We start from the raw sequence: 57671 nt of genomic DNA, 5'->3' as shown, positions 1-57671 counted from the left end.
GTCCAAATACATAGCACCGGCCTTAGCCATTTCGTCGGCCTTGGCCCAGTCAACGGTCTTCACATGGGCCATACGATTTTCAGCGGCAGGCTTTGCTTCGGGAGCCGGTGCTGCAGGTGCCTGGGCAACCGCAGGCTGTGCGGCAGGAGCAGCGGTCTCTTGCTTAGCTTCGCTTTCATTACAAGCCACAAGAGCGACACTCAATGCAAAAACAGAGAGCAACATCTTCTTCATATTATTTTTCCTCATTAGAATTCAAATGTTTTTCAAAATCTTCCCGACTCATGTAGATGTAGGTACAGAGCAGCCTGTTGACCACATCCTCATTCTTAACGGGGACCACATTCAGCACAATAATCTGATCGGATTTGTGAACGGAACCTCTCCAGGACACAGGACGACCATCTTCAAAGGCCCTGGAACAAATACCCATCAGATAGGTGAAGTACTTCGTCGTAATCACATCCTTGGCACGCTTGCCCACAATCAATTTCACATCGGAAACATCATGTTCCACGGCAAAGGTCAAGTTACAGCTGACAAACTTGTAATCTCGATCAAGGCAGAAAATACTAATATCCGGGAAGGAAAACGCAAGGGAAGCCAAGGCACTCTGGGCTTCATCATCGGACACAGGCGTTTCAATCGCCATATCCATGCGACGAGCGGTACCCTTAATCATCAATTTGGCATTTTCGTCATAACCCACTTTGCAACGCAAGGCGTACCAGATTTTTTTGCCATCCTGACCATGCAGGCGAAGCTTGATCGTCCGATTTTCGTCATTATCTCGACCCGTGGTTCTAAAGTCCACCACACGGGCGTTCACGACGCGCTCAAAGACTTCAAAATCTTCCTGCGACAACATCGTATGAATATCCTGTACGCCAACGGAACGAGGAACCACACGTCCTTCGTCATCAGAAATAGGCGTAAGCAAGCTGAACTGGCGTTGTTCCACATCCAGGCTCCATAGGAAATCACCGGTACTCTGGAGCAATAAATCCTGATTTTTCTGAATCAGGTCACGCTGATTTCTGGATTCCACATCCATGGTCACGTTCTTGATCAGGTAGGCCAGATAGTTGGAATTCTTCTGGACCACAGCCCTCAATTCATACCACAGCATTCCCGATTCCCCACGGAAGGAGAAAATAAAGGGAATATCCGGATAAGCATCCAACCCGCGAATATAATCATTCAGTCGAGTCAAATCGGAAATGGAAAGGATGCTTTCAAAAGACTGGTTCTGCACAAGCTGTTCATACAGCGGATCATCCATATACTTAGGCAAGACATCGTGAAGAACACCATCCTTGGTCATAATCACCATGAATTCGTCCAGGAAGGAGGAAAAATTCGCATAAACATCCTGACGGAAGCGCAAATCACGATACAGCATCACCGCGATGACAAACGCCACCAACGTCAAAAACAGTACGAACATGATTCCAGCAAGTACACCCGGAGATATGACCATATAAACCTAAACCTTGGCATACAAGATAGTCTTTTTTCAAATTTTGCGAACGCCGCCAATCCCGAACCAGGACCATTTCCCCGACGAAAATCCATAACTTCCCGAAGGCTCCCATTTTCCCAATGAAAAAACAACTCGAAATCCCACCCCGAAATCGGGAAACTGGTAGGATGTTTCCACCGTGAGGAACTTCCAGGCAATACGATTTCCAAGAAAGAAACCGGATCCGTCCCATTGTCCATAGGCTAGCCCCAGATTTCCCAGATAAACCCCCGCCCCCAGGGCACCTTCCCACGTTTTCTCGAAATCGGACATCCATCCTTCCATAAAGGCCTCCACATAGGCATTCTCAAACACCAGGGACACGCCCCCCTTGTATCGATGACGGGACCATTTGGCAAGCCCCGGAGACCACTCCATGGAATACCCATAGGCACCACCGAGCACCAAAGTTTTCCAGCCATAGGAAAAATCCAGTTCCGAATAAACCTGACGGTAAAGGGAATCCATCTGTTCATAGATGCTGTAGAAATAAATCCGCTTGGATTGAATAAGAAACTCCCCGCCAGCGCCACAGCCAAGAGCCTCCATCCCACGAAGAAATTCGCAGGACATAAAGACGGAAGGCGCCCCCACCTTTGCAGGCGAGTTTTTGAAACCTCCCGAAGCGAAGGAGGTCAAGGGCATCCAAATACCCTGAGCAAGACAACAACCCCACAGGCACAAGACCAAAAGAAATATCTTCATGGCTAAGGCCTCACCAGGATGCCGATGGTCTGTTCCTCCCTGCCAGAAGAAATGGCAAGGTAACCCACTCCTACATTCAGCAGTGTATCCGCAGGGACTTTCCACCAGGCGTTACTGTTCGAAGGAGCCGTCTGTTTCCAGAGGGAACGGCCGGCGGAATCCAGAAGTTTCAGCACCACGGAGGATTCACTCTCCAGGTATACCAAAAGCGGGCCCTTGTTCTTCCGGACAATTCTGGATGAAAGTTTGTACGTAAAGATTTTTCCCGAAGCATTCCTGGAACGGACACTCTGATAGCCAGGGGTATTTTCCGCCCCACCCGTCAGAGGGTTAAATCCTAAGGGACACCCCACCGTAGACTTATCCCACCCGACGGAATCCAGCACCTGTTCCCCATAGCAGATAGACAAACTTCCCGCAGTATTGTTCAGAAAACCCAACGCTACTTGCTTAAAACGAACATCCCGAAACCCCAGGAACTCCCGAAGGGACGCCGTATCCTTGGAAAGCACCAGAGAGCCTCCCCCCTCAAGAGAATCTTTCCAGAGGCCGCCCCTCCCGCAAAAGCGAATCTTTTCCAGCGGGAAGAAACTCTCCCCTCTGTTATAGACTTCCACCCACTCCGGTTCCGGTTCGTTGGGACAATGATGGATTTCGGAAATAACCAGCGGGGACTTTCCGGATACAAAGACCATCGTATCCAGCAGGTTATTGGATGGGGCTGCATCAGGAGGAACTTCCGCCCGGATCCGGAAGGCATTTCCCTCAACAGATTTCAACTGGAAGATCTCCCCCGCCAAGGCGGTATCCTGCTGGACACGTCCATTCCCAAGGTTTTCCAGCAGGTAGGTGAAGCGGGTGGAGTCGCATCCCGAAAAGTTGAACGAAAAATGCCACCGGACGTTTTCCGCCCCCTCGTAACGGGCAACCAGGCCGTCGATCCCGCAATCCTTCACGTCACTTTCATAAGTAGGATTGGCGGCCCCAGGAGTCGCTTCCGTCAGGACCCATTCATCGGACTCCTTCACCCGCTGGAAGCTTTTCCCCGCTTTCGGCGTCGGGAGCGTTACCGAATCAGTGCAGGTTCCCGCCCAAAGATTCCACACCGTCTCCCTGGAATTAGGTAATGAAAAATTCCCTAGGGAACCACAAGTTACAAGATCCGAGGCAATACAATTTCCCTCCTCATGAACCAGCAAAAGACGTTCTGTCCGCGGAAATTCCATTACAAGCGGAGTCTTCCCGTCTAATTGGATCTTAAGACTTTCCGGGCCATAAATGTTTCCCAGATCGTCCCTCCCAAGTCGAATCTCGACAAATTCCCCCTGAACGTCAGAAACGTCCATAGGGTCCGGAAAAAACTCCACGAAGGAAGGGCAGCCAAAAGCCGCCACAGCCAAAAAAATGACTAGAAAAAACAAAACACCCTCCAAAGGGTGTTATCCGCCTTTAGCCGGAACTAGCCGGCGCCATTTTCTCGGGCGGTCGCCTTGTCAGTCCACTGAGAGATTAGTCTACAGAGTGGTCGTTAGGCAAAATATAGGCAAGGGGATTTACAGGAGAGTTGTTGACCCATACTTCGTAATGAAGGTGGGGGCCAACGGAACGTCCGGTGTTACCCATGTATCCAATCACCTGGTAACGGGAGACAAACTGGCCGGGGCGAACAATGGACCTCTGCATATGACCGTAACGGGTCTTGATGCCATTGCCGTGATCAATCGTCACGAAGTTACCGAAGGTGGCGCTAGGCTGAGCAATTTCCACAACGCCATCGGAGGGTGCGAAAATCGGAGTCCAGCGGTCGTTAGCAATATCGACACCCTGATGCATCTTGCCCACTTCGCCAGTCACCGGATGAATGCGGGGACCGAAAGCGGATGCATAGCGACCAGTAGTGGGAGAAACAGAAGGAACATAGCGCCACTGGGCCAGTTTCTGTTCCATATACTTGTTCAAGTTCACGAAGGAGGCTTCGCTGCTAGCCAGCTTACCCTGAATCTGTACGGAAGATTCGTTCAGGCCAGCCACATGCTGGAACACCGGAGCGATCTTACGCTGGAGCATATCTTCCGGGGAAATGTCGCCACCAGTACCGAACTTGCGGGTATCCTCATCCTGGGAAGGCAGGCCAAAGCGGGAGAAAAGCAGGTTTTCGTCCCTGAAGAAGTCGGAAGAAGTATAATGCAGGTAATCCAAAGTACCCTGAATGCCGGCAATTTCCTTTTCCAGCTTCTGGCGTTCATTCAGCTGCAGATTCAGCACGCCATCATAAACGGTGGTAAATGCCATCTGGGCCAGGAACAAGAGCGCGCCAATAGCGACAAAAATACGAGCCACCGGCCAAGTCGAGAACAGGAACGCAGGCACATGCAGCGTCATGGACTTGGACGAATTCTGGAAGTGTATAGTTGTCTTTACGAAATTCACGGCTCGTAAGATAACTTTTTACTCCCGATTTGGCAAAAAAAATCACCCCAAAAACGGAATGTCCCTCTTGACAAAGCCTCGAAAACGGGCCATCGACAACACGTAACTCATTGACACTCAACGACTTACAAAGTTAGAATTTCAAATGTAAAATTTTCAGATTTTTTTCATTTTGTTCACAAAAAAAGTCCAATTTAAGGGATTTTTCCTCAAATTGGACCTCAAAACACATTACCTACCGTTCAGGTAGGTTAACTTATTGACCTATATAGGGTTATCAATATCCACGAACTTAGCAGGAATCTTCAACTCACTCTGGATTTTTTCGGCCAGGGCCTGCACGCCAAAAATTTCAGTTCTGTGATGCCCACAGGCGATCAAGTTGAAATTGGATTCCTCACAAATAATAGGCACGGATTCCTTGATTTCACCCGTAATAAAGGCGTCACAGCCTAGGGATAGAGCCTCGTTGATGCCACTTGCACCGGAACCACTGCAAATAGCAACCTTCCTAATAGTCTTGGAGCCATAGAAAAGCTTGGTCTGCACGCCGGCAGCAAAGGCTTTTTCGGCCTGGGCAACAAAGGCTTCCTGAGTCATCGGTTCCGGAAATTCGCCAATCCAGCCCACATAGTTTACCCCCTCCTGCATAAAACCTTCTGTCACCTGAAGTCCCATGCGCTTGGCAATTAGGGCGTTATTTCCGATTTCAGGATGACCATCCAGGGGCAAGTGGAAACCGTACAGGCTAATCCCATTCTGCATCAGTCGACGCATCCGTTCGCCAAACTTTCCAACAAGGACGCGATCTTCGCCCTTCCAGAACCCATTGGGATGGTGAACAATGATACAATCCGCCTTTTCTTCGATGGCCGCATCGATCAGGCGATCACGGAAGCTAACCCCAGTCACCACCTTGGTCACCTTGTCGTTCGCCTCTACACAAAGGCCATCAGTACAGTAGTCACGAAAAGCCTGCGGCGTAAGCAGGTCATTTAGCCAGGAGGAAAATTCTTTAAGTTCCATAGTGAAAAAAGTAGTAAAACATTTTGACAGTTTAAGCCACAATTACGATAGGACTACTAGTCAGCGTTTATGCATTTTTGTACATTTACGCATAAAAAACGAAACAACAGGTTCGTCAAGTGTTGTGTTTACCCCTGCGTTACACTTATCGCAGCGACGGAGGTAGGCATTTCGCGCTTGGCGCCAAAATAAGGAGCCATAATGGCACATTATCTTTTTACTTCCGAATCCGTATCCAAGGGTCACCCGGATAAGGTCTGCGACCAGATTTCCGATGCTATCCTGGATGCCTGCCTTGCACAGGACCCCAACAGCCGCGTTGCTTGCGAAACTCTCGTGAACACCGGTCTCGTTGTGATTTCCGGCGAAATCACCACCAAGGCAGTGATCGACTACCAGCAGATTGCTCGCAAGACCATCAAGAGCATCGGCTACGTGAACCCGGAACTGGCCTTCGACTATAAGGGCTGCTCCGTTCTCGTTGCTATGGACAAGCAGTCCCCCGATATCGCTCAGGGCGTGGACGCCAAGGCTGCCGAAGGTAAGGAAGACGACAAGCAGGGCGCAGGCGACCAGGGCATGATGTTCGGTTATGCCGTGAACGAAACCAAGGAACTGATGCCGCTGCCCATTAGCCTGGCTCACAAGCTCATGGAAGAAATTCAGAACCTCCGCGAAAAGGGCAAGATCAAGTGGCTCCGCCCGGATGCCAAGTCCCAGGTCACCGTGGAATACGACGAAAACGACAAGCCCGTCCGCGTGGACACCGTGGTCATTTCCACCCAGCACGACGAATTCGTGAACGGCAAGGAACTGAAGCACAAGACTATCGAAAAGGAAATCATCGAAAAGCTCATCAAGAAGGTGATTCCGGCAAAGCTTCTGGACAAGAAGACCCGTTACCTCATCAACCCCACCGGCAAGTTCGTGGTTGGCGGTCCTCATGGCGACTGCGGCCTTACCGGTCGTAAGATCATCGTGGACACCTACGGTGGTATGGGCCGTCATGGTGGTGGCGCATTCAGCGGTAAGGATCCTTCCAAGGTAGACCGTTCCGGCGCATATGCCGCCCGCTACGTTGCAAAGAACATCGTGGCAGCAGGCCTCGCCCATCGCTGCGAAGTCCAGGTTGCCTACGCCATCGGTTACTCCAAGCCCGTTTCCGTCCTGGTGAACACCTTCGGTACCGGCAAGATCGATGACAGCAAGATTGAAGAAATCGTCGCAAAGAACTTCGACCTCTCTCCGGCAGGCCTCAACAAGATGCTTGACCTGAAGAAGCCCGGTTACCAGGCAACCGCAGCCCTCGGCCACTTCGGTCGGGTCGGCGCACGTTTCACCTGGGAAAAGACCGACAAGGCAGCTGCTCTTAAGGCCGCAGCTGCTAAAATCAAGTAATCATACCGAACCAGGTTCGTTACGACATCTTGCAAAAGAGGACCGCATTTAAGCGGTCCTCTTTTACGTTTTCTTTTATATTCAGGCGGCGAAAATTCGCTTATTGCTTAATACGATCCTCAGGAAGGAATTTCTGCAGGCAACTTTCCAGTTTATCCATACGGATTGGCTTGCATAGATAATCGTCAAAGCCTTCCTGCAGGTACATTTCCTTTGCACCAACAATTGCATTGGCGGTCAACGCGACAAAAGGCGTCTTTGCACAGAGATTGTTTGTCAGCATCTTGCTGTTCTTAAGGACTTCGATACCATCCATTCCTGGCATCATGTGATCCAGGAACACCACGTCAAAGTGTTCCTTTTGAATCAGTTCCAGACATTCCTTGCCGCTGGAGCAGAGAGTCACCTGAAGGTCCAGCTGCCCCATCATCAGTTCCGCCACTCGAAGGTTCAGGCTATTGTCGTCCACCACCAGCACTCGCACATCCGGAGCAGAGAACACCGTATCGATTTCAAGTTCATTCCTCTTGAATTCCTGATAGCGTTTCTCGAAATTACCGACGGGAGTCCCGTCCACCACTTTCTGGGGAAGAACAACGGTAAATGTCGAACCAACTCCATAGGTACTCTTTACATCGATGGTTCCATTCATGCGTTCGACAAGTTTTCCCGTAATGGCAAGACCAAGCCCTGTACCTTCTACGGCGCGGTTCTGGCTTATATCCAGTCGCTGGAAACTCTTGAACAGCTTGGAAAGGTCGTCCTCGCGAATGCCAATGCCGGAATCCTTCACCTGGATGGACAAATTCACCATATCATTTTGAGCAGATTCACTCTTCACGACAAAGGAAACTTCACCAGACTCCGTATACTTCACCGCATTATTCAGCAAGTTCAGCATTACCTGCTGAATTCGTACAGCGTCGCCATACAACGCGCAAGGGATATTTTCATCCACGCAGACATTCAACTTCAGGCCCTTCTGTTCCGCCTTGATGCTGATCATGTTGGACACATCGTTGAGCACAGAACCGATATCGTAGTCCGCCTCCACAATATCCATCTTTCCGGCTTCAATCTTGGAAAAATCCAGAATGTCGTTGATAATGGATAAAAGCATCTGGCTTGCGCTCTTGACATCAGCGGCATAGGAGCGGATCTTATCATCCTTACATTCACGAAGAATCATCTCGTTCATGCCCATCACGGCATTAATGGGTGTGCGAATTTCATGGCTCATATTGGCAAGGAAGATGCTCTTCGCCTGGCTTGCATCCTCTGCACGATCCTTCGCATCCTTCAGTTCCTGCTGGCACATTTCCAGTCGGCGCATTTCGTCATCTTCATCCGCCAGGGCAACGACGAACCCAACAACACCTTCCCCATCATTGGACTTAATGACGTAGATTCGATGATAGCGATATCCGCCATATTCAAGAGCCTGGCACTGGATATTAAAGGACTTTCTCGTCCTAAGGGTACTGATTACATTGTCAAACTGGAGAGCACGGGAAATTTTTTCCTTGTCGTCAGGATGAACAATGGAATGGAGCAACAAGGTCATGCCCTGATCGTATTTCAGTTCAATCTTTAAATTCTTGACATCGCCCAATTTTTCAATCAGGGTATCCCCTAAGGAATAAGGGATCACATTCTTCGTATTCACATCCACATAGCACACGGAATCAAAAGTCGTTGCCAAGGTCTTGATAATATCGAAGTTCTTTTGAAGTTCCTTCTTAGTGGCAAGCTGTTCACCGGCAACACGTTTATATCGGGCAACGTAAACGTGAATCAGGACAATAAATGCCAGAGCAACAATAATTGCAAGTACAACTAGAATCGTTGTCATAGTCTAGAACTGGAAATAAAGGAAAGGATTGTAACTCTGTGTAAATAGAGCGAGAATTGCCAAAACAAAAATAATCATGGATACAGCCAAGCGTAACGGGTTCACCTTGCTACACCAATCAAAGGAACGGAATTTCCATAGAGAAAGCAAAGCCGCAAGCCCCATAAACACAACGCAACTAGGAGTAAAAATTTCAGCAGAGAGAATGGCATCTGCACCACTTACCGCATTCAGGCCCAACATGGATTTCCACATACGCCAGGCTTCAGAAATGTTGTCGGCGCGGAACAGCACCCAGCCAAAGAGCACCAAAACCTGCGTAATAAGCACTTGCACAACCGCAGGAGCCTTGGCGTAAAAGGCCTGCTTATTATTGGCGCGTTCCACGATCATGAAGAACGCATGATAGAGGCCCCAGCAAATAAAGGTCCAGTTAGCCCCATGCCAAACACCGCTGGCAAACATCACCAGGAACAAATTCAAGTACAGTCGTCCCTTGCTCACGCGATTGCCACCCAGCGCAATGTACAGGTAGTCGCGGAACCAACTGGTCAGGGAGATATGCCAGTACTTCCAGAATTCCGTAATGCTCTTGGCCCGATAGGGACCATTGAAGTTCCTGGGGAAGTGGAACCCCAGCATGAGACCAAGACCTATCGCCATGTTGGAATAAGCGGAGAAGTCAAAATAGATCTGGAACATGTACGCAATGGAGCCCCACCAGCTATTCAGAACGCCAGGTGCTTCCGCCGCGAATACACGGTCCGCAATGATTCCCACCTGATTGGCAAGGAAAATCTTTTCCGCAAATCCAAAGCAGAAAAAGGCAATACCTCGTGCAAAGTTTTCAACCGTATGGGTTCGGGTATCCAGTTCTTCGGCCACCGTATTGTAACGTACAATAGGACCTGCGACCAGCTGAGGGAACAAGGCCACATAGCAAGCGAAAGTCGCAAAATTCTTTACAGGAGGTGCAGAGCCTCGCCATACGTCAATAGCGTAACTCATGGACTGGAAGGTATAGAAGGAAATACCCACCGGCAAAAGAATGGTCATCACATGGAACGGTTCACCACCAAATTTTTCGATAATGGTATTCAGCGCGCCCATGCCGAACATGTAATACTTAAAGAAACCTAACGCACCAAGATTTACGCCAACCGCCAGAGCCAATCCAAGATTACGCTTAAACTTGGAGGCTCCTTCAGCAGAAATCATCTTGCCGGAAACGTACACCACCAAAGTGGAACCAAACATCAGGAACACAAGCCAGGGTTCCAGCCAGCCATAAAAGATATAGCTGAATACCGTAATGAAAAAATTCAGATAGGAATGGCGGGCGCCCAGCTTAAGCAGGACGAAATACCCGACTAGGAAAGTCGGGAGAAAATAGAACAGGAAAAGCTGGGAGGAAAAAACCATAAATGGATATTATTCGTTCACTTCAATAGCAAGATAACGGGGGCTTTCGTCATCGAAGTATTCATCTTCAACGGCTCCATCCCAGTTACCTTCCAGAGGAACAAGCTTCATCTTATGCTTGGCCTTTGCCTTGAATTCGGAAACGTTGCCCTTGGACTTGTCAGCCATTTTGTCCTTTACTTTGCCACGAGCAATCAGCGGGTTGTAGACACCCACCAGGATTTCCTTGGCATCCATACCGGAAAGGACCTTATACTTGAATACATAGACATAGCTATAAAGATCGTTGCTAGGCATCTTACCCGGAATTTCAGTCAGACGACCTTCCACAGCAATGGGATCTGCTACAGCGAACATGGCCATAGTGAAAACGAGAATAGCAAGTTTCTTAAGCATAGTCTACCTTTATATTTTACTCCAATATAATAAAAAAAGAAAGACCCGTAACTTTCGTTACGGGTCTTTCGCTGCTTCACTTGGACTCGAACCAAGGACAACGCGATTAACAGTCGCGGGCTCTACCAACTGAGCTATGAAGCAATCAGATCATCGAGTTTCCTCTTTGATGAGCCAAAGATAGATTATTCACGCCTTTTGTCAAGGGGGTCCGATAAAAAAAAGAAAGACCCGCAACTTTCGTTACGGGTCTTTCGCTGCTTCACTTGGACTCGAACCAAGGACAACGCGATTAACAGTCGCGGGCTCTACCAACTGAGCTATGAAGCAATCAGGTCATTGAGTTTCCTCACTGACGAAGCCAAAGATAGATTATTCGCGTCCTTTGTCAAGTCATATTCACGAAAAAAAGTGAAAAAAAGCGCGATTTTTCCTAAGGAACCAGAGCCTTCATCTCCTGCGGAAAGTCCCGGCACTCAAAAGTACGGGATTCCCTCCAGTACGGCAACTGAATTTCGGCCTTATAGGCATAAAGCATCTGACTTTTGGAACCCAGTACAGCGAAATCTTCAGGCGAAAGAGCATCTTCCTGGCTCAATTCCCCTCGAGCGCGGGCTTCAGCCACCTTATCCGTCATTTTTTCGTAGTACTTTCCATCAAAGCTATATAGACGATCCCCCAAAATCGGGTATCCCAACTCAGAAAGATGGGCCCGAATCTGGTGTTTTCGTCCCGTAATCAGCTCGCACTCCACCACCGAGTAAGCTTCGTCCCGGGATTCCCCCGCTTCATTTACCGCAGGACGAGTTCCGCCCGCAATTTTACGAAACACCGTGTGGCATGGTTTGCCGTCCTCAAAATGATGCATCCTGATACGGATACGGTCATCGGGATCTTCCCGCAGAGCCATCTGACAGTCCACAGCCTCTTCCGGGAATTCACCGCGGACCACCGCCATATAGAACTTCTTCAGCAGGATACGGTCCAGATTTTTCTGGAAGCGAGCTGCGGATTCCGCATACTTGGCAAAAAGCATGACACCACCCGTATCTCTATCCAGACGGTGCATGGGGGTTGCTGTTTCGTAGTCCGTGCCACGACGGACAATAGACGTAAAGGTATTGTAGAAGATTCGCCCCGTATGGTGCACAGGCACACCCGCAGGCTTTGCGATAAGCATAAACTCATCGTCTTCAAAAATCACTTCATAATTGGTGGGAACGTCCGGCTCGGTGTAGTTTTCCACATGGTAAACTACCTTGTCGTTCTTATGGGCGATAGTGGAAGCGTTCGCCACCACCCCATTTACGGAAACAAGACCGCGGGCGAGCTTGTCCGCCCAGTCCATTTCGCTATGATACGTAAAACGGGCGCACAAGGATTTCAGCAGCAACCAGCCTTCATGTTCCGGCTGAACCACGCTTTCAAAATACATGTCTGAAGGTACGCTCACGACTAGTCCCGATAAAGGTTTTTCTCTCTGATATACTCGTAAACGGAAGGCTCAAGTCCTGCAGGACATTCATTGTAATTGCAAAGCAAGGCCTTTCGTATGGCTGTACTGGAATACTGGCCTACAAAACCTTCTTCTTCGCCAAGCCAAAGCAAGTCGGCGTAGCCGTTCGCCTTATGTTTTTTCAAGTCAGGCTTTTCGTACCCGTCTCGGGCAAACACGATCAGTTCAATGTCACGCAACAACAGGTGGCCATTGTAATTGGTTCCGAAAAAGTTCATGGGATCGCGCCAGTGAGGAATGCCTTCATAGGTATCCGCCCCCGTCAGCAAACGGAAATTAATATCCGGAAATTTCTCCTTCAGCCCCATCAAAAAAACATAGGAACCGCGGAAGTCTCCCTGCTGGATTTCCAAGTCGGAAAGCACCAGGCGAGTGTCGCCGGAGAAAGCCAATTCCAACATGGCAAAGCGATCCTCCGGGCTTGCATTCAAAGTCTTGTCCCAACGGTCAGGACTCGGCATGAACCACACTTCATCGCAGAACCCGCGATCCAGGCAAGTCTTCGCCACCGCAACATGGTCCATATGGACCGGATCAAAAGCACCCCCCAGGACAGCAACGTTCTTAGTAGACATAAGCAGCAAAACCAATATTCATCTGGATGCGTCCTCCCTTAATACTCTTTTTCTGGAAGGGGTCATAATGTTTCAGCACCCAGTGATAACCCACTTCAGCAAACAGCAAAGTCTTGGAGAACAGGTTCAGCAGGGAACCACCACCCAATCCCCATTCATTCCAGGCAATGTCGCCAACATCGCTCAATTCATTCACTCGGGAATACGTACCCGTCACGTAGAGTTCACCCAGCAGGTGGACACCCAGCTTGATATCCAAGTCCGAATGTTCCACTTCGTACTTAGTGTCTTCCGTCCTGGAATTGTAATCGTAAAAACCGTAGCCCACACGAAGGAAGCCCAAGCGGGGATACCACAGTCCGAGAATCGGTTCCACCTGATAAAGCCCCAAACCACGTTCCGCACCTACCCCAGTACCGGAGCCAAACCCCAGGAAACCGCCCAGGACCAAGGGGGTACGAATACCCGTACTAGCAGGAGCAGCATTCCCGTTACCAGCAGCCATGGTTGCAGCACCAGTTTGAGCAAAAGCGATCGCCCCCAACAGAAGGCAAATCAAAAAAACTTTTTTCGTCAGTTGAATCATACTACAACACCAGTATTAAAGCCACTGTCAAACCCACCAGCGCATTGGCCAGTTCGTCCAACTTGCTGATTTTATAGAAACCCTTGTCGATGGATCCTTTCTTCAGAATTCGATTCAGTTCCATATTGGAGAACATCAGGGACAAGGCAAACTTAAACACAAGGATTCCAAGAATCCAGTAGTCAAAACCACACAGATAAGCGATGGTAATGTAAGTCATGGAAAGAAGCGTTACCAACACAAAATTGGACTTCTTGACAGAACTGTCTCCAGATTCCGTTTCCTGGGCAAGACGTTTGAAGTCCTGGATTTTCTTACATACGGAGTCGTAGCTGGCAAATACCTGGGAAAGATTATATCCTAGGAGGATGACAGACGCAACCAGCATGACTTTGATCGAAATATCCATAACAGTTCTTAATTTCCAGAATTCAAAATTCGAATGTAACTTGCAAATCGGGCTTTAGAGATTCGGCCTTCTTCCACGGCGGCGCGCACGGCACAACCCGGTTCCTTCACATGGATACAGTTACTGTACTTGCAGGTAAACAGGTCTCCCTCGAAAAATCCCGGAAAGATCTTGGCCAAAGTTTCCGCATCCATATCCATAAGACCAATGCTTCTGATCCCCGGAGTATCAATCACGATACCGCCATCGGGGAAATCTTCCAGAGGCAGGTCAAACAAGCTGGAGGACGTGGTCGTGTGACGGCCCTTGCCATCACGTTCACGGACTTCACCCGTTTCCAGTTCGGCATCAGGAACCAGGGCGTTTACCAATGTGGATTTTCCCACACCACTCTGACCGCTAAATACGGAAGACTTGCCGTTCAGTTCCGCTCTCAGGATCTCAAGGCCCTCGCCGGTACGAACGCTCACGGGAATCACCTTGTCGGCGATGGACATAAAGTCACGAATATCTTCAGACAGGTCTGCCTCCCCGTTGGGAAGCAGGTCCATCTTGGTCAGCACCAGCACAAAAGGCAAGTCATTCAGGTTTGCAGCCAGCAGGAAACGGTCCATAAAGCCATAGTTGAATTCCGGCTGGGTCACGCTGGCAACAATTACCACCTGATCAATATTGGCTGCCAAAGTCTGCTGCTTGTAAAAACTATCTCGAGGTCCCGGGCGTTTCAGCTCGCTCTTTCGCGGGAGAACGCGGACCACGCAATACTTCTGGGAGCCCACGCCGTCGCCCTCGTCTTCCGCATCGTTTACCTGCCCCAGGAGCACGCGGTCCCCTACGGCAGGAAATTCACCCAAAGTCTTGGATGTGGTCGCACGGTACATGGCAGTTACGATTTCCTGACCAGCACAACCTTCTGTCTTGCCGAACTCGTTTCGGCATCCGCTGTCCAAATTTGAAACAGGACTTTCTAGTCTCACTTCGCAAGTTCGGCGGTGAACTTCCAGGACCAATCCCTCGACGCAATTTTCCTCGCCGATATTCTCGATAGGGTTTTTCACCTTCTTGATTTTAGCCTTCTTGAATTCGCGGCTGTAACGTTCCTTGATGGGGCGTTCATCCACAACCCCACTTTCAAGTTCCTTCATCACGTCAATGCGACGGCTTCGATGGTCACGACGGGTAGGACGTACAGAACGAAGGGGGGCTTCTTCCTCTTCAAAGTCGTTGTCGGCTTCGAAATTACTTCGCATCAGGTTCCCCGTTCTTCTGGTTTCTTCGTTCTTCCACACGCTTCTTGGCGGCAAGACCCGCTTCGGAATCGTCGCGTTCACGAGCCTCGTCCAGTTCCGCTTCCGTTACAGGACGATCATGTCGGATGGATTCCATAATAAAATGAATTGCCTTCAGGCGACCATTGCACTTTTCAATACAGTTATCATAGAAGCCTCGAGTTTTGTAATCCCATTCGGGCACAATATCAGATGCGTACAGAAAATGTTCTATACAAATGGAAAGTTGATCCGCTTCCCTACGAAGGTCCTCTATCTTACTCTTGGTGAAAAATGCCATGGTCCAAAATATAGTAATGATGAAAAAAAAGCCTGTTCAGTAAAACAAAAAAAGGAGGCTCAAGGCCTCCCCTCTTAAACCACAGGAGATTTCCACAAGCCATGTAGATTGCAGTAGGCAAACACAGCGATAGGCCGCGCAGTTTCCTGCATCTGGAATTCGTAGCAAGGCGGTTCCCCAGGTTTCAAATAATGAATCTGAAATCCAGTGGCACTTTGCAACGCAATCCACTCGATGTAATGACTGTCAATCATGGGATGCATCACCTCCCCCACCGTTACCAGGGCGGTTGTCCTAAAGAGATCCACCTTGGGCACATGCTTTTCCTTGGATGCGTCCACGGTGTTGACCACCAGCTCTTCCATAGGTTTTCCGCAGCAAACTACAGGGACGCTAGAATTTTTAATATACACCACGATGTTTCCGCACATGGGGCATCGGAAAAAGACCAAGTTATCCATAAGGACCTCCTTTATAATTGAGTGACTAAGAGCAATGTACCTAAGCCCATCAAGTAAACACAAGACCTTCCCTGATGAAATATTTTTTACCCAAAACAGCCTTGCTAAAATTTTCTGAATAGGATAACTATTCTATTTTTAAAGTATGCTTGCGACCTTAATCAAAATGACCCGTCCCGTGAATATCGTCATCGCCGTTGTGACCTTGTTCATCGGGTATTTTCTGCAGGGCGTTCTCGCACTTGGCGCGAGCGATGTTCCAGTTTGCAGTCTTGTTCTGCAAGCTCTTGGCTTTGCCTTCGCCATCGGTTTTGGAAACATCCAGAACGACGTCCTTGATTTTGAAAGCGATAAGCTGAACCGTCCTGAACGTCCGCTACCCAGTGGCCGCATCAGCGTTGGCGCGGCAAAAACAGCATGGATCGTCATGGCTATTCTTACCGTTGCGTGCGGACTTGCCGACGGCATTTTATCCGGAGCCTATGCGACGCCCTCCCTGTTCTTTGCGGCTCTTGTCCTTTTGCTTATCGCATACAACAAAAAGCTGAAACACATTCCTCTGCTGAAGAACATGACGGTAGCGTTCCTTTGCACTACCCCTTTAATCCTGAACTTACTTTACACGGTCGTTGTTATTGACAAGACTACCATCGCATTTTCCGCCCGACTTGGAAGCCTCTACCCTGCCATGTTATTTGCGTTTCTGCTTACCACAGCCCGCGAAATCTACAAGGACCTTGAAGATGAATCCGGCGACCTGATGGCAGGCATCATGACTTTTCCCCTCATTGCGGGTGCCCCCACCGCACGCCGCCTGGCAGGCGCCCTAGCCATTTTCTGTTGGGTCCTCCTGCCTCTACCAGTCATGCAAGGTTATTTTTCCAAATGGTTCTTGATTGTCGCCGCCGCCACCCTTACCCCAACCCTTGGAGCAGCTATCATTTCTGCACACCAGAAGAACTACCACAGAGCCCAAGGCCTGATCAAGGTCGCCATGTTCCTGGGATTGATTGCATTGGTGGTAAGCACCATCGTGGATCCCCACTATATCTGCATATTTACGGCTACATATACACAGGTGAAACCGACCTTGATTTACTAAAGTTGCGCATTTTTATCGCAAAAACGCATTTTCAGAAATTGTAATACATATATTCCCAAAACCGCCGCTTTTACACAAAACGTAAAATTTTCTCCATTTTCAAGCATACTTCGCCAAAATTTTTCAATTTTTCGCCCTTTGCGCCCGTTCAATGGGTGTTTATTTTTTTGCCGCTTGATTCTCCTGCTTGCACCGATTCCGGTGAGCTACGGCCCTTGAGGCAGGGAGAATTTCATTTCCAAAGAGGCGTTATGCTCGAAGAAATTCATGAAGAATGCGGCGTGATCGGTATTTTCAATGGCGAAAACGTTGTTCGTAATGTTACCATGGGTCTGTACGCTCTGCAGCACCGCGGTCAGGAATCCGCAGGTTTTGCAGTCACTGACGGCGAAAAGATTCGCGTCCGCAAGTCCATGGGTCTGGTTTCCACCCTCCTGCAAGAACACAGCGTAGACGAGTGTCCGGGCCATACCTGCGTAGGTCACGTTCGCTACAGCACCACAGGCGCAAGCACCCTGGCAAACGCCCAGCCGATTCTAGTGAGTTGCAAGTGGGGCCAGCTGGCAGTGGTTCACAACGGCAACATCACCAACGCAACTGAATTGCGTCAGGAGATGGAAAACGAAGGTCACATCTTCCAGACCACTTCAGACTCAGAAATTCTTCTTCATGAAATCGCACGCACAGAAGCCGATGATTTGGGACAAGCAATCAAGAAAGCCATTACCAAGTTCACCGGCTGTTTTTGTTTGATTTTCATTAGCAAGGACACCATGTATGTAGCCCGCGACGGCTTCGGTTTCCGCCCCCTCTCCATTGCCCGCATGGGAAAATCCTGGTGCGTGGCCTCCGAGACCTGCGCCTTCGACTTGCTAGGCGCCAACTACGTTCGCGACATCCAGCCTGGTGAATTTCTTACCATTACGACCAACGGCCTCCATTCCGAACGTTTCACCCAGAAAGACCGTCTGGCCCACTGCATTTTCGAATACATCTACTTCAGCCGTCCGGATTCCAAGATCTTCGAGCAGTCCTGCGACAAGGTCCGCCGCAAGATGGGTAAGCAGTTGGCTAAGGAATGCCCCGTCGACGCAGATATCGTCATTTCCGTTCCGGACAGTGCAACGACCGCAGCCCTGGGCTACGCACAGGCCAGCGGCATCCGCTTTGAAATCGGACTACTCCGTAACCACTATGTGGGCCGTACCTTCATCGACCCCACCCAGAACGTCCGCGAACAGAAGGTAAAACTGAAGTTCAACCCCATCGAAGGCGTTTTAAAGAACAAACGCGTCTGCGTAGTGGAAGACTCCATCGTCCGTGGCACCACCCTGAAAATCCTTTCCAAAATGCTCCGTGACGCAGGCGCTCTCGAAGTCCACATTCGCATTGCATCTCCTCCGGTGGCCCATCCTTGCTTCTTCGGCATGGACTTCCCCAGCCAGGGCGAACTTGCAGCCAGCTCCATGACTCCCGACGAAATCGCAAAGATGCTGGGCGTAGAAAGCCTAGGTTACCTCAGCGTAGAAGGCATGAAGGAATGTACCGGCGAAGGCGAAAACTACTGCGCCGCTTGCTTCAACAACGACTATCCCGACTACATCGGCATCGACGCAGACAAGTTCCGCTGCGGTTAAATCTCGAAAACCTACAAATGCAAAAAGAGACTCGCCTAGGCGAGCCTCTTTTCGTTACAGGCGCTTGTATTTAGCAGTTACACCTGTTCAAAGGTCCACTTCACATGATCTTCCATGAAACCATGGGCATTGAAGGACAGTCCGAAAACATCCTTAATCTTGCTTACGTCAAACAAGGTCGGTTCATCAGCCCAGCCCAGGTCGGTTTCCACAATCTTGGACTTTGTGCCCGGCTTCAAGGCAATCATCATTTCGGCAATTTCCTTCCAGCTCATCCAGGATTCGCTCAAGCCCAAGAAAATTTCTTCGTTCTTGTCGGATTCCAGAACCTTTATGTAAAGTTCAGCCTGCTGGCTTGCGTGAATAAACTGGGTTCCATCATTCTTGATGATATTGATGTCACGGCCTTCCTTCACAGCCTGGGCCATAGTGAAGAAACGGCGGTCCGGCTGGCTGCAGCCATCATTCCACGCGGGATTTCCGAAGGTATAACCCGGACGGATAATGTTGCGGGTCATCTTCACTTCCGGGAACTGAGCGCCATAACCATGGGAGAAACCCAGAACGAAAGCCTCGCCGGCAGCCTTAGTAGCGCCGTAAAGATCCATGGGCAGGTTGCTAGTCACTTCGCGCATAGCGGGGCGCATACGGCCCATTGCCGCAGTACTGGAGGTATAGATAAACTTCTTGCATCCTGCACGGGCAGCTGCTTCCAGCAAGTTCACCGTAGCGCGGGTATCGTTCATAAGCATGGTTACGGGAGTTTCGCCCCAACCCAGAGCCACATGAATACAGGCATCACAGCCCACCAGGCCTTCCGCCATCTTGTCAAAATCTGTCAGGGCGCATTCTACGAAAGAGACACCCGGCTGAACCTTCATACTGGGGACCTTATTGGGATGACGTGTGGCGACAACAACCTCATGACCACGAGCAAGCAGAGCCTTGACCACATAATGACCAATAAAACCAGTTCCACCAGTAACAAAGACCTTCATTTTTTACCTCTTCTCAATTTTTTCTGATAGAAATATATAATCCTTTTTGCGACTCATGCAACAATCCGCACGAATTATTAGATACATCCGTATACAGAACCGACTAGACGGCCCACGCCCAGTAAAATAACTACATTATTCCCGTAAAAGTTTTTATCAAAGAGGCTTACAATGGCACGTATGCGCGTTCTCGTTTTGATGGGTGGTCCGTCCACCGAACATGATGTTTCTGTCGTTAGCGGTACTGGTGTTGTCCGCGCAATGAATCCGGACAAGTACAATATTCACCCGGTCCTCATCGACAAGGATGGTACCTGGCACTGGTCTTCCCGGGAACTGTCCCCCTACCAGAAGGATAACTTCTCCGTGAACTACTTCCGCGGTCTGGAAGGCACTGCTGCAAACACCAAGAAGAACCCAGCCCTCTCTGAATTGCCGGACGCAGACATCGCATTCCTGGCCCTCCACGGCAAGTGGGGCGAAGATGGCCATATCCAGGCACTTCTTGAAAACTGGGGCATTCCCTACACCGGTTGCGGACTTCTGGCATCCGCCCTCGCCATGGACAAGATCAAGTCCAAGGAAATCTACCGCGCCAATGGCATCCCCACCCCGCCTTACCGCGTAATCTGGAAGCACGACTTTACTGGAGACACTCTGGTTAACGTTTCTGACGAACTGGGATTCCCCCTGGTCATCAAGGACCCTCTGGGAGGTTCCTCCATCGGTATCGGCATTGCCAAGGACCTGGACGAAGCAGGCAAGATTGCCCAGGATCTGTTCAAGGATTCCAACCGTCTTCTCTGCGAAAAGTTCATTGCCGGTGGCGAAGCAAGCTGCGGCTACATCGAAGGCGAAAAGCCCCTCCCGCCCACCGAAATGCGCATGACCACCCGCGAATACTTTGACTACGAAGCCAAGTACAATGGCGAATGTAAGGAAGTCACTCCCGCAGAATTCGCTCCGGAACTGACCGCACGCATTCAGGAATTGGTAAAGAACGCCCACTACGCCTTGGGCGGTGCAGGCTACAGCCGTACCGACGTTCGTATCACCAAGGACGGCGAATTGTTCGCAATCGAAACCAACACCCTGCCGGGTATGACACCCACCAGCCTTCTCCCCCAGCAGGCTGCTTGCAACGGCATTACCTACAGCCAGCTCATCGATATGATTATCGACAAGAGCCTGTACATCAAGCGCTAGTATGGACTTATTCGTAGATACATCCCGTAAGGGAATTTCCATGGGGCTGTCCGACAGCGCTTCTGGTTTGTACCAGGAAACTGTAGACGCAGCCGCCCGTGGTGAGACTGCATCGGCAATTCTGGACGAACTGCTAACACGCGTAGGCGCCAAGCTGGACGACATCAAGCGAGTCCTCGTTACTGTCGGCCCCGGATCCTTTAGCGGTCTTCGCACTGGTGTCGCCTTCTGCCAGGGCTTATGCTTTAGTGGCAAACGCGAACTGTACGGAGTCAGCACCCTGCAGGCTCTGGAATGCTTCGGCAGCCCCTGCGCCTCCGCCGATGTAGCCGTTGTCGTCAAGGCTCGTCCCGGTTACTGGTATTTGCGTCAGACAGCCAACGGCAAGGCAGAAGAAAGCTTTATCGAAACGGCCGAAGTGGTAGAACGTCTAAAGGAGGCACCCGCAAAGACGGTCGTCATTGACGAGGCAGCCTCTGCCGACGAAACTTTGAAGAACCTGTTCGCCGAAATCGGTGCCACAACCGTTCTTGACACAGGCAAGCCTCTTAACCAGTGGGCCCCGCTGTTCCAGTCCGTCAAGGCAAGTCTCATTCAGGAGGCCAACTACATTCAGCCCTCCTATTTCGAGAAGCTAAAGTAAGCCTACCCGAGAGTCCAGTCCCCCATGCCGATTCGCAAGATGGAAATTGCCGACATTCCCGCAGTTCTTGCCATTCAGGAAGAACTGCAGTTTCAGGAATGGAACGAAAAGCAGTTTACCTGCGAAGTCACGGCAACCTACGCCGCCTGTTATGTTTATGAAGAAGACCAGAAAATTCTGGGCTACTCCATCTTTCACATCATGGGTCCCGACTCCGAGCTGCTAAGCATTGCAACAACAGGCAGCCAACAGCAAAAGGGCATCGGCCAGCAACTGCTTGACGCAGGCTTTTCCCTGCTGGACTTCACAAACGGGGACTGTTGTTTCCTGGAAGTTCGAGAAGGGAATACAAAAGCCCGCAAGTTCTACGAAAAGAACAAGTTCAAGCCCTATAACGTCCGCAAGAAATATTACTCCGACGGTGAAGATGCCGTCCTGTACAAGACTGAACCATAACGTCATCGGAGGTTCTCATGTCCAAGACTCTCAGTAAAAAGCAAATCCGCGCAAGACGTCTTGCCGCAAGCATAGCCGGAGCAGCAGCAGTTCTCGCCATCATTGTCTTTTACTTGATCATGACCCAAAGCGGGCATTGGCTGGTAGACGACGATGAATTTGAACACGCCAAATGGGTCGCTGTCCTAGATGGACAGTCTGCAGATATGGAACGCATTGATTTTGCCGCCAACCTGATGTCTAACAGCAAGGTGGACTCCGTTCTGATTCTTGGACGTCGCTGCCTGCGCAACAGAAACAACGCGGAATTCTATGCTGAAGAATTTATGCAGCAAGGATCCTTTGACAGTAGCGCTGTATTTCTCGCCCCTCACGACGATGCCTCCACCATCGGCGAAGCCTACACCATCATTCCTTGGCTCAAGAAGCATAAGGCAGACACGGTTCTCCTGCTGACTAGCGCCCCTGCCACTCATCGCGTCAAGAGAATTTTCGAAACGCTTTCTGGCGAAACTCCTGTATACAAGACCGTAGACATTCATCATTACCAGTTCAGCGCAGACAGCTGGTATTCCAATCGCGAATCCCGTAAACACTGGCTTCGCGAGTGGCTCGCTACCGCAGCATCCATCTTCGATCTGTGGCCCGCAGGCGAACTCACTGCAGGTGATTCCACTTATTACAAGCCTATCGTATCCCTGAAGGAATATGAACAGCGTAAAAGCCCCGTAGTCAACCTCCAGTCCCTGATACCAAAGGTCCAGGAAAAATTAAAGACGACCGTAACCGCCGATACCGCTACCGCAGATACACTTAAGGTCAATACAGAAAAAACGGAACCCGCAAAGGATTCCGTAAAGACCGAATCTAAGACAGAGTCTAAGAAAGATTCTTTAGCTAAGAAGTAGGAGCACCGCTGTAAGTGGCGAACTCCAGTTAATGGCAGTTTCGTTACTGGCAAAAGAGCAGCGTTCATCCGTATAGGATAATCCCGGCAAGTCACCCGGATAATGAGGGGCACGATGGCCATCCTGGCGATCGCAGTTAATGCCCCCCACCACAAGGCCAGGGATCGGTTCTGCAACGCCATCGGAATGACTTAAGCGATGATGGGGATGCTTAGGAGAACTCCAGGCAGCACCGGTTACAAAGCAAGTATTTACCGGATTTCTTCCGTAGACGAAGTTCATCATTTCAAGACTAGCCGCACGTAACTCGGCATCCTTTTTCCACTGATCTACCACAAGCATCGTCAAGGCATGATTTGCCACTTCACCGTTACTGCCCCAAATGAAACGACGGATGGAAAGGCCATAGGCGTCTTCCTTCTGCAACCTCAAAGTTTCAGTAACGACACCTTCCAGGGTCTTACGTGCAGACTTCTGCAGGTCGGCATCGATGTCCTGCAAGGCAAGCAGGTTCCAGCCCATGTTCTGAGTATCGCGCCAGTCCATTCCCAACGCTGCAGGATTCTTTTCCATGTCAGCAGGCAACATCTTACGGACTTCATCAAAAAGCGGGTCACAGTTACGTCCGGCAGCGTCCAAAGCACAGAACAACGCGGCACGAGCCCAGAAAAATTCGTCGTCGTAATGTTCATCCCCATAGCCACCGCTCCCCTCTGTATTATGAGGCCAGTCGGCTGCGGGATTTTTGACGGCCCAGCGGTAAGCCGCAACAGATGCGTCCAGGCAATGGTCCGCAAAAGTTTCGTCCTCCTTACGGAAAACGCAGGAAGCCTGAGCCAATGCACCCGCAAAGTTCAAGGTGGACGTGGTGGATTTTCCAAGCACCAGACGCTTTTGCAGCAGGTCAGAATCTCGGGGCGAAATAAAGCCGTCCCAATGTTCGGGGGTCACCTTAAAGAAAACGCCACCATCATGATCCTGCATCCGCAAAAAGAAATCCAGTTCAAAACGCAGTTCATCCTTCAGGCTGTAGGGCTGTTCAAAGGAACCACCCACATTCACCGCCTCCGCTTCAGGAGCAATCTGACAAGCCAGCAGAAGTGTTCCAACGGAAATGCCACCATTCACGATGTATTTGCCATAGTCGCCAGCATCGTACCAGCCACCATGAGCGTTCCAGGTTCCTTCACGCTCCATCATACAATGGAATCCAATGTTATCATCCAGGTGTGCAGCAGGTCTTGCCCACTTCCCTGCAAACTCTTCCGGCAATTCCACGCCAGAACGCTGGTAGAAGAAGGACTTGATATTGGCCTTTACCTGTTTACCAATCCAGCTATTAGAAACTTCAAAATACTCCGTCCTGCAATCAGCGCCACTCTTACCCGCAACGGAAATGCAGTACTTACCCGGTACAGTTACTGCGGAAAAATCACCCGTCCATAAAGTTTCGCCAGAGTAATCGCAAACTCCACGATGACCAAAAGACCCTTCCGTCAGGGAGCCTTCATATACAATTTTTTCCTGGTCGTCAAGAATGCAAAAGGACCCCTGGCAAGGGAATGCTTTCACATCCACAAAAAACGTCTTGGAAGCCTCGGGGGTGTAACCTACATGATTATAGCGAACAGGGGTTTTCATGCCTTAAGAATACATTTTAAGGAGACCACCGAGCAGGCTCCTTTTAATTTTTGTCGTTTACCGCAAGAACCACACCTAAAGGGAAACGATTAACGATAATTCTCCCGCATCAGCTTAATTTCAGCGGCATACCCAGGCAATTCATTGGGAGTTTCCAGATAAAACGGCAATTCCCTCAGGCTTTTGTGATTTACAACCCTTACAAGGGCCTCCAAGCCAATAAAACCGCCTCCAATGACCTCATGACGGTCCTTATGGCTGCCCATAGGATTCTTGCTGTCGTTCAAATGAATCGCCTTAAGCTTATTCAGGCCAATCACCTTGTCAAACTCCCCTAAAACATCATCCAGATGGTCCACAATGTCGTAGCCACCGTCAAAAACATGGCAAGTATCCAGACAAACGCCCATCTTGTCCTTCAGTTCCACCCGGTCCAAAATGGCACGGATTTCTTCAAAGGTTCGTCCCACCTCGGAGCCTTTTCCTGCCATGGTTTCCAGAAGGACCGTGGTCTTCTGGGCCGGTTTCAGCAAGCGATTCAACATGGAGGAAATAAAGTCAATTCCCACATCGGCGCCTTGCTTCACATGACTACCCGGATGGAAATTGTACATGGCCCCCGGAAAATGATCCATACGGAAAATATCATCGGCCATCACATCTTCCGCAAACTGACGCAAGCCCGCATCAGCGGCACAGGCATTCAGGGTATAGGGAGCGTGAGCCAAAATAGGAGCGAATTGATTCGTTTCCATCAGTTCCACAAGCTTAGCCGCGTCATTCTTGTCGAAAGGCTTTGCCGCTCCCCCACGGGGATTTCGGGTAAAGAACTGGAAAGTATCCGCACCAATAGAAAGGGCGGTTTTACCCATTGCGAGAAAACCGTCCGAAGAGGATAAGTGGCAACCAATATGGAGCATATTAGAAGGAATAATTCAAAGAAACGATGGCGTAGAAATCCTTGTACTGGTCCGCACGATTGTCCGGTCTGTAATCATAGACAGCGCCCAAAGTCCAGTCCGTAAACAAGGATGCAGTATGATGGAATCTCAGGGAGATTGCGCCATCTACGTCAATTTCCATTTCATCCAGATCTTCACCATCCACTGTTCTATCCAGGAAATTCTGGCGGAAGTTTCCATTCAGGGAAACATCCAGGAAGTCCTTCACCACAGGGATAGTCATGTTATCAGACAAAGTCCATTCGAATTCAGTCATGTCGTCACGATTGTAAATCTTGTAACGGGGCATCACGCTGACCGTGTTACGAATGAAGTCCAGAGTAGTCGTCAAGGATACAGGATAACGCTGTTCGAAGTAGTCGCCACCATGGAAGTAGTAGCCGAGGATACCATAAGTCTTATTGGAGAAGTTGAAACCATCCAGCAAGCCATCTTCGCCAAATTTAGACAGGTCCGTACGATAAACCCAGGTACCACCCACCTTCAGCACATTCTTGGGGAACTTGTAAGTCACAGCAAGATCAATCGTATGCTTCAGGAGATTTTCTTCAAACATGGAAGCCAGATAATCTTCATCCTGCAATTCGCGATACTTTTCCCAACGTTCGGCATCTATGCGAATCGTGTCACCATTTTCCACAAAGGACATGGTAGACTTTCCAGATCTGGGCTTGAACCAGCTGTCCTCATAAATACCGGAAGCAGCTTCGAAGCTGGGGTAAAGTCTTGTAGCGGTGCTACGGGTACGATAATCAAAGCCATACTTCAGGGACAGAGACAGATTATCAAGAATCTTGAATTCATTAGTCAGGTAACCATTATGAATATACAAGGTACGGTTTTCGTCCTGGTTATGCTGTTTCAGCCACTTGCCATCAGCACCCGCAACGCCCCACTTTTCACCTTCACCAAAGCCAATGATGTTGTAACCGCCATTACCATCGTCTGCGTTTTCGATGTTGATGTCATAGCCAAAGTTCAGCTTCCAGAAGTCCGTAATCTTCTGTTTCAAGTTACCACCATACAAGCGGGTATTTTGCTGCATGTCCGGAGAACCAGCACTATAATAACCAGCACCCACATACTTGAAATAACCTTCAACAAAGGTATTATCGTTAGACCATTCAAAGGATCCAGCAATGGCCCAATTCTTATAATTCCAGAAATCCGGATTGGAAGGACGGGAATCCTTAGGCTCAAATTCCTTCACACGAGCCTTCGCTTCAGCCAGAAGACTCTGAAGTTTCTTCTTCATATCACCAACAGTCATCATGGAATTATCGCCAAAGATGGATTCCAGCTGTTCCTGAGACAAGCTATTCACTGCAGAAGGATTCTTCATCAGGCGATTCAGCAAGGAGAAGTCAGAAGCATCAAGGCCAGCGCTGGTAAACACGCTATTCATGGCGCGAATCGCGGCAGCATTTGCAGTATCGGCAACACCTACAGCCACCTGGCCATTCAGTTTGATATCACCCGGATAAACAAGCCAGTTGCCTTCGGCAAACAAGGTTCTGGAAGCAATGATGGGAGATGCAGTATTGACGTCATCAGCCATGCCATCTCTCAGGAACGGATCGTTCATATAGTCCTTACTGCCGATAAATCCAAGAGCACCATCAAAGCGACGATGGATGTTCCAGAGAATCTTGGTACCAGCCACCATCTTCTGGGCAACAGCTTCACCATCGTCAATGTATTCGTTATACATGTCACGATCCCTGGTACCAATCACCTTGGGAGCCTGAGCTTCACCGACAAAACCAGACAATTCAAACATGTGCTTCTTAAAAGCATTCTTGAACAGTTCAAGTTCATAGGACGCACCAAGAACGTTAATACCAGCCAGGGAAATTTCACCACCGTTAGCAAAAAGATTACCAAGAACCAACTTCTGGTATTCATCGGTGTAAGATGCCTGGAAAGAATGTACGTTAAAGGAATTCCATTTATCGCTGGAAACATCCGTAGAAATTTCAATCGTCTTACCCGTAGGGGATTCCATTACCACGCTGGCAATCCAGTTGGCAAACAGTCCCGGCACCTGGAAATAATTCTTGTAGCGGTCGCCATGATAAATAGTATCCTCGCCCACAATCATATCGTCGGAACGATTGTGAGACATATACACCCAATGGTGTCCAAGGTCTAGAACAATGTTACCGGAAACCTTCCAACCATCTTCGGAATTTGCTTCGGCTTCCATGGCAACCATGGCATTTGCATAGGGATTTACAGGTTCATCCCCCAAGGTGGACTCCAGCATTCCCGTCTTTCTTAGAAGCCTGCGGTCATTATTCTTGGCCACTGAATTCTTGAATTCCGGATCAGGACGTTCCTGGGAAGCAAGGCCAATCTTATTCTTTTCCACCACAAGAGCGCGCTGGGAAAACTGATGATCGCCCTGAACAAAAACACCCACATCATTCTGACGAATGCCAGTAGACTGGATATTCACATCGGCGCCTTCAGAAACAACCAGACCCATGCGGTTTCCATTCAAGTTAGAACTGGAAATCTTGAGCTTTGAATTTTCGGAAGCCCAAACACCTACGTTAGAACCATTGGATACAGTCATCCACTGAGCATCAACGGAGGCATTACGGACATGAAGGCCTATACGATCAGGACTATCGATCGTCACGGACTTTAAATCCAGGGAGCCATTTTCCACAGCAATACCATATTCGGCATTGAGAATCTGCAGGTCCTGAATTTCCGTTTTCTTTTCGCCCGTTACGGAAATACCATTCCAGAACGTCCCCTTAGCCTTAAAGACTACCGGACTATTGGTCTGGCCCATAATAGCCAAAGAGCCGCCACGGACATCCAGGCCCGTACCGTCATTAAATTCCACAACAACGCCAGGCTCAACAACCAGGGCCTTTCCCTTAGGAACAACGAGAGTCTCCTTCACCAGATAAGGAGATTCGCTCTTCTTGAGAAAACCGCTAATAACGCCACCCTTGACGTTTTCGTTATCAACAGCAAAAGCACTCACATGGAGTGCCATTGCAAATACAGCTGTTAAAGAGAAAACTCTTTTCATCATCTCGGAGAGACCTCGTAAACTTTCTTAGCCTTAGCCCTGAATCCGCTCTTATGGGTAACCTCAATTTCAATGCGGTTCGGCAATTCACGGGACAGTTCTACAGGCAACTGATAATCCAGATTCTGAATCTGGGAAAGCGTCTCTTGTAATATAATCTTTCCGTTCTGCTTCACAAGAACCTTGTACAAAAATTCCGGATTATTTTCGGGAATCTTTACTCTAAATTGAAGTGTTTTCACGAGACGAGCCGGACTATCCGGAGATCCCAGAGGAGGTGCGGTTACCAGTTCCTTAGTAGGACCATCCACATCCACATTAAAGCGCTTCATAGGATAGCAGCCCATGACACGGCTCACTTCCGTCTTGTTGCCAGCCTGGTCTTCAGCCCTCATCAGGTACTCGTGGCTGCCGCTCTTCAGCTTGATTCTCTGCTGGACGTTACGGGTAATGGCATCTTCGGACATCGGAGCGCCATCCACTTCCACAGCAAAGATACCGGCATCGTTCTGCATGTTACCAACAGAAATATTGGCAGCGCAACGCAGGGAGTCGTAAGAACTAATGGAAACCACGGGAGCCTTACGGTTCACGTCGCCACAGGCTCGGTTCACATTCAGGTTAAGAGTCTTGGAATCATTCACACCTGCACCGCTAAAGGTCACGGTAGCCTTGTTTGCAGTCCAGAGGCCGTTTTCATCAGAGATGGAAACCTTGTGGTTGAAAGCATGAGCCTGGCCATCAGCAGCGGTAATCAAGTTTCCAGAGGAAACACTTCCCACCTTGATGGTCATAGTGGCATTGGAGTCTGCAGTGCGGTAGTAACCTTCCACTTCCAGACCCTGGGCGCAAACTTCCGCAGGAGAAGAAGTCTTGATCGTAAAGCCATTGGAGGGAAGAGCGTTCACAGCGGAGCTATCAGCTTCGTCCTTCAGCTGCTGCTGGAAAGAGGAGTCAGCCTTCTGAACTTCCACCACCAGGGCATTCAAGTCCTTGGAAGGATCGGCAAGCAACTTTTCCAGCTTCTTGGCAAAGCGGGGATGACCGGAAGAAGCAAGCTTCAACACCACCAGGGAATCCTTACCGAAGGTGGTTTCACCCGCTACGATAGAAACGGGAGTATCCTTACCTTCGGGAACAATTTCAAGCTTACCGGTCTTAAGGCCAGCGAAGAACACGCCTTCACCGCCTACGTAACCTTCCGTACCGCGAATAGATGCAGTTGCGGTACCGGTCTTGAACTTAAAGGTGGAGTTTTTCTGTTTCAGCTTTTCAACCGCAAAGTTGATGTGGCCCTTCTTAATGTCGATTCGGGTTTCAAAGCCACCCTTGTCGTTAGGCTGCAACAGAGTTGCCAATTCAACTTCGGCAAATTCTGCAATGGTAATGGAACTTCCGTCCGGAAGATTAAAGATCACTTCGGAAGCTTCACCCGTACGGACCTTGTCGGACTGGAAAACGTTAGAGTTTGCGCGAAGGGCATTCCAATCAGTCTGACTGATTTTTTGGCGTTCTACGGTACCCAATACGGAACGAACCTTACCCGCTGCAGGAGCAGAGTAAGCCATCGCAGGAACAAGGGCCAAAATGGCCAAACCATGAAGCAAAGAACACTTTTCGAACATAAGCCCTCTTTTCATTTTTTACCATAAGAAAATAGACTTTTTTCTCGAAAAGTGTTTAGAAATATTTTCAGTAGGTGATATAGAACAACTAACCGCCGGCCAATTTGACGGTATAGCCCTTCTTCTCCAACTCCTGTTTCAGGATATTGCGCTTGTCGCCCTGTATTTCAATGGTAAAATCCTTTACGGAACCGCCCACACCGCACTTTTGCTTCAGCTGACGGCCCAAATCCTTCAGCTCATCCTCATCCAGGGGCAAGCCCGTCACAACACTTGCCATCTTGCCGCCACCCAGGCGCTTCAGCTGGATACGGACGGTGCCATCCCCCTTGGGGCGTTCAGCCTTGGGCTTTTCCTGCTTGACGCGGCCACCCAGTTCAGTAGAATACACAAGCGTAGAACGTTCTTCAATACCCATAATCAAATCCTTTTTTACCTAATTTACGTTTTTATACGAAAAGAGCTCGGCTTGGCCGAGCTCTTTACTCAAATATTTCCGATTACTTCTTGGAAGGTCTCTTGTAACCGAAGGGCTTCAGCAGTTCGTCAGACTTCTTGACGACAGATCCCTTCTTCTTGTTGGTAGAGGAAACTTCGTCGAACGGAGGCAGAGAGCAGCGCAGCTTTGCACGGATATCGGCTTCAACCTTGTAGAGGTAAGCGCCGGTAGCCATTACGCGGCCGTCTTCCGTATGGATTTCGCCATTCTTATCCGGTTTCTGTTCGAAGTACATGTTCAAGACACCAGCATTGTCAGTGTAATCCGGATCGTTCAGGTCCACCTTGAAGTTGTAGTAATCTACGAAGCCACCAATAGAGGTGTAAATCCAGACCTTAGCATGCATTCTAGTAGAATACAGGTTGATCTTGCTCAAGTCACCCGTAAGGTCGACATCGTCTTCGCAGAACTTTTCAACGTACTGCTCCTGAGTGAACTTCACGCAGACAGAGGTATCCTTCACCAGGGTGTCAACGACAAGACCCATGGCTTCGTATTCTTCTGCCATCTTGCATCGGTCACTATTCACGCCGCGGCTAGAGATAGTACCATCGGAAAGAATAAGGTCATCGAAGGTTGCAAGACCAGCAACGTCGTTCACCACAGGCAGGCGGACCTCCATAGCCAAGGTCGGACCGAGGTGGCCATTACCCTCAACACCCGGATACGGAGTCTTGAAGGTGCCATCTTCCTGGCCATAGCTACCACCAGTCAGAGCTTCAACTTCCTTGCCGGTAGAGGGATTTGCCACGCTAACAGCAAAGGTTTCACCCTTCTTCGGCGGGTTGGAGGCATAGTATTCTTCAACCTTTTCCACGTTCATTTCGGTTACGGCTTCGACCACTTCGATTTCCATGGACTTAGCATCCTTCACCTGGACAGCCACGGAGTCGACTGCAGTGTTGCCAGCCTTATCGCGGTATTCACGCTTGATCCACTGGAAGCCCTTCTTGAGACCCTGGAGAGTCAAGGTATCCTGAACGACACCATTAACGGTCCAGACCACTTCCACAGAGTTAGCACGAATCTTGGAGCCGTATTCGGGGCTTACGATCTTCACTACAGGCGGCTTCTGGTCAAGCACGATGAACACAGACTGAGTTGCAGAGTTGCCGAACTTATTTTCGTAGGTGTAGGAGACCTTGTAACCAATGTCGCCATCACCGTTCTTCACAATGTTACCCTTTTCGTCGACGGTGTAAGTAACCACGATAGTGTTGTGCTTTTCATCTTCGTATTCGTAGGTAACCTTGTAGGAACCAACGCTAACTTCGGTGGTATTGGAAACGGTGGTGTCCTTTGCGCTGGGCTTGCCATCCGGAACACTTTCGACCACGATCTTGTCATCGTAGGTCAGCATACCGTCAGAGGACACGTTCAGCACCTGGCCGGTAATTGCATCAGCCTGGTAAGAAACAACCACGTCCCTACCGCCAATCTTAGTTTCATAAGAGACGGTAATCACCTCGATAGAATCCACCTTGCCATCGATAATTACAGGAGTCTTCAGGACATCGCCGTTCTTATCGGTGTAGTAGGAAACTTCAACCTTCTTGCCATCCACTTCTTCAGTGTAGAAAACCTTCACTTCAGATCCGTTCACCGGAGTACGGCTTGCGGGAATCTTCGGATTTTCATTCAAGGTCAGCTTACCCTTTTCAGCGATGTTCGATACAGATTCCAGGTCCTTATCGGAAACATCCACAGTTTCAAGATCCAGCTTCACGGTGAAGGTAGAGTCCTTCTTGTTGACAGGATCCTTGATGGTCACCTGGATGTCATTCTTGGAATCGTTCACGTAGATATTGGTATCGCCTGCAAGCACACCTTCATCCAAGGTGAAGATGCTACCATCGCTCAAGCCATCAGCCTTAGCAGAAACGATCACCTGCGGAGCTGAAGTGCTAATCTGGATAACCACAGTATCAGCACCCGGGAAGTCCTTCTTGGGATCCTTGAAGGTCTTGATAATGGTGTGGATACCTTCTGTCATGGTGGTATCGCTGCAGTAGTCTCGACCATCCTCAGTCCAGCAGATTGTCACATCCGTACGGTTGGTGTAGACAGAGTCAGGACGAACCCACAGGGAGTCACCATCATCCACCATCTGGATTTCCACGACGGATTTTTCTTCCACGTTCTCGACATTCACGGTAATCTTTGCAATGTCAGCAAATTCTCCGTCAGAAACTTCGACCTTCAGGATATGTTCCTTAGCCTTTTCATAGTCCAGGGAATCCTTCAGGGTGATTACACCAGTCTTCGAGTCAATTTCGAAGAGGCTAGTATCACCGTCGACAATCGTGTAGGTCAGTTCGCGCTTCGTAGGATCCTTATCCGGGTCAGTAGCCTTCAAGGTATCGATCACAGTACCCGGAGCGGTATGTTCGGAAACGGTGATGGGCTTGTCATCCAGATTCGGAGCTTCGTTCACATCGTTAATCTTGATCGTAACCGTAGTGTCGGAGGATACGCCCTGCGGGTCAGTAACCTTAACCTTGATGGTGAAGGAATCCACAGTTTCGTAGTCAAACTTATCCTTGTTAATCACCACGATTTCACCATTTTCGGTAACCTTGACAAATTCACTGGTACCGATAAGAGTGTAAGTACGAGTTTCTTCATTCTTCAGGTCATCCAAGTCTTCGGAAGTGAGGGTACCGATAACCTTTCGGTCTGCCGGATTTTCATCAACAGAGAATTCGGTAGAAGTGATTACCGGAGTTTCCGGAATATTCTTCAGATGGATGGTCATGGTTTCAGTAGACTTCAAGGTAGGATCAGTCTTGTCCACCACGCTTACAATCAAGGTGTAAGTGGAATCGTCGGTTTCGTAGTTCAAAGTCTTCTTGACAGTGATTACGCCAAGGGAGTCCACATCAAAGATATCGGTTGCACCGTCCACAGCCACCACGCGGTTGTCGCGGAAGGCCGGATTGGAAACACCGTCCATATCCCTATCGTCACCCCATTCGATGGTACCGACGGTAGCACCTTCCTTATTATGTTCCTTCAGGTCGAAGTCGGCCTTCACAATGTAAGGAGGTTCGTTCACGTCAACAATGTTGATGACGCGGAAGACGGAATCCTTAAGACCCGCAGCATCTTCGACGATGATGGTCATCTGATGAGAATGCTTGGTGGTTTCGTAGTCAACGCTATCGGTAACCGCCAAGACGAACTTGTAACCCTTTTCGTCCTTGACCAGAGTCGGAGTAATAGTGAACAGGGTGTCAGAGCCGGATTTGTTGTTATCCACGAAGGTAACCTTCATGGTTTCCAGGTCGCCAGCATCTTCGTCGTTCACGTAGTATTCCAGGATCTTGGTACCTGCGGGAGCATCTTCACGGACGTTCACGTAAACGGTATCGCCCTTCATGTAACCGCAGTTTTCAGTACAGGTCGGAGGAGGAGGATCATCTTCATTATCGCAATCTTCGATAGTTGCGTCGCATGCATGGCAAACTTCAACTTCAGGATCGCAAGGCGGAATAGTATCAATCTGCGGAGGTTCATCCACATTGCTCAACTTCACATATACCGTAGCAAGATCGGTGAGATTACCGCCGTCAGTAACACGGACGTCGAAGTAGAATTCGGTAACCTTTTCGTAGTTCAGGCTCTTGGAGTCAGCAACCACAATCTTGTTGGAATCCATCTTGAAGGGAACTTCGTCCACAATTTCATAGCTCAAGCTGCTGAAAAGAACATTCTTGATATCCGGATCGGAAGCTCTCAGAGAACCAATCACAGTACCATTCTTGGTGTTTTCAGCAACAGCAAAGGAACTGTCGGCAATAGACGGGGCTTCGTTCACGTCTATCACGTTAATCACGCGGATAACGGAGTCAGCGACACCCATTGCGTCAGAGATCTTGATCTTCACGGTGTAAGACGGCTGGACCTTTTCGTAGTCGAGCTTGGAACCATCCTTCACATAGACGGTCACCTGAGAGGAGTCCACATTGAACTTGATAGCGAACAGATCCCTAGCGTTAGTACCCTGCATATCAGAGATAGAAGCGGAGTTCAGACGGTAAGCGGGATCCTTATCGTCGTCCATCACGGCGAAGGTATGGATTTCAGTACCCGTTGCGGAATTTTCAGCAATATCGTAAGGACCTTCACAGTTGTCGTCGTCTTCAAGGCACTTGATAAACGGTTCTTCGTTGGTATTGTTCAGCTTAATCTGTACCAGGGCGGTTGCGGCGAACTCTCCATCCGTCACGCGGACATGAATGGTATAGAGAGAATCCTTTTCGTAGTTCAGCATGGAACCATCGGCAACCACCACCTTATTGGAATCCATCTTGAACGGGGTGCCTTCTTCGACGACAGTGTAGGTCAGCTTTCCGTAGATTTCCGGGTGCTTAATATCCGGATCGGATGCGGACATTGTGGCTGCAACCACGCCAACTTTGCTGTTTTCGTCAACTTTACCCTTCAGGTTATCCTTGATGGTGGGTGCTTCGTTCACATCCACAACCTTGATTACACGGAGGATAGAGTCAGCCTTACCGCCATCATCCTTTACGATGATGAGGAGGCGATGAACTTCATTGATCTTTTCGTAGTTAAGCTTTGCACTATCCTTAACAGACAGAACAAACTTGTAGTCGCCATCTGCATCCTTGTCCAGCTTCTTGGTAATTGCAAACAGGGAATCTGCACCAGACTTGTTCTTGTTTTCGAAAGTCACCTCCATGGATTCCAGGTCACCAGCATCCTGGTCCTTGACATAGTATTCAAGGATCTTAGTACCAGTCTTGGAATTTTCACGGACGTTCACATAGACAGTATCGCCCTTCATGTAGCCGCAATTTTCGGTGCATTCTACAGGAGGCTCAACCGGCTTACCACAATCCTGGATAGTAGCATCGCACTTGTGGCAATCTTCCTTCTCTTCATCGCACTTCGGGTCGTCTTCGATGATTTCAGGAGGTTCTTCTTCGTCGGTCAAGGTCAAGGTAATCGTAGCGGTATCAGCCAGAGTACCATCCGTTACACGAACATAGAAGGTAAAGGAGGAAGTCTTTTCGTAGTCAAGCTTGGTACGGTCCTTCACCTTGATAATCTTCGGGTTCTTGGAATCCAGAGTAAACGGCACATTAGCAGAATCCAGGATTTCATAGCTCAAGGTACCGAATTCCTTCACATGCTTGGTATCCGGATCGTAAGCAACCAAGGTATCCACAGGAGTACCATTGGGCAGGTTTTCCTTAATTTCCTTCTTAGAATCTTCCACGACCGGCTTTTCGTTCAGGTCAACAACCTTGATCACACGAACGATGGCATCGGACTTGCCGCCATCATCCTTGGCAATAATACGGAGAACATGCGTTTCATTGACCTTTTCAAAGTCAAGCTTAGAGCCATCCTTCACCGTAAGAGTGAAGTAGTAGTTACCCTTGGTATCCTTAGTCAAAGTCGGAGAGACTATAAACAGGGAATCTGCACCTGACTTGTACACGTCTTCGAAATAAACCTTCATGCTTACAAGGTCACCGGCATCCTGATCCTTCACGTAGTACTTAAGAATCTGAGTACCAGTCTTGGAATTTTCACGAACGTTCACATAAAGGGTATCACCCTTGATATAACCGCAGTTAGTCACGCAAGTAGTATCCGGCGGATCGATCGGATCAGAGCAATTTTCAAGGTTCGGATCGCAGCAATCTTCCTTTTCCTCATCGCAAGACGGATCCGGAATGATTTCAGGAGGTTCTTCTTCGTCAGACAGAGTAATCGTAACGGTAGAAGTTGCGGTGTATTCGATATCCTTCACTTCAACCTTGAAGGTAAAGCTGGGATTCGTTTCGTAATCAAGCTTGGAGCCATCCTTAACAGTGATTACACCAGTAGAAGCATTGATGGTGAACGGAACATCATTTGCAGTACTTGCATCTTCGTTTACAGGAATGGAGTAGGTCAGTTTGCTGTAGGTTGCATTCTTGGTATCCGGATCAGAAGCTTCCACAGTACCAACTACAGAACCAGTCGGCAGATTTTCAGCAATTTCCTTGCTGAAGGGTTTTGCAGTAGGAGCTTCATTCACGTCAATCACGTTAAGCTTGCGATCAATAGAAATTTCATTGTAGCCAGCCTTACCTTCGTTATCCTTGATAGAAATGGTTACATCGAAGGAAACAGCAGCCTTTTCAGAAGCAGCCAGCTTTTCATAGTCAAGCTTTGCGCTATCTGCAACAGAAATGACTACGTAGAAAGTATCACTTTCGGCGTCCTTTTCAATGGAAAGCGAGAACAAGTCTTCTGCGCTAACCTTACCAGAAGTCTTCTTGTTGTCAGTCAAAGTGGGGACAAAGTCCGTAATCTTTGAATCAGCGGCATCACCATCAACGAACTTTAGACGAGCAACTTCAAAGTTATCTGCAACATGTTCGTTAACATCGTAGTGATCTTTACCATCATCAATGAATTCAGGAGGTTCATTTTCGTCTTCAATGTTGATGGTAACCAGAGCAATATCCTTAAGAGAAGGATCACCCTTATCGCTAACGATAACGTTGAAGGAAATACTCTTAACCTTTTCATAGTCCAGCTTGGTGCTATCGGTTACGGTGATTACACCACTGGAGGACACGGCGAACGGGACATTTTCAGTTTCAGGAATAGAGAAAACCAGCTTACCGAAGTCAACGGTAGAACGGTCCGGATCAGTTGCCACAACAGTACCAACCTCAGTACCCTTCTTGGAATTTTCCATCACCTCGAAGGACTGAGGTTCCATTACCGGTTTTTCGTTCACATCAATCAGACGGATGGAAACAGTCTTAGTAGTTGTTAAAGCATCCTTATAATCACCAGTAGACTTGCTGCTATCCTTGACAGAAATTCCAATGGTAAGAACGCTATCGGCAGATTCGTAGTTCAAAGCACCCTTAGCGGTAATCACACCCGTCTTAGAGTCAATAGCGAAGAGACTAGAAACCTTTTCGTAATTCTTATCGGCAGAATCAAACGCATAGCTGAAGATTTTATCATCAACGTCAGTAACCTTAAGAGTACCTGTAACTTCTGTACCTGCGGCACTATTTTCTTCAATAGTAAACTGAGTAGAGTCAACCACAGGAGCATCGTTTACCGGCTTAACATTGAAGTACAGTTTGTAAACGGATTCAGACTTGCTAGAATTACGCATTACAACGTATTCCAGAGAGTCCAGCTTATCACCGTAAAGATCCTTCGGCGGATAATAAACCATGTGCCAGCCATTAAGCTTACCTTCAAGAATAGAAGAGTAAACAGGATGAACGCCATTGTAATCAACAGGCTTATTATCAATCTTCAGGGAATCAGCATAATAAGGCGGAGTAACGATACGGATAGCATATTCACCAGTCCATTCAGAACCGTCACGAGCCATCACAGGGAAATCAATACGACCAAATGTATAAGGAGTATCTTCCAACATGTTTACGTTGGTATCCTTAGAAATCAAACGGTCATCATCGTCAATAATGGAAATATCGAAATCACCTTCAAAAGTTTCCTGCTTAGCAGTATCCGATACAGCACCTCTAAGGTTGAACACATGAATAGTGAAGAATTCTTCATTTTCAACATAGTTGTCATCAGCAATTGTCAAAGTGATTGGCTCAGCCAGCAAAGAGTCGCCCTTCAGGAACTTTGCATGACCAACATCACCCTTGCTACACAGATAACGTTCACTCGTTGCAGCCACATCAGCTTCGCTTGCCTGATTATCCTCATCGCTTTCGGCATCACCATTCTTCGTAGTGTTAAAGATGAAGCAGTAATCAAAAGTAACCTGAGTTTCCGGTTTTTTTGTCAAAGCCACAGAGAGCTTCTGAGGGCCAGAAACACCTTCCTTCAACTGGCCCCAGCTATTTGCTTCGTGCTTAAAGGTAGGAGGATCAAAGGGAACGTAGATGAAGTCCTGAGCACGGAATTCAGCATCAATTTTAATACGTTTTGCAAGCAGCTGACCAGCAAACTTGTAGTGCTGTTTAAAGAAAATTTCACCCTGAGAAATAAACGTACCCTGAATGTTACATTCTTCCGTAGGGAAAGAAATATCTTCCGGTGTATAGAACAGCAAGTTACCTGCATAGTCCTTATTTTCAACTCGTTCAGCCTTACTCCAAGTAGATCCATTCCAAGTAGCATCCTTTGTAGCATACATAACACCAATGTTATGCTGCGTAGAATTGATATCAAACTTACCATCAAGGAAAATTCGAGTTAAACGTCCACCCGCAGGCATACGAACATAAAGTGCTGCATTATTTTCGAATTTGATATCACCTTTAACATGCAAATCAAAAACGCCTTCACCTTTAGGAATATCAATGAACTTTTCATTAATTACGTTGATAGAGGCAACTTCCCTATCGAATGCAAACCCAGCCATAGCATAATTAACAGTCGGAACGTCAAGAGTCGCATCGATTTCAGGAATATCAGAAGCTGTACAGGTAAGGTTTCCATGGCCATTAGCCAACCCCTGATCAGCTCTGGTAACAGTGCCATCAACACAAAGATTTCCCGCGATAAACATTTTATCGCGAGCATTAAAGGACACATAAAAATCGCCACCAAAATGGCTAGGCCCTGTAGAGATGGTATCATTACCATCGCCATTAGAATAGGAATCTACAGGAGTTCCCTCCTGCCCGTTAGCAGCTTGGAAGAAGCCTCCACCAAATGATAATGGTCCACCAATTGTGTGGTGGGTATTAGACATACGGAGGTAACCCTTAGCACTACCAGAATAACCACTGGAATCAGTAACAAAGACCTTTTGTCCAATAAAAGCTACACCGTATTCACCAGTCTTACCTGTACCCCACAGTTTGTACTTCAGGAGTTTATTCCATTCCTTCTGCTGGACGTCATGGCCAGTAGCAGCATCAAGGAATTGAAATGGTTCAAGGTCCGCAGCGAAACCTACGGACACTACCATGGCCAGAGCCAGGGCAAATCGTTTGACTAATCCAATCTCAAATCGCATATTACATCTCCTGGGATGAATAACGGATTCTTAAAACTTTATTCCAACTTGGAATATCTTTCTACCAAACAACCGTGCAAAAAATACTAAAAACATCTTACATCAGCAATATTTGCAAGGGCCGTTTGTTGTAAAAGTGTGGTAAAAAGTCACGTTTTTTCAACACTTTTTCAACTATGAACAGATTTTTACAAAAAATGCGCATTATCCCCTTGCTTTTTTTATCTAAAGTTACATGTCAAATGTAAATAAATTTAAGCAATTTAGCGTTTTTTCATGGATAAATCGGCAACGTAATTGACGTTTTTCTTACGTAAATGTGACATACATCAACAAAACTCGCCCCGTTTTTTCTTTTTTGCCTGACTTGAAAAAAAATCACGAGTTTTCTATAATTGGAAGTCCTAGGTCCTGCGCAATGACTATTTGCGGGCAAATCGCCAGGGCGAAAGCAGCAACGGACTTGCGAGTTTTTATGTGCTCAGGTAACCTAGGATTCTTTTTAATAACCTGCAGGGTCTTCCCGCGGGTTATTTTTTTATCTTTTGGGCCATGATTCTATGGACCATCCGACACTCTAAGCCCTATAATCCCAACGACCTCTGCTATGGCCGTCTGGATTTCGACGTCTCCCCCACTTTTGAAGAAGAAAGCGACGGCGCCCTTAAGGCTCTAGTTGCCGCCAACGCCAAACCTACCAGGCTGTTCTCCAGCCCGCTGCTGCGCTGCACCCGCCTGGCAGAAAAGGCATCCCCCATAGTCAACCTCCCTATCGAAAAGCGTGACGAGATCATCGAAATCAACTTTGGCGACTGGGAAGGCAAGCACTTTTCTGAAATTCCCCGTGAGGAAATGTCCGGGTGGGCAGCTGACCTCCGAGGCTACCGATTCAAGAATGGCGAGAACTTCTTCGATATCGACAAGCGCGTGGAAAAATTCCTGGACAGCCTGGACGACGAGGGCGAATTTCTCTGGATCAGCCACGCCGGCGTGATTGCCGCCCTGCAGCACTTCGCCTGCGGACTTCCTAACGACATTTTCGTGGAAGGGGCATTCAGCTACACCATGGTGACCAAGTTCGAATTCAAACGCAACGCCGAAGGACATTTCCGCGGAACGTTCACCAAAATCCACGACGGAATCCAAATGCAACCCTTAAAAATCGGCTAATTAAACAGCTGATGCCGAGTCAAGCTCGGCATGACGTTAAAAATCAAAGGTAAATAAGGCCTGGGCGCCACCGGAAAGGGTGGGCAAAAGAGCCAGGTGAACCGGATTGTCAAAATCACTCAGGAGAGCATCTACAGCGGCATCGCCTAAAGAGTACAGATAAAGTAAGGCACTCGCCCAAATATACTGGTTTCGGTTCTTACGGTAGTAGGTCACGCGTTCCTGTATTTTTTCGTAATCTTCGGAAGACGTCCCCTCCCCAGCCTGCATGTGCTTTCGGTCTAGATAGTATTCAACCATATTCTGGGAAGTCCAGATACTGACGGCGGAACCAATCAGTCCCATATAGAGAAGCCCCGCCTTTCCAAAGTCGCCGTTGTACATCTGACCTGCTCCGGGAATAATCCCCCAGAGCACGGCCTTCAGCATGCTACGCTGTTCCACGCTGCGATGGTTGTTGTTCCACCAGATGCCAAAGGCATCCATCATGCCATACAGATGCAAGCCATAGAGCCAGGCAGTTTCAGCCTTGCGCAGGTCTTCCTGTTCCATCTTCTTGTCGCTGTAGGAGCGTAGACGGTTCACATGGTTCTGGCGTTTTCCCTGGTAATAGGAGATGCTGTCCCTGGTAGATGCGTTGCGGATCAGGTTCGTATAGTAAGACACGGAATCCCTGAACGGAGCCGCCTGCTCCAGCACGCGATCATATTGGAACGACTTATTGTAGACGACTTCATAGAACAGCAGGAGCTCGATACCTGTAATAAAACCACCGCGGACGTAATGTTCCGTATAATACTGGCCGCCGCCAGGCAATACACTGAACAGCATGGTAAGGGGCAGGGAATTTCGTTCTGTCGGAATGTCCCACTCGTTGACAGTCAAGGTATCGATGGATTCAATTCCTGTTCGTCCCTTTTCCAGCGGGCTTGCGGCATGGACGGCCACTGCAACAGACAGCGCCACAAGCAGACTCAGGATAAAGGAACGTGAAATCATCGGCGCTAATATAGAATTATTACACCTGGTAGATCAGCGATTAAACCAGGGCGATTGCTAATTCCAGAAGAAAATTTGTATTTTTTTAGCGGTCAGCATTGTCTGACATTTTTTGACACTGGATGTTTTTATATTTGAGTCATCAAAGGAAACAACAATGAACTTCGAAACCATTAACGATCTTGCTCTCGCCGTCAAGGAAGCCCTGGAAAACAAGGGCCAAATGATGGCCACCGCCGAATCCTGCACAGGCGGCCTCATTGCAAGTTCCATCGTAGATATTCCCGGATCCTCCGCAGTTCTCGCCGGCGGAATCGTGGCATACCAGAACGAAATCAAGGTGAAGTTGCTTGATGTTTCCGCAAGTACAATCGATAAATATGGTGTGGTCAGCGCAGAAACCGTCAAGGAAATGGCGGAAGGCGCCCGCAAGAAATTCGGTTGTGAATGGGCTGTAGCCACCACGGGAATCGCAGGTCCCGGAGGCGCCGAGCCCGGCAAACCTGTGGGCACCGTGTGGATTGGTGTCGCCAGTAGTTTGCAAAATGAGGCTTTTTGTAAAAAATTTAGTGGAAATCGCCAAAATGTACGCGAAAAAAGCGTGTATACAGCGTTGCAGCTGCTTTTAGAAAGAATTAACCAAAAAAGCACTTGCACAAAAGTACACTAGTTAGTATATTTAGAAACGAAAAAACAAAAAATGGAGTCAATCATGGCTAAGAAAACGATCAACACCCCGACAAGCAACCTTTCCGCAGACAAGGCAAAAGCTGTAGAAGCAGCAATTGCACAGATTGAAAAGAATTATGGAAAGGGTTCCATCATGGCACTGGGCCAGCAGCCCAACGAAGACATTCCCGTGATCCCCACCGGCTGTATCCAGCTGGACATGGCTCTGGGCGTAGGCGGCTTCCCCCGCGGTCGTATCATCGAAATTTACGGACCCGAATCCTCCGGTAAGACCACCCTCACCCTCCATGCCATTGCTGAAGCACAGAAGCTCGGCGGTGTGGCAGCCTTCATCGACGCAGAACACGCATTCGACGCCGTTTATGCCCGTAAGCTCGGTGTGGATATCGAATCCCTCCTGGTCTCCCAGCCGGATACTGGTGAACAGGCTCTGGACATTGCAGAAACCCTGGTCCGCTCTGGCGCAATCGACATCATCGTCATTGACTCCGTGGCAGCCCTGGTTCCCCAGGCCGAAATTAACGGCGAAATGGGCGACAACCATGTGGGACTGCAGGCTCGCCTCATGAGCCAGGCACTCCGTAAGCTCACCGGCATCCTCTCCAAGTCCAATACCTGCATGCTGTTCATCAACCAGCTGCGTATGAAGATTGGCGTCATGTTCGGCAACCCGGAAACTACTACCGGCGGTAACGCACTTAAGTTCTACGCCACCCAGCGTATCGACATCCGCCGCATCGCCGCCATCAAGGACGGCGAGGACGTCATCGGCAACCGCACCCGCGTCAAGGTGGTCAAGAACAAGGTGGCCGCTCCGTTCACCCAGTGCGAATTCGACATTCTCTATGGTTGCGGCATTTCTCGCGAAGCTTCCATCCTGGATCTCGCTACCGAACTGGATATCATCCAGAAGAGCGGTTCCTGGTTCAGCTACAACAACGAACGTATCGGTCAGGGTCGCGAAAATACCCGCCTCTTCCTGAAGGACAACGTCGATCTCTGCAACGAAATCGAAGAAAAGATCCGCGAAAGCATGAAGGACGTCGAACTGTTCAAGCTGAGCGAAGGCGATGCCCTGTCCGCAGATGACGATGTGGAAATCAGCTCCGACGAAGCATAACAAACAAACTTGTAAGCACGATTTTCTTCCTTAGACAACAAACTCCGGTCTCTCTTTTTAGCCATTGGGATTGACCGGAGTTTTCCTTTTTTTATTTTTGGCACATGCTTAAGTCTACTCTTCTCGCTTGCGGCGTCCTTGCATCTATTTCTCTCGGTCAAGATATTGCTCATTGCACCCACCAGGTGGCAAACACTCCCCTAACCGTGAAATTCAAGGGCGATTACATCAACGCAAAGAAGAATAACGTTTCCGTGGACGTGGAATGGCATCACAATCCCGCCGCACAGGACACCTTCTATATCATCGCTACCGGTACAGAGGCGCAGATGTTCGTTACCGCCGGCGAGCACCGCTATGTGATCTACGGGAAGACGAAGGCAAAGCGTCAGATTGGCGCACGTCACCTGCGGGAAAACATCGGCGAGACACCAATGAAGTATGACGATCTGGAACTTCTGGCTAACGGATGGTTCCTGCATCCGGATTCCGCAAACGTCCCTAACGTAATCCTTTCCGCATTCCCGGAAACACAGGCTGAATTCACCCTGGACACCCTCCCCTATCCCATGAACATTTCCGTCAAGAGATGGAATGACGACCGCTCCTACGAGATTACGGAATGGAAGGAATTCTCCGGGGCAATGCTTCCTGCCAATACAAAAATTACCGGAAAGAACTTTTCCGGCAACATCGTATTTTACTAATCCAATTTAATTCAGCCTACTGATAATTACGATGGAAGGGGAAAGAGAAATACCCTTCGTATTCTACCTGCAGCAGGAATCTCTGGGACAGATTTCCGTCATAGAAACGGTCCTTCAGACGCTTCCAGGCACCAAGTTCCACGGAAATATTCTGGAGGCCATCCTTCCAGGAAAAATGCCCACCCAGCAGCATCTTACCATAGCTCAAGCCTTCCTTCTGGACGGTATTTTCGCTACGGAGATAGCCCGTTCTATAATAGGTAGTCCTATACAGAAGAGCGAAATTTTCATTCAGGGGGATTCGTCCATAGTTTTCCAGTTCGATCAGGAAGTCTCTACTGAAAACGGGAATGTTACGTTTGTAGTCGTAGCTTTTTCCGTCGTATCCCGTACTTACGTCAGACAGAATGTAATGGAGGGACAATCCAAGAACGGACCCCTTGGGGAATGAATAGCAGATTACTCCATTTAAGTCCACCAGCTGGGCATAGTCAAATTCAGCATCGTCATTGTAGACGTTGTCGGTGATGTAGTCAGCATTCCAAGTTTCCGCAATACGTCCACCACCCTCTACGTCAGCAGTCACCATTTCCAGGTTGGACTTGAAGTACAGGTAGCTTTCGTAGGTCATGTTCAGTTCAATCTGGGGATTGGACTTGAACGGGCGGATACCGATGCCAGCCAGATACCCCCCATAGAAAGGGGTAATTTCGACGCCGGCATCCATGCGCCAGTAAGACGGAGTACGGTCCAGCTTTTCACCGTACTTCAGCAAATCCAAAGGCTCCAACCAGGTGTAATGGAGAGAACCGTAGGCCTGCGGCAACCACTGCCCCCAGACAAAGGGAGTATTCCCGGACAAAGTCCACGCCATATTGGGACCATAGCGGAAGCCCGTCTGGGCACTATGATTAAAATCAGCAGCAAAGGCATTTGCCATTAGGCAAAAACCAATGATAAAAATGCATGTAAAACGCTTGAAATACGTCATTGCTGTGTAAAATTTAAATTATTTTTGTCATATCCACCATAAAGTTCTTATTTTGTGGTCATCATTTTCTGAGGAGATTGTATGAAGTTTTCACATTTGTGCGTGCTTGGCATTAGCGCCCTGATGTTCTGGGCCTGTGCAAGCCGTTACTCTTCCCCGATTCTTATTGAACGTGGTGAAGGTCGTAAGGAATACGAACGCGAATACTTTGCCGTCAAGGAAAGTATGGGCATCGACAAGCGCTTGAAGGACGTGTTCAAGCAGGGTTATATCGAAGAAGGTATGACCAACGACATGGTGAACCTGCTGTGGGGACCTCCCGATCACGAAAAGTCCAACGACAAGTCCAGCGTCTGGGAATACTACACCCGCGAAGGCAAGCTGATTACCCGCCTTATCTGGAAGCACCCCGATCAGGCCCGTCTGAAGGGGTACGAAGAGGAATGGATCCTCGAAAAGATCGAAGGCGACCGTTATGGTGGCTCTCCGGCTCCCGTCAGCAAGCACAGCTCTAACTACTAATAGCTCTCTAACAGGAGTTTTCAGTATAAAAAACCGCCCGGACTTCCCCTGGCGGTCTTTTTTTACTAAATTTAACCCGTTAAATTTTTAAACCTCTCAAGGAGTTAATTATGCGTCAGTATATCATTGCTGGTAACTGGAAGATGAACAAGACCGTTAGCGAATCCGTTCAGCTCGCTAAGGACATCGTTGAAGCCGTCAAGGACGTGAAGAAGACCGAAGTGGTCATCGCTCCGACCTACCTCGCTGCTGCAAAGGTTGCAGACATCGTTAAGGGCACCAACGTGAAGCTTGCTATCCAGGACATCCACTGGAAGGACCAGGGCGCATACACTGGTAAGGTTTCCGTTGACATGGTTAAGGAAATCGGCGCAGAATACATCATCATCGGTCACTCCGAACAGCGTCAGTACTTCCACGAAACCGAAGAAACCGTGAACCTGAAGGTCAAGAAGACTCTTGAAGCAGGTCTCAAGCCCATCATCTGCATTGGCGAAACCCTCGACGAACGTAACGGCGGCAAGCTAGAAGCTGTTCTCTCCACTCAGGTGAAGGGTGCTTTCGAAGGCGTTTCCGCAGAAGACGCTGCTAAGTGCGTTCTCGCATACGAACCGGTTTGGGCAATCGGTACTGGCGTTACCGCTACCGACGAACAGGCTCAGGACACCCAGGCTTTCGTACGTTCCGTTGTTAAGGAAATCTACGGCGAAGCAATTGCCGAAGGCATGCGCATCCAGTACGGTGGCTCCATGAAGGGCGCAAACGCTGCTGGCCTCCTCGCTCAGAAGGACATCGACGGCGGTCTCATTGGTGGTGCAGGTCTCAAGGCTAACACCTTCATGGAAATCATCGCTGCTGCAGAAGCAAAGTAATTTCCAGCCATTAAAACTTTAAACAACTCAAGGTAAAAACGACTATGACAACTCTCTTTTGGATTGGTATCGTCCTCCACGTATTCCTCTGCTTGTTCCTCATGCTCCTCGTTCTCGTTCAGAACGACAAGATGGGCGGCCTTGCAGGTCTCGGTGGCATGACTTCTCAGTCTGCTTTCTCCACCGCTGGTGCAGCTACCTTCATCCAGAAGCTGACTCGTATCGTAGCTGTTATCTTCTTCATCGTGGTTTTCGCACTGGGCCTCATCACTGCTAAGCAGAACCAGGTTGTTGAAGAATCCGCTATGCAGAAGGCTTCTCACGAAGCTGCAGCACAGCAGGCTCCGGAAATTCCGGCTATGCCCGCCAACTTCGGCGCTCCGGCTGCAGCACCTGCAGAGGCTCCGGCAGCACCTGCCGCAGAATAATCCTTGAGGAAAAGTTTTGCGCATCATCCTCGATGTTGCGCGAACCTCGCGGTCGTGGTGGAATTGGTAGACACGCTAGCTTGAGGTGCTAGTGGGAGCGATCCCATGACAGTTCAAGTCTGTCCGACCGCAGTAAGAAGTCCAGTCGAAAGACTGGGCTTCTTTTTTATTTTAAAGATCGACAATTTTTTTGAGAAAGTATTTTTTTAAATTAAAAAGAAACTGGGCATAGGAGATCTTAAATGAAAGTCCTTTTTCTAGCGGTGATACTTACCTCAATCTGTCTGGCTACAACATCCTGCAGTTGCGGAACAGTCGATGATTATGGCGAAACTTGCCGAGAAGAAGAAGAAAAGAATGCCGCAGAAAATCGTGATAGAGACCTCGACAACCGAATCTGCTACGACCAAGGCAAGGTTGACGCATGCATTAAAGAGCAGGAATCTACGGCTCTCCCCGAAAGGATTAATATTCAAAAATACTGTCAAGAGAAACATTCCTACAATTGCAAGTAAGAGTTTCCTTCTATTTTTTCAATCACATCTTGCTAAATTTTAGCCCGTAATTCGCGGGATGGTTCCGCGCGAAAAATTGCGGTTCTGTACCGCGCAAAAAAGGTTTTATATGAACAACAATTTGGTTTCTCCTGTTGGTATTCTCGGCTTTGGCGTTGAAGGTCAGAGCACTCTGCGTTACTTGTTCCGTGAAGGCGTCAAGGAAATTATCGTCATGGACAAGAACCCAGTGAACTTGCCGGAAGCCCCCATCGGCATTAACGTGAAGGTATTTAGCGGCGAGAACTATCTGGAAGGTTTGAGAGACTGCGTTACTGTAGTACGTTCTGCGGGCGTCTATCCCATGAGTCAGGATTTGTTCAAGTTCCAGATGAACGGTGGCATGATGACCAGCCAGATCCAGTTGTTTTTAGAACAAACTAAATCCACCAAGACCGTAGGCGTTACCGGCACCTTGGGCAAGGGCAGTACCGTCAGCATGATTAGCCACATTCTCGATAAGTGCGGCAAGGCAAATATCATTGGCGGAAATTTCGGCGTGCCCGCTCTCGACTTGCTGGAAGACGATTCCGCTGACCGCATCAGCATCCTGGAACTTTCCAGTTTCCAGCTAATGACACTTTCTCTTTCTCCCGATGTAGGCGTAGTACTGCGCGTATCCACCGAACATCTGGACTGGCATACCAGCGTGGAAGAATACCGCGACGCAAAGGCAAATCTTGTCCGTTGGCAGAAGAGTGCCGGCACCTGCGTCTACCTGAAGGACGCCGCCCCCACCGCAAAGATTGCAAGCGAAAGCCCTGCCAAGAACAAGCTTGCAGTAAGTTTCGGCGATGGAGACGCCAACATCGAAGGATCCGTACTTACCATCGGTAACGACAAGCTGTTCCTTAGCGATTGCAAGGTCCGCGGCATCTACCAGCTGGAAAACATGGCTGCAGCAACTCTCGCCTGTACCGCCCTGGGCATCAAGGTTGCAGACGCCTTCGAAGCTCTTAAAACTTATGAAACCCTCCCCTTCCGTATGGAATTCAAGGGAGAAAAGAATGGCATCGAATTCTACAACGACAGCTACGCCACACGTCCGGATGCAACTATCGCGGCCACCGGCAGCATGAAGCGCCCCTTCGCGCTGATTCTGGGCGGTTCCGAAAAGAACGCAGACTTTACCGAATTGAGCAACATCCTGGTGAAGGATCGCCCCAACCTGAAGCGTGTGGCTTTGATCGGCGCAACCGCTGAACGTATGCTAGACGATTTGAAGAAGGCTGGTGTGGATGCCGCAGGAATCAAGACCGCCATCTTCCCCACTCTGGAAGAAGCATTCGCCGACAGTCTAAATATTGGCGAAGGCGGAACTGTAATCATGAGTCCCGCCTGCGCAAGTTTCGGCCTGTTCAAGAACTACAAGGTCCGCGGCCAAGTCTTTGACAAGCTGGTGGCAGATTTAGGCTAACAGCCAAGCCGAGGACTCTCGGCATCGGCTTATTCATTTAAGAAAAGGCTGTGCATTTGCACAGCCTTTTTCAATATTGCAGATTTGCAGGAGATAAGCCTTATCGACCGCCCACCAGAATCTGGTCCACTTTAATGGAGGGCTGGCCCACCGTCACGGGAACGTGGCCGGAGCTGGCACCGCAAACGCCTGCAGCGAGTTCCAGGTCGGAGCCCACCATGCTAATGCGAGGCATGATTTCGTGCCCCTTACCGATGAGGGCGGCACCGCGAACAGCTTCGCAAATTTTGCCGTTGCGAATGACGTAACCTTCGTCTACAGCAAAGTTGAATTCGCCTGTGGCAGGATTGACGGATCCACCAGCCATACGGGCGGCATACAGGCCATAATCCACGCTGGCAATCATGGAGTCCAGAGTATCCTTGCCGGGAGCAATAAAGGTATTGCGCATGCGGCTTACAGGAGCGTACTTGTAGGATTCGCGGCGACCGCTTCCAGAGCGCTTTACGCCCACTTCTGCAGCACCAACACGATCAGACATATAAGTCTTCAGCACGCCGTTTTCGATGAGCACGGTACGTTCCGTAGGAGTACCTTCGTCATCCACTTTCAAGCTACCCCAGACACCATCCAAAGTACCATCATCGATGGCGGTAAGGCAGGGCTGTCCGATGGTTTCACCCAGCTTCCCGCAGAAGGGGCTTGCATTACGACGAATCGATTCCGTTTCCAGCGGATGACCGCAAGCTTCGTGGAAGATGACGCCACCAAAACCGTTGCCCATCACTACAGGCATTTGCCCGCCATTGATGTAGCCCGCAGAAAGCATACGGACGGCACGTTCTCCAGCGGCAACAGCCATTTGTTCGGGACTGTAATTTTCCATCAGTTCATAACCGCCAATGGCGCCCGGACGTTCAGCGGAAGTCAAGCGTTCAGTTCCATCTGTAGCAGTCACGCTGACGCTCAGGCGCAAGTGGGAACGGTCCATTTCCAGATTCACGCCTTCACTGTTCAGCAGATGAACGTGTGTGCAATCGTCTGCGACGGAAACAGCAACCTGAGCCACCTTGTCGGAAACAGCACGGGCGGCCTTATCAGCACGGAACAGGAAATCCTGCTTCACCGCCTGACCTAAAACGCGAGGATCCTTGAATGCTGCGGGATTATAATCCACCACACGCTTGGACGGATTCAGTTCGATGGGTTTCTGTTCCATTCCAGCAATTCTTCCGAATGCAAGCGTTTCTACCAGCTTGATCAATGCTTCTTCGGAATCATCGCTGGTAAAACCGTATAGAACTTCGGTACCATAAAGCAAACGAATGCCAATACCATAATCCGTACCTGCAGTGGCAGAATCAATCTGGCTGGACTTCAGTCCAAGTACGGAACTGCGTGTCTCTTCTTCGTAAATTTCAACGAAGTCTGCACCAGCCTTACGACCGGCTTCAAAAATCTTGACTGCTACGGACGGATTCATTTAAACCTCGCCGTTCATTTTCTTGCGCACGGGAATACCGGCGGCAAGCATTTCACCCTTGATCTGGGGAACAGTGTAATCGCCGAAATGCACCATGGAAGCCACCAGGGCGGCATCGGCAGAAGTCTTGTTGAACAGGTCCACAATGTGGTCCGGAGTACCAGCACCACCGCTTGCGATTACGGGAATCTGCACAGCCTTTGCAACCTGATCCGTAATGTTCAGTTCGTAACCATTGCGGACACCATCCGTATCAATGGCATTCAGGCAAATTTCGCCAACGCCCAGTTCTTCGGCCTTCTTAGCCCATTCCACAGCGTCCAAGCCCATTGCCTGACGACCACCGCGAATGTACACTTCATAACCGCTAGGGAATTTTTCGGACACCCCCACAAACTTGGCATCCATACCAAGGACGATGCACTGACGACCAAAGGCCTTGGCGCCTTCAGCAATAATTTCAGGATGAAGAACAGCAAGGCTGTTCACGCTTACTTTTTCGGCACCGGCAAGCAGAGCCTGGTGCATGTCGTCCAGATTGCGGATACCGCCACCCACAGCAAAGGGGATAAATACACGCTTTGCAATCTGACGAATCATCTCCATGTCACAGGGACGGTTTTCAGCGCTGGCTGTAATATCGTAGAACACCAGTTCATCTACGCCATCTTCGCTATAACGGGCACCCATTTCCACCGGATCGCCAATATCAATATTGCCCTTGAACTTTACACCCTTCGTCACCTTGCGGTCACGGACATCCAAACAAACAATCAAACGTTTAGTAAGCATAATCCAAAGATAAAAAAATCCATCCCTTGCACAGGAACGGATTCTACAGTTCTGTCGGTTCTTCACCAAATGTACTGAACGAACGGACTTTTACAAATTGCGGTCGATAACGGTCTTGACGGTATTCTTAGGAACTGCGCCAACAACGTTACCCACTTCCACGCCGTTCTTAAAGAGCTTCATGTTGGGAATGTTGGTGATACCAAAACGAGCGCAAATGTCACCTACACCCGGTTCGTCAACATTCATCTTAGCGATAATAGCCTTGCCTTCATATTCGGAAGCAAGTTCTTCAACCACGGGGCCCATCATCATGCAAGGACGGCACCAGGTAGCCCAAAAGTCAACAAAAACCAGCTGACCAGAGCTAATCACTTCATCAAACTTATCTGCTGTAAGATTCAAAGCAGCCATTATTATCTCCATTTCCCGTTAAGGGAATTTCTCTACGCAATGAAATATAACAAAAACAAATTAAAAGAAAAAGTCCAAAGTCCATTTTATGTCGCAGGTCACACCTTTTGAGAGCGACTAGTAAATCAAATGATGGGAAAAACGTCCCATCATCTGCTTAGAACCCAGGTTATTTTCTCCGCTTAGTAAATAAGTTTGAAGTTATCTACAATAAACACGGCACCCTCAGTTCCGCTGTAGTGATTGCCATCCGCACTAGCAGCAAATACAGCTCTAATATGAGTCACCGGCAACGTACCATCACCAACAATCAAATGATTGTCAATTCCCTTAGAATTAAGCAATGCGCCACTATACAAAGTTGATACAGACCCCTTATCAGAACCAACATTCATAATTGGCGATGCGGCATAGGGCTCTCCATACTTCAATTTCATTCTCAAGGTACGAAGTCCAGTTGTTGCATTAGGCTCAGAAATGCTAATGACATCAGGATCCGACAAATCATTATCAGAGGTAGAACGATACCAAGCAGAAGCTACCAAAGTGTTCACGTCGCTACTAGTTCTACATACATTTGATCCTGCAGTAGATCCGTTCGTGCAAGTTTTCGTAGAGGTTCTATTTTCCAATAGTAGATAAACGTCACAACTATCATTCTTTCCCGTATACTTGATGTCCAATTCCATATACTTCGGACGTGCAGCAAAGGGCTTTCCAAAATCAATAAGTTCATTTCCATCCTTGTAACTTAGCATACTTGTCGCAGCAACACCCTTGGGATTCATCACACCGATAAACAAATTTCCACTAGCCAAAGTGTTCACCACAGGAGCTTTCTTGGTTTGCATATATACAGCCTTGCCGTTACCAGAAGATGTGGAAGAGGTTATGGTAACGTTAACAAGTCCTGACTGGTTGCCATTGTCCCAGTCAGAAGGTTTATTGCCGCTCCAGGTTTCAAAACTACTATTAGGATACTGATATCCGGCACGGATTTCATAGTCCAGAGACTCTGCCCCGTTAGAAACAGTAGCTTTCACTCCTGTGCCTAAATCATAAGATGAACCATCTGCGACACCCGTAATTTCAGCACCATCAGAAAGTTTAATATCGCTGATTTTCAATTTGCTTAAATCAGAACGGAACTCTAGGTTATCGTAATGAATCCAATGGATCCACTTGCCGTTTTCCTTGACGCTATCCACCACAGCATCCTTACCATCAATTTTCATAGAACGAATTCGCGGAGCTTCCAAAACAACAGGAGCCTCCCCCACCTTTACCTTCACAGTCCATTCCACTTCATCGCCATTTTCAGCGACGACCACAATCTTTGCAGAACCACTGGTAAGGTTGACTGCATTTTCGGAAGGCGATTTTTTCTTTGCCTTGTCAGAGTAAGTCGCAGTAAAGTAAACGTCAGAAAGATTCGTTCCATAGGGAACTTCAAAAGAGATTTCATGTTTGGAAGCATCAATCACAGGTCCGGCATCGACTGCAACACCTTCAACAGAAAATGTCTTCACATCCGCTTCAGAAGACAGCGGATAATCAGCAGAAATGTTCCACACCGCAGTGCTAGCATCTTCCGCAGTAATTGTCATAACAACCGGAGTGCGCAAATCCAAAGCACCTGTCTGCAAGTTCTGGGAAGCCGTTTCAGAAATTTTCACCGTCAGATTCACAGCAGCAAGAGCTTCCTGGTTCGCCAGGTGAAGAACTACAGTTTTCTTTTCAACATCAATAGTAGCCGTCTTCACTTCATCCTTAGCAGAAATAGAAAGCAGTTCCTTTTCATCGGAAGCCTTTTCGTCTGCGGCAGCCACATCAATGGTCAAGATCCAGACCTTTTCGGAACCATCTTCTGCAGTAACCGTAAACTTCTGAAGTTCGCGCCATTTTACATCCTTAGGTTCTGGAGAAAGTTTAGCACCTGTAGATACCTTGAAAGAATCCACAACAGCCTCACCCACAGTTTCGCTATTCAGAAGCTTTACAGCGATGGTATCTCCATTACGATTTACCTTCAACTGATTCTTGAACCAAATCTGGAAATCTGTTGCAGAACTTAAGATCGCCTGAGTAACCACAACCCAAGTTCTTTCGGAACCATCTTCTGCAGTCACTACAAAAGTCTTTACCTTGCTCCAGTCGGAAACCTTAGAAGGATCTTCCTCAATCTTTGCTGCTCTATGGATTTCAGACTGGTCCAATTCAACCTTGGACAAATCCGTCCCCTGGGCAAAAGTAACATAGATGGTATCACCGCTGGTTTTATTTTCCAGTTCATCCTTAAAGGAAATCTTCAAGCTATTATTATCGCTGAGCGTTACGCTACTGCTAGAGGATTCATCATCTTCTTCCGCCGAACTTGAAGAAGAGGATATGTCAGATTCGTCACCATCCTGACCGTTATCATCACCTTCTTCTGCGGCAGAAGAACTGCTAGCGACTTCCACACCAGGAATGGTAAATTCCATTTTCCAAATGGAAGGATCTCCATTTTCGGCAACCACCACGATATACACCACCAAGCTCTTGGGAATACGAATCTTGTCGCCCACATGAATTTTTTCAGACGCATAGGACACTGCGTTTGCAAGAGAATCCAGTGCTGCTGAATCACTGGGGAATTCCTTGAACTTTCCATCCACCAAATGAATAGATGCAAGCGAGCTTACATCGAAAGAAGCAACAGTAACGGAATCCCAGGTAGTTAGAGATTCCGGCGGAACTACAAGAGTCACCTTAATGAGATGTTCATCCGCATAGACGGAAGGATCGCCATCCTGTTCATCAAAGACAATGCTATTGAAAGTCTTATAGTGTGACTTGCTAAATGTATCATAATCCGCTGTACAAGCCCAAAGGCCCCAAAGGGCAAATGCAAAAGTCAGAAAAACCAAAAAACGTTTCATAATCCAGTTCCTTAGTAATTCAGTTTGAAGTTATCCACAATGAGTTTTGAATTTTCGCCTCCGCGATACTTCCCGCTATTTCCAAGAGCACCGCCATCTACCACAAAGGCATAGGCAGAGGAAGCAAACATCACTCGAATCGATGCAACGGTTTCATTTCCAGAGCCAACCGTCAGATCAGATACACCTGCATACTCTGCACTGATCAATCCCGCATCAGAACCATATTCCAGTTCAATAGTTTCCGTGGCCATATCGGAAGATTTTGTTTTCACGATGGATCCTGCGGCAACAATTTTATTGTCGGAACTTACCAGAGCGACATAGATCAAACCCTGCTGAGGGAATTTTTTATTAGTGTTTGCCACATGACTATAGGCGAATGTCACCTCAAAGGATACTGGACGTGCAGAGAACGGTTGTCCAAAAGACATGCCCTGAGAAATATCGGAAGCATAACTTGCATCGGGCGTACCTGACGTATAGTTCCACTGATACAAATGAACTATGTCAGTATCCTCAAATGTTCCTGCAAAATAGAATCCACCAGCCATTTTCCAACTTCCCTCAATGCCAATGAAGGAGCCCTCGATTTCACGCGTTGTAAGTGTCATCTTGGAGTCAGAGAATTCAGCATTTGCAGAAGACTTGAGCTTAATCGCCGCAGTAGTTTTTTCCCTTGCCATAGCATCGCTGGTGGAGCCCCAGAAAGACTTGTCCCAACCACTAAAATCAGAACCAGGCAATTGAGGTCTCTCTGTCTCTACAGAGCTAGAAGATTCGACCACATCTTCAGAAGAGCTACTAAGAACAGCTTCAGAGGAACTACTTACCACTTCACTGGAGCTAGAGATTTCTTCACTGGAGGAAGACACCTTCTGACTAGAGGAGGATGGAACTACGCTAGAGCTAGAGACAATCACCGCGCTGGAAGAGGAAACATCTACACTGGAACTCGAAACCTCTATACCAGAAGAAGACTCTACAATACTTGAGCTAGAAACATACCCTTCACTGGAAGAAGATACTGCTATGCTAGAGCTAGAGGCTGCAGCAATGCTGGAAGAGGAAACTTCAACCACGGCACTAGAGGAGGATTCCACAGCTGCAGCACTGGATGAAGACTCTTCTACGTTTTCACTAGAGGAAGATCCTTCAGCGCTTTCACTGGAAGAGGATTCAACTATTTCGGAACTAGAGGATTCAGCTTTAGAGCTAGAAGATTCTACATCCTCGGAGCTGGAAGATTCTTCAACGACATCTTCCGGCTTTGCGATTGTCCAGATCTTTATCACGCGGTAATTCTTGTCCAAAGCCACCACGCGGACATCCTTATTATCCTTCAGGGAAATCACGGAACCCGAGTCCAGAGGATTTTCCCAATCAAAGGAAGGGTCTTCAGGATCGTCATCCGTAGCGATAAAGAAATAGGTTCCTCCAAGGGAAGCAAGAGAACTTATCACCAGGGAATCCGTTCCCTCAGGCAATTCAATCACACCGGTTTCTACATCCACAACCACAGAATCAAGATTGTCAAAAACACCGGTTCCATCAGGAACAGGAGGAACGCTTGGTTTTTCCACATCGGAACAGGCATTAAATACCAGCACCGAGCTTGCACCAATCACAAGCATACCCATCACGCGGATTCCATTCATCATCATTTTCTTAAGCATAGTCAACCTCCCTAGAAGAAGTAGACCAAGGAAAAATCCAAGGCCAGCAGGTTGATGGTAAAATTCACGATGTTATAGACAAATTGACTCTTAGTTTCGCCATTCTCTTCCACATTCATCACGCTGGAATTCAGCCCCAGCAAACCAACGGAAGTTTCGAAAGCGAATCGGTTCAATACCATAATGCAAATACCCGGATTGATACCTACATCAATGGACCAGGCATTGTTCAAAGTCTTCTTCATGTCCTCCCCATTATCCGTCTGGGACATGCCATAGGAATATTCTACGGATATGGACGTTTCATTAAAGAAGTAGAACGTCTGAGAATCAAAAACCTTCAGATAGTTTTTGAGAACAGGCTGGACGAAAAAGCCATTGCTCACATACTTGCGACGTTCCTTCAAATCAAGCAGATCTTCCATCAAGGCAAAATCAATATCAAACCAAGTGCGAGAATAGCCTGCCCGAAGACCGATCGCCATAGCATCCTTCACGAAGTAACCACCAAAGGCCTCAACAGTAAAAGTATAACCATAGGCGTCATACACATCGCCAATCATAATATTCAAAGCATCGTCATCCGTATTTCCTTGAATTAGGGAAAGGGATACGCCGCCATAAATACGCCCCTTGGCAATAGCTTCGTCAGGAGAGACCGGCAACAAGCCTTCCAACAGTCCACCTTTTTTCTTGACGGGAGTTTCAACAGCCGGAATTTCAGCAATAGGCACAGCAGCAGGCTCTTTTACAACAGGAGCTTCAGCCACAGGCGTTTCCGCTACGGGAGCTTTCGCTGTCGGAGCTTCGACAACGGGATTTTGCAAGTCAGGAACAACAATCGTATCATTTGCGGCAACAGGCAGGCTACTTTCCGCAGGCAACTCTTGCGCAAAACTAAACAATGAAAAAAGCAATGAAATTAGAGCAATCTTTCTCATGCCCTAAAGATAATTTTTTTTAACACTGTCCGACAAATGTATTATGGAGCAAAAGCACTCCAGAGGTGGTCACCAGAACTCCGCCTGCAATGGAGGCAATCATATAGATTTTCGAAGCAAAACGGCTGCTACGAGATTTTTTATCAATTCCCTTTCGGAAAGCCACTGCAGCAACACCAAAGGAGATATTCGTGACCATCATTCCGACGCAAATCACAAATGCTCCCACTAGAGCATAGACAATCATTGAATTTAACAGGCAAAAAAGAACAATTAAAGCTACTGCAGGGCAAGGGACAATCCCTGTTATAGCCGCAACCCCTATAATTTCTTTCCACGAAGCAACCGCAGGCATTGTATTTGCCACGTATGAGGATTCTTTTCTTCGT

48 protein-coding genes and 3 tRNA genes (2 of these 51 cut by a window edge) are annotated in these 57671 nt (G+C 48.5%); 17 read left to right on the top strand and 34 right to left on the bottom strand.

The window, feature by feature from the left end:
* From BGX12_RS00510 to BGX12_RS00485, 6 genes are all read right to left on the bottom strand, one after another.
* Positions 1–234: the 5' portion of a rhodanese-like domain-containing protein gene (locus BGX12_RS00510; protein WP_199220707.1), read on the bottom strand. It extends 228 nt beyond the left edge of the window; 234 of the gene's 462 nt are visible here — the first part of the coding sequence; its start codon is at positions 232–234; the stop codon falls past the left edge of the window.
* A 1-nt stretch (position 235) separates the two neighbouring features.
* A complete protein-coding gene (locus tag BGX12_RS00505) occupies positions 236–1480 on the bottom strand; it encodes a hypothetical protein (RefSeq protein ID WP_109734138.1) in 1245 nt (414 codons plus the stop codon).
* A 36-nt stretch (positions 1481–1516) separates the two neighbouring features.
* Positions 1517–2095: a hypothetical protein gene (locus BGX12_RS00500; RefSeq protein WP_146196199.1), complete on the bottom strand. Its 579-nt coding sequence runs from the start codon at positions 2093–2095 to the stop codon at positions 1517–1519.
* Positions 2096–2229: 134 nt separating this feature from the next.
* Entirely contained in the window at positions 2230–3621 is a 1392-nt protein-coding gene (locus BGX12_RS00495; RefSeq protein WP_146196198.1) for a lamin tail domain-containing protein, read from the bottom strand.
* Positions 3622–3736: 115 nt separating this feature from the next.
* Positions 3737–4657 (bottom strand): M23 family metallopeptidase, encoded by a 921-nt coding sequence (locus tag BGX12_RS00490; RefSeq protein ID WP_109734135.1) that lies wholly within the window; start codon positions 4655–4657, stop codon positions 3737–3739.
* 264 nt (positions 4658–4921) lie between these two features.
* Positions 4922–5683, bottom strand: a complete 762-nt coding sequence (locus BGX12_RS00485; protein WP_109734134.1) for a Nif3-like dinuclear metal center hexameric protein — start codon at positions 5681–5683, stop codon at positions 4922–4924.
* Positions 5684–5884: 201 nt separating this feature from the next.
* On the opposite strand from BGX12_RS00485, the gene metK reads away from it, so the two are divergent.
* A complete protein-coding gene (gene metK, locus BGX12_RS00480; protein WP_109734133.1) occupies positions 5885–7081 on the top strand; it encodes a methionine adenosyltransferase in 1197 nt (398 codons plus the stop codon).
* A 100-nt stretch (positions 7082–7181) separates the two neighbouring features.
* Here the strand turns inward: metK and BGX12_RS00475 are convergent, their stop codons facing one another.
* From BGX12_RS00475 to BGX12_RS00420, 12 genes are all read right to left on the bottom strand, one after another.
* Positions 7182–8933: an ATP-binding protein gene (locus tag BGX12_RS00475; protein ID WP_109734132.1), complete on the bottom strand. Its 1752-nt coding sequence runs from the start codon at positions 8931–8933 to the stop codon at positions 7182–7184.
* Between the two features lie 3 nt (positions 8934–8936).
* Positions 8937–10355 (bottom strand): MBOAT family protein, encoded by a 1419-nt coding sequence (locus BGX12_RS00470; protein WP_109734131.1) that lies wholly within the window; start codon positions 10353–10355, stop codon positions 8937–8939.
* A 9-nt stretch (positions 10356–10364) separates the two neighbouring features.
* Positions 10365–10751, bottom strand: coding sequence for a hypothetical protein (locus BGX12_RS00465; protein ID WP_109734130.1), 387 nt, complete (start codon positions 10749–10751; stop codon positions 10365–10367).
* A gap of 71 nt (positions 10752–10822) precedes the next feature.
* Positions 10823–10895 (bottom strand) — tRNA-Asn (locus BGX12_RS00460).
* Between the two features lie 113 nt (positions 10896–11008).
* Positions 11009–11081: transfer RNA gene (locus BGX12_RS00455), tRNA-Asn, on the bottom strand.
* Positions 11082–11184: 103 nt separating this feature from the next.
* Positions 11185–12204: a pseudouridine synthase gene (locus BGX12_RS00450; RefSeq protein ID WP_233246193.1), complete on the bottom strand. Its 1020-nt coding sequence runs from the start codon at positions 12202–12204 to the stop codon at positions 11185–11187.
* 2 nt (positions 12205–12206) lie between these two features.
* Positions 12207–12842, bottom strand: coding sequence for a nicotinate-nicotinamide nucleotide adenylyltransferase (locus BGX12_RS00445; protein ID WP_109734128.1), 636 nt, complete (start codon positions 12840–12842; stop codon positions 12207–12209).
* Positions 12832–13428 (bottom strand): hypothetical protein, encoded by a 597-nt coding sequence (locus BGX12_RS00440; RefSeq protein ID WP_146196197.1) that lies wholly within the window; start codon positions 13426–13428, stop codon positions 12832–12834. The genes BGX12_RS00445 and BGX12_RS00440 overlap by 11 nt, the downstream gene beginning before the upstream one ends.
* Position 13429: 1 nt before the next feature.
* Positions 13430–13837, bottom strand: coding sequence for a hypothetical protein (locus BGX12_RS00435; protein WP_109734126.1), 408 nt, complete (start codon positions 13835–13837; stop codon positions 13430–13432).
* A gap of 8 nt (positions 13838–13845) precedes the next feature.
* On the bottom strand, positions 13846–15087 hold the full coding sequence (gene rsgA / locus BGX12_RS00430) for a ribosome small subunit-dependent GTPase A (protein WP_109734125.1): 1242 nt from the start codon (positions 15085–15087) through the stop codon (positions 13846–13848).
* A complete protein-coding gene (locus BGX12_RS00425; RefSeq protein WP_109734124.1) occupies positions 15077–15406 on the bottom strand; it encodes a hypothetical protein in 330 nt (109 codons plus the stop codon). Before BGX12_RS00425 ends, rsgA begins: the two co-directional genes overlap by 11 nt.
* A gap of 74 nt (positions 15407–15480) precedes the next feature.
* The gene (locus BGX12_RS00420; RefSeq protein ID WP_199220706.1) at positions 15481–15867 is read right to left on the bottom strand and encodes a desulfoferrodoxin family protein; all 387 of its coding nucleotides are present in this window, start codon (positions 15865–15867) and stop codon (positions 15481–15483) included.
* Positions 15868–16012: 145 nt separating this feature from the next.
* Here BGX12_RS00420 and BGX12_RS00415 point away from each other — a divergent pair, with 145 nt between their 5' ends.
* Together BGX12_RS00415 and purF are read left to right on the top strand one after the other, a co-directional pair.
* Entirely contained in the window at positions 16013–16969 is a 957-nt protein-coding gene (locus BGX12_RS00415; protein ID WP_109734123.1) for a geranylgeranylglycerol-phosphate geranylgeranyltransferase, read from the top strand.
* Positions 16970–17220: 251 nt separating this feature from the next.
* On the top strand, positions 17221–18606 hold the full coding sequence (gene purF / locus BGX12_RS00410; protein ID WP_109734122.1) for an amidophosphoribosyltransferase: 1386 nt from the start codon (positions 17221–17223) through the stop codon (positions 18604–18606).
* A 77-nt stretch (positions 18607–18683) separates the two neighbouring features.
* Here purF and BGX12_RS00405 read toward each other — a convergent pair whose 3' ends face one another.
* Positions 18684–19604 (bottom strand): NAD(P)-dependent oxidoreductase, encoded by a 921-nt coding sequence (locus tag BGX12_RS00405; protein WP_109734121.1) that lies wholly within the window; start codon positions 19602–19604, stop codon positions 18684–18686.
* Between the two features lie 171 nt (positions 19605–19775).
* Between BGX12_RS00405 and BGX12_RS00400 the strand changes: the two genes are divergently transcribed.
* Genes BGX12_RS00400 through BGX12_RS00385 form a run of 4 tightly spaced genes read left to right on the top strand, consistent with a single transcriptional unit; the run spans position 19776 to position 22817 of the window.
* A complete protein-coding gene (locus BGX12_RS00400) occupies positions 19776–20810 on the top strand; it encodes a D-alanine--D-alanine ligase (RefSeq protein ID WP_109734120.1) in 1035 nt (344 codons plus the stop codon).
* Position 20811: 1 nt separating this feature from the next.
* Positions 20812–21453, top strand: coding sequence for a tRNA (adenosine(37)-N6)-threonylcarbamoyltransferase complex dimerization subunit type 1 TsaB (gene tsaB / locus BGX12_RS00395; RefSeq protein ID WP_109734119.1), 642 nt, complete (start codon positions 20812–20814; stop codon positions 21451–21453).
* A 24-nt stretch (positions 21454–21477) separates the two neighbouring features.
* Positions 21478–21909 (top strand): ribosomal protein S18-alanine N-acetyltransferase, encoded by a 432-nt coding sequence (gene rimI, locus BGX12_RS00390; RefSeq protein WP_109734118.1) that lies wholly within the window; start codon positions 21478–21480, stop codon positions 21907–21909.
* A gap of 17 nt (positions 21910–21926) precedes the next feature.
* A complete protein-coding gene (locus BGX12_RS00385; protein ID WP_109734117.1) occupies positions 21927–22817 on the top strand; it encodes a YdcF family protein in 891 nt (296 codons plus the stop codon).
* On the opposite strand, the gene BGX12_RS00380 is transcribed toward BGX12_RS00385, so the two are convergent.
* The 6 genes from BGX12_RS00380 to BGX12_RS00355 form a co-directional block, all read right to left on the bottom strand.
* Positions 22803–24458, bottom strand: a complete 1656-nt coding sequence (locus tag BGX12_RS00380) for a glycoside hydrolase family 9 protein (RefSeq protein WP_109734116.1) — start codon at positions 24456–24458, stop codon at positions 22803–22805. The genes BGX12_RS00385 and BGX12_RS00380 overlap by 15 nt on opposite strands.
* 89 nt (positions 24459–24547) lie before the next feature.
* Positions 24548–25378: a deoxyribonuclease IV gene (locus tag BGX12_RS00375; protein WP_109734115.1), complete on the bottom strand. Its 831-nt coding sequence runs from the start codon at positions 25376–25378 to the stop codon at positions 24548–24550.
* 1 nt (position 25379) lies between these two features.
* Positions 25380–28472: a right-handed parallel beta-helix repeat-containing protein gene (locus BGX12_RS00370; protein WP_109734114.1), complete on the bottom strand. Its 3093-nt coding sequence runs from the start codon at positions 28470–28472 to the stop codon at positions 25380–25382.
* Positions 28469–30094 carry a FecR domain-containing protein gene (locus BGX12_RS00365; RefSeq protein ID WP_158278122.1) on the bottom strand — a complete coding sequence of 542 codons (1626 nt, stop codon included), beginning with the start codon at positions 30092–30094 and terminating at the stop codon, positions 28469–28471. Before BGX12_RS00365 ends, BGX12_RS00370 begins: the two co-directional genes overlap by 4 nt.
* Before the next feature lie 88 nt (positions 30095–30182).
* Positions 30183–30512, bottom strand: a complete 330-nt coding sequence (locus BGX12_RS00360) for a stress response translation initiation inhibitor YciH (RefSeq protein WP_109734112.1) — start codon at positions 30510–30512, stop codon at positions 30183–30185.
* Between the two features lie 82 nt (positions 30513–30594).
* Entirely contained in the window at positions 30595–39585 is an 8991-nt protein-coding gene (locus tag BGX12_RS00355; protein ID WP_109734111.1) for a cadherin repeat domain-containing protein, read from the bottom strand.
* 552 nt (positions 39586–40137) lie between these two features.
* Here BGX12_RS00355 and BGX12_RS00350 point away from each other — a divergent pair.
* Complete coding sequence (locus BGX12_RS00350; RefSeq protein ID WP_109734110.1) at positions 40138–40755, top strand: histidine phosphatase family protein; 618 nt, start codon at positions 40138–40140, stop codon at positions 40753–40755.
* A 36-nt stretch (positions 40756–40791) separates the two neighbouring features.
* Here BGX12_RS00350 and BGX12_RS00345 read toward each other — a convergent pair whose 3' ends face one another.
* A complete protein-coding gene (locus BGX12_RS00345) occupies positions 40792–41754 on the bottom strand; it encodes a DUF5683 domain-containing protein (protein WP_109734109.1) in 963 nt (320 codons plus the stop codon).
* Between the two features lie 157 nt (positions 41755–41911).
* On the opposite strand from BGX12_RS00345, the gene BGX12_RS00340 reads away from it, so the two are divergent.
* The 3 genes from BGX12_RS00340 to BGX12_RS00330 all read left to right on the top strand — a co-directional run bounded on the left by BGX12_RS00340 (position 41912) and on the right by BGX12_RS00330 (position 44271).
* Positions 41912–42424: a CinA family protein gene (locus tag BGX12_RS00340; RefSeq protein ID WP_109734108.1), complete on the top strand. Its 513-nt coding sequence runs from the start codon at positions 41912–41914 to the stop codon at positions 42422–42424.
* Between the two features lie 42 nt (positions 42425–42466).
* Positions 42467–43564: a recombinase RecA gene (recA, locus tag BGX12_RS00335; RefSeq protein WP_109734107.1), complete on the top strand. Its 1098-nt coding sequence runs from the start codon at positions 42467–42469 to the stop codon at positions 43562–43564.
* 104 nt (positions 43565–43668) lie between these two features.
* A complete protein-coding gene (locus tag BGX12_RS00330) occupies positions 43669–44271 on the top strand; it encodes a hypothetical protein (protein WP_109734106.1) in 603 nt (200 codons plus the stop codon).
* 16 nt (positions 44272–44287) lie between these two features.
* On the opposite strand, the gene BGX12_RS00325 is transcribed toward BGX12_RS00330, so the two are convergent.
* On the bottom strand, positions 44288–45211 hold the full coding sequence (locus BGX12_RS00325) for a hypothetical protein (RefSeq protein WP_146196196.1): 924 nt from the start codon (positions 45209–45211) through the stop codon (positions 44288–44290).
* A 132-nt stretch (positions 45212–45343) separates the two neighbouring features.
* Between BGX12_RS00325 and BGX12_RS00320 the strand changes: the two genes are divergently transcribed.
* The 6 genes from BGX12_RS00320 to murD all read left to right on the top strand — a co-directional run bounded on the left by BGX12_RS00320 (position 45344) and on the right by murD (position 49055).
* Positions 45344–45784, top strand: a complete 441-nt coding sequence (locus BGX12_RS00320; protein WP_109734104.1) for a hypothetical protein — start codon at positions 45344–45346, stop codon at positions 45782–45784.
* Positions 45785–45894: 110 nt separating this feature from the next.
* Positions 45895–46656 (top strand): triose-phosphate isomerase, encoded by a 762-nt coding sequence (gene tpiA, locus BGX12_RS00315; RefSeq protein WP_109734103.1) that lies wholly within the window; start codon positions 45895–45897, stop codon positions 46654–46656.
* A 44-nt stretch (positions 46657–46700) separates the two neighbouring features.
* The gene (gene secG, locus BGX12_RS00310; RefSeq protein ID WP_109734102.1) at positions 46701–47084 is read left to right on the top strand and encodes a preprotein translocase subunit SecG; all 384 of its coding nucleotides are present in this window, start codon (positions 46701–46703) and stop codon (positions 47082–47084) included.
* Between the two features lie 48 nt (positions 47085–47132).
* Positions 47133–47216, top strand: a tRNA-Leu gene (locus BGX12_RS00305).
* Between the two features lie 110 nt (positions 47217–47326).
* The gene (locus tag BGX12_RS00300) at positions 47327–47599 is read left to right on the top strand and encodes a hypothetical protein (protein WP_146196195.1); all 273 of its coding nucleotides are present in this window, start codon (positions 47327–47329) and stop codon (positions 47597–47599) included.
* Positions 47600–47708: 109 nt separating this feature from the next.
* Positions 47709–49055, top strand: a complete 1347-nt coding sequence (murD, locus tag BGX12_RS00295) for a UDP-N-acetylmuramoyl-L-alanine--D-glutamate ligase (protein WP_109734100.1) — start codon at positions 47709–47711, stop codon at positions 49053–49055.
* A 100-nt stretch (positions 49056–49155) separates the two neighbouring features.
* On the opposite strand, the gene BGX12_RS00290 is transcribed toward murD, so the two are convergent.
* From BGX12_RS00290 to BGX12_RS00260, 7 genes are all read right to left on the bottom strand, one after another.
* A complete protein-coding gene (locus tag BGX12_RS00290) occupies positions 49156–50538 on the bottom strand; it encodes a TldD/PmbA family protein (RefSeq protein ID WP_109734099.1) in 1383 nt (460 codons plus the stop codon).
* Positions 50539–51330 (bottom strand): imidazole glycerol phosphate synthase subunit HisF, encoded by a 792-nt coding sequence (gene hisF / locus BGX12_RS00285; RefSeq protein WP_109734255.1) that lies wholly within the window; start codon positions 51328–51330, stop codon positions 50539–50541.
* Between the two features lie 90 nt (positions 51331–51420).
* Positions 51421–51744 carry a thioredoxin gene (trxA, locus tag BGX12_RS00280; RefSeq protein ID WP_109734098.1) on the bottom strand — a complete coding sequence of 108 codons (324 nt, stop codon included), beginning with the start codon at positions 51742–51744 and terminating at the stop codon, positions 51421–51423.
* Between the two features lie 182 nt (positions 51745–51926).
* Entirely contained in the window at positions 51927–54665 is a 2739-nt protein-coding gene (locus tag BGX12_RS00275) for a PCMD domain-containing protein (RefSeq protein WP_109734097.1), read from the bottom strand.
* Positions 54666–54676: 11 nt separating this feature from the next.
* A complete protein-coding gene (locus tag BGX12_RS00270; RefSeq protein WP_109734096.1) occupies positions 54677–56341 on the bottom strand; it encodes a PCMD domain-containing protein in 1665 nt (554 codons plus the stop codon).
* Between the two features lie 11 nt (positions 56342–56352).
* Positions 56353–57282: a hypothetical protein gene (locus tag BGX12_RS00265; RefSeq protein ID WP_158278121.1), complete on the bottom strand. Its 930-nt coding sequence runs from the start codon at positions 57280–57282 to the stop codon at positions 56353–56355.
* Between the two features lie 19 nt (positions 57283–57301).
* A protein-coding gene (locus BGX12_RS00260) for a nickel/cobalt transporter (protein WP_109734094.1) crosses the window boundary here: on the bottom strand, positions 57302–57671 show its end. Its footprint extends 581 nt past the window's final position; only the last 370 of its 951 coding nucleotides appear in the window; the start codon falls outside the window, past its right edge; its stop codon occupies positions 57302–57304.

The organism is Fibrobacter sp. UWR4 (genome assembly GCF_003149045.1).
Taxonomy (GTDB): Bacteria; Fibrobacterota; Fibrobacteria; order Fibrobacterales; family Fibrobacteraceae; genus Fibrobacter.
Note: the sequence above shows the minus strand (reverse complement) of the source record. Positions and strands in the feature narration are given on the sequence as shown.

Bases quoted from the DNA above. Each gene is read 5' to 3' on its own strand.
- BGX12_RS00505 (WP_109734138.1), bottom strand. From the start codon at position 1,480: ATGGTCATATCTCCGGGTGTACTTGCTGGAATCATGTTCGTACTGTTT.
- BGX12_RS00500 (WP_146196199.1), bottom strand. From the start codon at position 2,095: ATGTCCTGCGAATTTCTTCGTGGGATGGAGGCTCTTGGCTGTGGCGCT.
- BGX12_RS00485 (WP_109734134.1), bottom strand. From the start codon at position 5,683: ATGGAACTTAAAGAATTTTCCTCCTGGCTAAATGACCTGCTTACGCCG.
- metK (WP_109734133.1), top strand. From the start codon at position 5,885: ATGGCACATTATCTTTTTACTTCCGAATCCGTATCCAAGGGTCACCCG.
- BGX12_RS00475 (WP_109734132.1), bottom strand. From the start codon at position 8,933: ATGACAACGATTCTAGTTGTACTTGCAATTATTGTTGCTCTGGCATTT.
- BGX12_RS00470 (WP_109734131.1), bottom strand. From the start codon at position 10,355: ATGGTTTTTTCCTCCCAGCTTTTCCTGTTCTATTTTCTCCCGACTTTC.
- BGX12_RS00465 (WP_109734130.1), bottom strand. From the start codon at position 10,751: ATGCTTAAGAAACTTGCTATTCTCGTTTTCACTATGGCCATGTTCGCT.
- BGX12_RS00445 (WP_109734128.1), bottom strand. From the start codon at position 12,842: ATGTCTACTAAGAACGTTGCTGTCCTGGGGGGTGCTTTTGATCCGGTC.
- BGX12_RS00440 (WP_146196197.1), bottom strand. From the start codon at position 13,428: ATGATTCAACTGACGAAAAAAGTTTTTTTGATTTGCCTTCTGTTGGGG.
- BGX12_RS00435 (WP_109734126.1), bottom strand. From the start codon at position 13,837: ATGGATATTTCGATCAAAGTCATGCTGGTTGCGTCTGTCATCCTCCTA.
- rsgA (WP_109734125.1), bottom strand. From the start codon at position 15,087: ATGCGAAGTAATTTCGAAGCCGACAACGACTTTGAAGAGGAAGAAGCC.
- BGX12_RS00425 (WP_109734124.1), bottom strand. From the start codon at position 15,406: ATGGCATTTTTCACCAAGAGTAAGATAGAGGACCTTCGTAGGGAAGCG.
- BGX12_RS00420 (WP_199220706.1), bottom strand. From the start codon at position 15,867: ATGGATAACTTGGTCTTTTTCCGATGCCCCATGTGCGGAAACATCGTG.
- BGX12_RS00415 (WP_109734123.1), top strand. From the start codon at position 16,013: ATGCTTGCGACCTTAATCAAAATGACCCGTCCCGTGAATATCGTCATC.
- purF (WP_109734122.1), top strand. From the start codon at position 17,221: ATGCTCGAAGAAATTCATGAAGAATGCGGCGTGATCGGTATTTTCAAT.
- BGX12_RS00405 (WP_109734121.1), bottom strand. From the start codon at position 19,604: ATGAAGGTCTTTGTTACTGGTGGAACTGGTTTTATTGGTCATTATGTG.
- BGX12_RS00400 (WP_109734120.1), top strand. From the start codon at position 19,776: ATGGCACGTATGCGCGTTCTCGTTTTGATGGGTGGTCCGTCCACCGAA.
- tsaB (WP_109734119.1), top strand. From the start codon at position 20,812: ATGGACTTATTCGTAGATACATCCCGTAAGGGAATTTCCATGGGGCTG.
- rimI (WP_109734118.1), top strand. From the start codon at position 21,478: ATGCCGATTCGCAAGATGGAAATTGCCGACATTCCCGCAGTTCTTGCC.
- BGX12_RS00385 (WP_109734117.1), top strand. From the start codon at position 21,927: ATGTCCAAGACTCTCAGTAAAAAGCAAATCCGCGCAAGACGTCTTGCC.
- BGX12_RS00380 (WP_109734116.1), bottom strand. From the start codon at position 24,458: ATGAAAACCCCTGTTCGCTATAATCATGTAGGTTACACCCCCGAGGCT.
- BGX12_RS00375 (WP_109734115.1), bottom strand. From the start codon at position 25,378: ATGCTCCATATTGGTTGCCACTTATCCTCTTCGGACGGTTTTCTCGCA.
- BGX12_RS00370 (WP_109734114.1), bottom strand. From the start codon at position 28,472: ATGATGAAAAGAGTTTTCTCTTTAACAGCTGTATTTGCAATGGCACTC.
- BGX12_RS00365 (WP_158278122.1), bottom strand. From the start codon at position 30,094: ATGTTCGAAAAGTGTTCTTTGCTTCATGGTTTGGCCATTTTGGCCCTT.
- BGX12_RS00360 (WP_109734112.1), bottom strand. From the start codon at position 30,512: ATGGGTATTGAAGAACGTTCTACGCTTGTGTATTCTACTGAACTGGGT.
- BGX12_RS00355 (WP_109734111.1), bottom strand. From the start codon at position 39,585: ATGCGATTTGAGATTGGATTAGTCAAACGATTTGCCCTGGCTCTGGCC.
- BGX12_RS00350 (WP_109734110.1), top strand. From the start codon at position 40,138: ATGATTCTATGGACCATCCGACACTCTAAGCCCTATAATCCCAACGAC.
- BGX12_RS00345 (WP_109734109.1), bottom strand. From the start codon at position 41,754: ATGATTTCACGTTCCTTTATCCTGAGTCTGCTTGTGGCGCTGTCTGTT.
- BGX12_RS00340 (WP_109734108.1), top strand. From the start codon at position 41,912: ATGAACTTCGAAACCATTAACGATCTTGCTCTCGCCGTCAAGGAAGCC.
- recA (WP_109734107.1), top strand. From the start codon at position 42,467: ATGGCTAAGAAAACGATCAACACCCCGACAAGCAACCTTTCCGCAGAC.
- BGX12_RS00330 (WP_109734106.1), top strand. From the start codon at position 43,669: ATGCTTAAGTCTACTCTTCTCGCTTGCGGCGTCCTTGCATCTATTTCT.
- BGX12_RS00325 (WP_146196196.1), bottom strand. From the start codon at position 45,211: ATGGCAAATGCCTTTGCTGCTGATTTTAATCATAGTGCCCAGACGGGC.
- BGX12_RS00320 (WP_109734104.1), top strand. From the start codon at position 45,344: ATGAAGTTTTCACATTTGTGCGTGCTTGGCATTAGCGCCCTGATGTTC.
- tpiA (WP_109734103.1), top strand. From the start codon at position 45,895: ATGCGTCAGTATATCATTGCTGGTAACTGGAAGATGAACAAGACCGTT.
- secG (WP_109734102.1), top strand. From the start codon at position 46,701: ATGACAACTCTCTTTTGGATTGGTATCGTCCTCCACGTATTCCTCTGC.
- BGX12_RS00300 (WP_146196195.1), top strand. From the start codon at position 47,327: ATGAAAGTCCTTTTTCTAGCGGTGATACTTACCTCAATCTGTCTGGCT.
- murD (WP_109734100.1), top strand. From the start codon at position 47,709: ATGAACAACAATTTGGTTTCTCCTGTTGGTATTCTCGGCTTTGGCGTT.
- BGX12_RS00290 (WP_109734099.1), bottom strand. From the start codon at position 50,538: ATGAATCCGTCCGTAGCAGTCAAGATTTTTGAAGCCGGTCGTAAGGCT.
- hisF (WP_109734255.1), bottom strand. From the start codon at position 51,330: ATGCTTACTAAACGTTTGATTGTTTGTTTGGATGTCCGTGACCGCAAG.
- trxA (WP_109734098.1), bottom strand. From the start codon at position 51,744: ATGGCTGCTTTGAATCTTACAGCAGATAAGTTTGATGAAGTGATTAGC.
- BGX12_RS00275 (WP_109734097.1), bottom strand. From the start codon at position 54,665: ATGAAACGTTTTTTGGTTTTTCTGACTTTTGCATTTGCCCTTTGGGGC.
- BGX12_RS00270 (WP_109734096.1), bottom strand. From the start codon at position 56,341: ATGCTTAAGAAAATGATGATGAATGGAATCCGCGTGATGGGTATGCTT.
- BGX12_RS00265 (WP_158278121.1), bottom strand. From the start codon at position 57,282: ATGAGAAAGATTGCTCTAATTTCATTGCTTTTTTCATTGTTTAGTTTT.